This is a genomic window from Natrialba chahannaoensis JCM 10990, from assembly GCF_000337135.1.
Taxonomy (GTDB): domain Archaea; phylum Halobacteriota; class Halobacteria; order Halobacteriales; family Natrialbaceae; genus Natrialba; species Natrialba chahannaoensis.
This window is the reverse complement of the sequence record NZ_AOIN01000060.1, coordinates 1-57,671: the sequence shown is the minus strand read 5'-3', so window position 1 is coordinate 57,671 and position 57,671 is coordinate 1. Positions and strand designations below refer to the sequence as shown.

Below are 57,671 nucleotides of genomic sequence, written 5' to 3'. Positions count from 1 at the left end.
AGACGATTCCAGAGCAGGTACCCGACGAACGACTCGTCGGTGTCGCCTTCGAGTTCGACGGCCTTCCGAGTGGGTACTTGCTGTTCCTGTTCGACGAGGAGTCGGCAAACGAAATCATCGACGCGATGGTCCCGATGGAGGTCGACGAGGACGGCTTCGGACAGATGGGCCAGAGTGCGATCAAGGAACTGGGGAACATTATGGCCAGCGGGTTCCTCGACGGCTGGGCCAACGTGCTCGATACGACAATCGACCACTCGACGCCGGAGTTCATCCACGATATCGGCGCTGCAGCCGTCGATCCCGTCGTGATCCAGCTCGGCGAAGAGCAGGAGTTCGCGTTCGTCTTCGACACGGTTATCGTCGCCGACGGACAGGAGTTCGACTGTGAGATCTACGCGATTCCGGACGAGTCGGATCTCGAACGCGCGCTGAACGATCTCGATGTCGACCGCATCGAACAGGCACCGACGACCGCCGAATTCCAAAACGTTACTGACTCATGAAGACCTACGGAACAGAACCGGGCGCGCCGACGCCGGTCCAGGTCGGTATCTCCGAGCTGACCGTCAGCGACGGCGACGATACACTCAAATCCTACGGGCTTGGCTCCTGTGTTGCAATCGCTCTCTACGATCCCGAGACGGAAATTGGCGGCCTCGCCCACACGATGCTCCCTGACGGCGACGCAGCCGAGAACAGCGACCGAAAACCGGGCAAGTACGCGGATACCGCTATCCGCGCACTGCTCCGGCGCATGGTCGAGCGCGGCGCGAGCTACACGTCCGTCGAGGCCAAACTCGCGGGCGGCAGCGACATGTTCGACTTCGATAGCTTTGGTGACGGCGTTGGCCAACGAAACATCGCCGCAGCCAAGGCCGAACTCGAGAAGCTCGGTGTGCCACTGGTCGCAGCCGATCTGGGTGGTGATCGCGGCCGAACGGTCGAGTTCACCCCCGGAACGGGAACACTCATGGTGAAGAGTTCGAACGAAGATGGCACGCAGGAAGTGACGGAGCTGTGAGCGAGCAGTCAGCAACCGATCGTGAGATCGATACAGAATCAGGCTCAAGCTCACATACAGACTCAGAACCCTCCACGGAGACAGATCCAGACGCCTTCGACGACCTCCTCGCGTTCGTCGAAGCCGAACTCAACTTCGCGACAAGTCACTACAACGACAGCTATCTCGACCGGCGAATCTCCTCGCGAATGCGCCGGACACAGACTGACACCTACACCGAGTACGTCGACCTGCTTCGAAGCGATCCCGACGAGCAGGAGTCCCTCCTCGAGTCATTCAGCATCAACGTCACCGGCTTTTTCAGAAACCCCGAGGTCTGGGACAGTATCCGCCAGATCCTACGCCACTGTAGCGCTCGTGCCCAGGACACCGACGAGACGGTCCGAATCTGGAGTGCAGCCTGTGCAGACGGTCGCGAGCCGTACTCGCTGTCGTTGCTCGCCCATCTCGACCCCGAAATCAACGCGGACGCCGTCGAAATCCTCGGCACCGACATCAGCGAACCGGCGCTCGAGACCGCTCGGAAAGGCGTCTACAAGGAGCCCCGCACCGTCGACCTTGACGACCAACTCTCGTTTCTCGAGGAGTACGACGAGGACTACGAACAGTACGTCGAACACCAGGAACGAACCTACAAACTTGGCGACGACATTCGGCAGTCAGTGACGTTCGAACGCCACGACCTCATCAACGACGAGCCGAAATCGACCACCGACTTCGACCTCGTCGTCTGCCGTAACCTGTTTATCTACATCGATAACGAGTTCAAGCGTCCAATGCTCCAGACGATCGCCCGCTCGCTCACCGACGACGGCTTCCTCGTCATCGGCAAGGCAGAGACGATTCCACCATCACTCAAATCTGCCTTCGAGGTCCGCGACGCACGCCGTCGGATCTACCAGTGCGACAAACCTTAGCATACGGAGACGCTTCTGCCAGCGAGAGTAGATTCGAGTACCAAAACAGAACGGCCCAGTGAGCGACAGCTCACACTCAGAAAGCGATGAGCCAGCGTCCGTCCTCACCCCCTGAAAGTCAGCCGAGCGTTACATGACCCTTGGCCGAGTACTGCTGTCACATGACCGGCGCTGCGCTTCGCACGTTCATCGCTCGATCACGCTCCGTGGTCGAGTCTTCCCCACCGGCTGTGCGCCCGGCGACGCGCACCTGGCTTGTCGATCCCTTCCTCGAGACGCTCGGCTGGGACATCCACACCGACTCGTGTGCGGCCGAAACGACAGTTGACGGTACGGCACTCGAGTACGTCTTCGCTGTCGAAGGCGTCCCTGCCCTTCTCGTCGCCGTCGAGCCTGCAACCGAGACACTCGAGAAGGACCGGGCGCGCTCCCTGCTCGAAGCCATGGTCTGGAGCGGGATCGACCGGGCACTCTACACGAACGGCCGGCAGTTCCTCTTTCTCGCCGGGACGGCGACGGGGTCGGGCACTATCGACCGACTTGCCTGCCCACTCGACGAGCTTGTCGACCACGAGGAATCGATCGACCACTTCACGCGTGCCACAGTGGGTCAGCGCCTCGATCCAACCAGTCGCCAGGCCGTTGCGCGACAGTTTGCACTCGAGCGACCGCAGTTGGTCGACGAAATCGTCACGACGCTCACTGACGCGACGGGCGAGGCAGCGAGCGCGGCGGCACTCGAGACGGCGACGGAGCGGTTCGTTGATCAACTACTTGTCTCGTTCGGATCCGACGATGGGGTGCGACTACCGGGTGCTGCTGGCGATGTCCACGAGGACGTGTCACTCCAGTTTACGGAGTCAACAGCGGACGAGACTGCTGTCGCTGGTGATGGAACGACCGTAGGGAACGAGGGAGAAGGGGGTGAGCCAGAACCAGCGCCATCGTCAGAGGCTGCACCGAACACGCAGGACGAGTCAGCACCGGTTCCGAACGACAGTGCGGACCAACGTGATTCTGTCGGGGATGAAAATGAGGGCACACGTGAAACAGCCGAGACGTCGGAGCCCGAGGACGCAACGGACGCAGCCGACGGCGTCGACTCCACGGCAGATAGCGCCGACGACACAGCAACCGAATCTTACGTCGTCCGCTTTTTCAATGATCGCGGCTCGATCGGCGCGATCGGCCACTCACAGTCGCAAGAAGCACTCGTACAGGCCACAGAGTACCTCTTCGAACGCGGCCTCAGCGGGATTTCGGTCCCCTGGAATCCGGCAGACGTGGAACCAGACCGGGAAGCAGATACCGAGCAATCCAACAGTAGCGTTCCCAGAGACAGCACTAACTCGAGTCCCCCTTCAACAACGATCCTGAACGACACCCCTCACACCGCCGATGGAACGCCCATGGCCAAGCCACGCAAACTCTCGAACGGGCTCTCCCTCGAAACGGCCGGCACGCCTGAGATGCATGGTACTCGAGTCGAGGCACTCACGAAGCGAGCAGGGTTACGGGCGATGTTGACGGGTGCGTGGAAGGACGAATAAGAGGTGAGGAGTCGCGGTGGTTGTGGTGGTTGTGTGATCAGTAGTCGACGGAAACCTCAACAACTGTTACGAGGACTTCCTCGATGTCTTCACAGGTTCCGTCGTCCCAGTTGCCACGGTCGAGGATGTGATCCTCCCAGGCAGTCTCGGCAGTAGGTGAGTCGACAGTAATCCTGACGTCTTCAATATCCTCGTCGTACAATTCTGCCGTTCGGTTCTCAACTGACATCGTGAAGCCAAGACCGTCACTGCTCTGAATCGACCGCTCGTCGGTGTCGATCGTCACGAGCGAGATGATAGCCCGGTCGTCGCTGCATTTTAGGTGTGGTTGCCTGACGACGGCACTGCCATACTCGCTTTCCCGAACGACGGCCCCACCATCGTACGCGATGGTATCCGAACCGGTGGTGTAGGCGAATTCACCGAGACTGAAGGAATCCGTATTGTCTCCACCGATGTCGAAGTCGTGCTTGACTATATCACTGGTACCGTCCGATCGTTCAATCGTTATAGTGAGCTCCGTTCCATCACTACCGGTTGACACCGTCCCCTCCCGCAGCGATAGTTCGGCGTAGCGCTCTTCGATTGCGCTGTGTTGTAACACGTCGTTGTAGTTCTCCGCGAGGGCATCCATCGCCCGCTCAGCATTTTGTAGTTGTTCGTTTTCCTGGTAGTCTTCCATCGCCTGGAAGCCAGTCATCGACAGCAGTGCGACCGACGAGAGGATAATCCCGAAGACGAGGACGAACGCAATGACCTCGGAGACACCGCGGTTGTCGCGACTGAAGTATCCCGACGTGTGTTCAGATCGCTTCATCGGTTTCCTCCAGTGAGCCATATTTCAGTACCATCGGTCTCGATTTCGATTGTCCCACCGGATACTTCGCTCTCGTCTATCCCTCGCTCTGTTGTGAACGGAACGTACACCACGGCATCAGCGTTACTCGCCGTCAGTTGGATACAATCGGTCTCACCATCAAGCAATGGTCCTTCACAGTCCTCACGCAACGCGACGGTGTAGCCGGAGTTCGCCACGGTGCGTGGATGTGCTGCCGTAATCGTCACGTCCGAGTCGTCCTCGTCGGCGAGTTGGTCGGCGCTCTCGACCTCACCTGCAATCCGCTCACCGATCGTTTCCAGTGATCGTTCCGCAGAGCGATCGGTTTCCGTATCAAGTAGCCCGCCGGCGCTGGTGAGCAACATCGCGATCAAGATTGTCGTGATCCCAATCGTGAGGACGTGCGTGACGGCGATGGACATTCCACGGTCAGAACCCAGGTTCGTGTCAGGCGAGCGCTCGGTGCTGCGGGTTCGAGTCATGGGTCACCACCGTAGACCGGGATATCGTACGTCTGGCTGAATGAGACGTCGTTCGAGTCGTATGTCACCGTTGCTTCAATTGCCCAGGAACCGGTGGTCCCGCTAAATCTCGGTGCGAGGGTGTTCTCGTCTTTCGTCACGAGTTCATATTCACCCTCGATATCGCCGTGAAGCTCGGCTTCGACCTGTTCATAACTCGTTTCTGGGTCAAACAATTGTAACTCTGAATGTGAAGTCCCGTTTACCGTTCCAGCTACGAGATCAATTTGTGCGGGTTCATGATCAACCATCTGATCATCTATTGTGACTGACTCCTCCGGTGTGTCGATATCGAGAGAGCCACCGAATTCCTCTACTTCGAGGCGGAGATGGCCGACCTGTGGGTCCTCGCCATCCCGTGAAATATTGTTTCCATTGAATACGTCGGAGTCAATCTCACCAGTAGCCACTGCCGCACCGCTACTCGAGTCGTCTGTCACTGAAATATCGGTTATCACGGGTCCGCTGTTCGACGAGACGTTCGTAAACAAGGTACTGTACTGTTCAGTGCCATACTCCGTGTCGTCGATGTTTTGTCGGTGGATGATTCCTGCAACACCCTTCTCGAGTTCGTGCTGTGTCACCGCCGCATCGGCAGCGCTCTGACTCGTCGCACTCGAGGAGATCGTCTCGATGTAGAGGACGCCATTGAAAACGACAACGATCCCGAGGATAATGAACGCGAGTGCAATCGCGCCGATGAGGATAACCTGGCCGCGATCGCGTTGGCTGGTGTTTGCCTGGCTGGCCTCGGAGTCGGTTGTGGATCCTACCATACGACCAGTCGCACCTCCACAACGTTGTAGACCGGTTCCTCGACGTTCGTTGCGCGCGGAATCATTGGTTCGTTCCCCGGATCCTGCTCGAACTCCTCGAGTGTCTCCTCATTATCTGGTTTGACGTACTGATCATCGTATAGCGTCACCATGTAGCTCGCGGTGATCGCATCCGAGGGTGGGCTTCCCTGGTAAACCGCCGTCTTGTTATCGAACTGCGTGCCATCCGTATAGTGGTACTCGAGATTGTAGTTCCAGCCCTGGTCGGCAAACCGATCGTTCAACACCTGTCCCAAGATAGAGGCGTTCTCGAGGTCGTTCTGGCTGAATGTTTGATACCCTCCTTCGGGAGCTGTCGACCCAGAAGCGCCTGCAAATGATCCATCGCCCTCCCAGTGGCGAACGAGCGCCGACAGGTTGTCGTGCTGGTCGCTCACTACCAGTGCGTCCTGGGCTTCCTGCTGAACCTGTGACTGGACGGAGCGATCTGCCAGTCCACCCGACGTTGGTGTGATGACGACTGACTGGAGTGCAAAGAGCACCGCCATCAGGACGACCATCGCGCCGATGAATCCCTCAAGTGTGTAGGCCTGACCGCGATCAGTGTGCGGTTCTGTGTCTGTATTGTGTGTAGTCCCTCGGTTCATGCTCACCACGTCCTCACGACGAGTCTGCAGGCAGGGTCACAGCCAGAGACATCTGTTCCGTCTTCCTCGACAACAGTGACGATTCGCGACGCACTCGCCGCCGATTGGTTGTCGTACGTGTCACCAGCAGCGAGTTCGTCCGTATCCACGTATCGGCTTCCCGCGTCCTGTGGGTTGAGCACCTCGATACTGATGTTCACATTGTCGTATACGTGTCCGTCCGCGTTCGCTCGAAGACCGATCCGTTCGGCTAGTGTCGAATCGTCAGCAGACGCGTACCGCGAGTCGAACGCAGTCCGTTCGATTTCGTTTGCCTGCTGACTCTCTGAGAGATTCGCGACGACCTGATCCGCGATCCGATCCGCCTGTGCCGTCTCGGCCCCACCGGCTGGCGAGTCAAACGGCGTGATCAACGATGGGAGAAACGAGAAGACGAACGCGATCGCCAGGATAAAGATTCCAATACCGACGACGAAATCCTGAGTCGTCTGCCCGCGCTCCCAGTCCAGCGTCCCGACTGAAATCGTGCGTTCGTCGCGCATATTAGGCCACCAGCGTCCAGCCGAGAAGCGCAATCGTCGCAAGCACGATCGCGTACTTGAGTCCGCTCAGTACGTCCGCATCCCGGATATAGCCACAGATGAACCCGGAAATGATCCCCTGCAGCGTCACCGCATGGAAGAACAACGCCGACAGCATGTCGATATTGATGTTATCACTCAAATCTGCCTGGGCGAGTTCGCTGTCAGCACCGGCATCACCACCGCCTGCTTCTAGACCTGCCATCGTATCGATAAACTGGGTCTTGAGGATCGCAATCACGGCCAGCACCGTCAGGAACGTCATGATAATGATGACGACCTGCATCCGGGTCCGAGACTTGCGTTCACGCTCAATATCGTCGTGATTCTCACTCGCGCTTGCAGCCGTTCGGAGCACGTCTGTGATCTGATTCGATGCCTCCTGTGCTTCCGTAATCAGCCGCGTCGTCCGTGCGAGTCGTGGAATGTGGTACTTGTTGTTGAACTCGATGAGTGCCGCCTTCAAACTCGTCCCGTAGTTGACTTTCGTGTGCATCAACTCGAACTCACGGGCCAGCTTGCCGTTCGTCGTATCCGCCACGGATTGGAACGACTCGAGTAGAGTCAGTCCCGTGTCGTTCGCACTCGAGAGTTTTCGGAGGTCCTCCGAAAGCGTATTGACGACGGTGTTGCGGTGGCGAACGTTCCACTCGCGGAAGATTGAGAGCGGGATCGCGATGATGTAGAACGGGATGTAGACGTAGAGCACCGTCCCCCAGATGACGTTATTGAGCAGTGCACTCCAGGACAGCGGCGCTGCGCCGGTCATCATTGCGGTCGTCACGACGACGAGCGCAGTCGGCACCGTCACCCCGAGGGTGTACAGCGGATTGTCCCGGAAGAAGATGTGGGGACGTTTGAGGACCTTAAGGGTCTCGTGGGTTCCCTCGCGGTTCTTGATGCGGTCGAAGACGCTGTGCTCGCCAGTAAACTGTTCGACGAGTCCAAGATTGAGCAGACCTCGTTCGGACTCGCTCTGGACGTGTTTGTCACCGGTCGTGTTCGAGAGGAAGCCATCACCCGGCTCATCGTGTTTGACCGTCGAAACGAGGACGAGGAAGCCGATACCTGTGAGCGGAATCAGCCCGTAGACGGTCATATACAGCATCTCGTTGGTGACTTCCGCCTGTGGAATCATCTGCATGACGACCATAATGATGATCAACAAGAGCGGGAACAGCGAGAGGGTCATGTACATCTCGCCGAAGAGTTCGAGTGTCTCGAGGGTGATCTCCTGTTCCTGTTTGGCGGTACGCATGTGCTTTTCTTTCTTGTCCTCGAGGAAGCTCTCCATGTCTCCGCCGCTATTGACGATCGAGAGCATGTCCGTCAAGAACTGTGAAAGTTCGTCACTCGGCGTCTCGATCGCCTGATTCCGGATCGCAGTTCGGTAGTCGACGTCGAAGTACTCGGTTTCCTTGACGATACTCTGGAACTCCTTTGCAACCTCGCCGTAGGTGTCGTCGGCCTGGGCCATCGCCTCGATGATCTCGAGTTGGTTCAGACCACCGACCGACAGCGCGTACATGAACGAGACGGAGTCGGTGAGCAGCATGTTGATCTCGCGCTTTCGAGCGGAGGCACGAGAGTAGGGAATCGCGACCAGTGAGCCAAAGCCGAGGGCGAAGCCGATCGTCCCGAATATAAGTCCGGTAACGAAGATCAGAATCGGAACCCGCAGTGCATCGATGATCGCGAGCAGTGTCTCGTTGCCGACGGGGAAGCCGATGATGACGTCGACGGCGATGAGTCCGGTTGCGAACAGGAGATAGCCAAGCGTCAGTCCGATCAGCCAGAGTGCGAGGCCGCTGATGAAGCCGATACCGAGCGACCGGGAGAGGTACATCTCGACCGTATCGGTCATCCGAGCCTGGGCGAGTTTCGTCTCGACGTCCTTGACGAACTCGCTGTCCTCGTTGAAGAGCAAGTCATAGAGCGGGTAGAACGTCTCACCGAGGTGGTCAGAGCCGCCGGCAACGCCGCCGGTGCTGGATGTCCCGCTGCTATCGGTTTTGAGGCTCATTCGTCGGTCTCCGTTGTGTTGCTGCCGGCGCTGGTGTTGCTGTCGTCGGTACTCTCGGTGTTAGCGTTGCTATCGTCCCCACCGTCGTTGGACGGGTCTCCACCATCTTCCGGCACGTCGCTCACTTCGCCAGCGTCGTCGGTATCCGTAAAGATACTGGATTTCGGCCCACTCTCTGCATCGTCGAACAGCGACCCGTCTTCTGCGTCGTCTCGGACAGCTTGTGCGTCTGCGTCCGATTCGTCCGCACCAAAGACCGGTTCGGACTGGTCACCGAAGATCGAGTTCGATTCCTCGGTGGCAGCGTCCGACTCGACTGCGTCGTCCTCGGTGGATTGCTGGTCGTCAGCATCAGGAGCAGCACTAGTTCCAGTACCAGCACCTCCATCGTCGGCATCAATATCCGCCTCGTCGAACGACAGTTCCGCCTCTTCGGCCTGCTCGTTTTCGCCAGCTCCGGATTTGGATACAGGTTCGGATCCAGATTCAGATTCGGCTGTTGGCCCGGTACCGGGGCCAGCACCGACACCGGGTCCGTGCCCGTCGACGGGAGTCCCGGAGCCAAGTTCGATTGACGGAACCGCGCTGTCGGGGACGGTTGGCTGGTCGGCCGACGATTGGGACGTGTCAGCGGACTCGCTGTCGTCGTCGCGCTGATCGTTGCGACCTTCGGCGTTGGTCGTCTCATCGACAGCGGAGTCGGCCGCTGTTTCTGGTGTCGTTTCGGTTCCTGCCTCCGTTGCATTGTCGTCTGCATCCGCAGCTACATCTTCATCCCCAGTCGCCCCAGCTGTCGCCCCCGTTTTCGTCGACGATTCCGGAACGTCTCCTTCGTTATCGTCCGCAATCGGTTCCGGGTCCGGATCGAACACGTCCTCGAGTTCGTCGCCCGAGAACATCGCATCGCCATCAGCCGTCGACACACGCTCTGCGTCGTCCGTCTCTGGCGACTCTGCAGCGGCGGACTCGAGTTCGTCCAGCGTCTCGCCCATGTCGTCGAAGAGGCCGCCGAAGTCGCTGTCGTCGGGGTCGTCCGATGGGAAGACTGTGACATCGTCGTGCGTGTCTGTCTCGGCTGTCGACGCTGGCGACTGGTGACCTGCTGGCGTTGACTGCTGGGAAGAACCGGCCGCTGAACCGTCGAAGAGGCTTTCGTCGTCAGCCGATTCGTCAACGTTCCACGCTGGCGGCTCTCCGGACCCGAAGTCGTCGGCAGTGTCTGGAACGTCAGTTGTGCCGCCAGCCGTTGCGCCGTCGACCGATGCCCCGACACCCGACGGTTCGGAGTCCGTGTTGGCCGTCGAGTCAGAGCCTGAGCCGGGGGCGGGACCAGCAGCAGGACCGGAATCGGCGCTCGCTCCGGTTTCAGCAGGGGTCGCTTCGATACCGAACCCGCTGTCGTCGGAGCCATCGAACCAGTCCGGTTCGTCGTCATCCGCGTCGGCCGTCGCAGTTCCCGCCGTCGTCGCGAACTGCGCCGTCCCGTCGCCGAACGTCCACTCGTCCGCGAGGCCGTCGTCGATGTCTCCTGCGAAGTCGAACTCGTCGTCCCCGTTGTCGACCTCGATCGGGTCCTCACTCTCGACCTCGCCCAATGAACTCGCGAGGCCGCTTGGTACCTTTCCGCGGTACTCCTCAAACAGCGACTCCTCGGCCCGCTCAAGCAGATCCATCGAGAGGTTGTACGTCTCGCTCGTCGCGTCCGGGCGGGGAACGAGCTCCTCTTTCTCCTGGTCGACATCGATCAGGACACTCTCCATCTCGCGGAGGTCCTCCAGACTGTTCTCGAGTTGCCCGTTCGCGATGAGCGTCAAGATTGTGTCTGGGTCGTTGATGAACGCCTGCACCGTCGCCGCGACCTCGGCGTAGGTGTTGAGGCCGTTCTTGATGAGGTAGGCGAGGATGACCTCGCGTTTGAACAGTTCGTTCTCGAGTTTCTCGGTGCTCCACCCGCGGTCGAACTGGATCTCTTCTAAGGTGTTCGAGTCCCCCATCTTGAGGAACTCGTCCGTTTCTGCCTGCCACTGGTAGACGTCCTGAACGTTGATCTCGTCGTGTTCGGCCTCGTAGTGGTTGATCTCGGTGAGCGACTTGTTCCGGCGGACCTTCCTGCCCTGCACCCGCGTCTGGGTCTGGATCGAGACTAGGTCCAGCGCGGTGAACATCGTCTTCGAGACGTTGATCGGGTCCGTCGTGAATCGTTTGAGGACCTCGTCGACGGAGTCTGCGTGGAACGTCGTGTAGGTGGTGTGACCCGTCGACATGACCTGGAACAGCGTTCGACCTTCTTCACCACGGATCTCACCCATCACGATGTAGTCTGGGCGCTGTCGGAGCGCGGCTTCCAGCAGGTCGAATTCGTCGACATCACCCTGCTCGTCGTCGGCGAAAGAAGGCCGGGTGACGCTCGCGATCCAGTTCCGCTGGGGCAGTTCGACCTCGCGTGTGTCCTCGATGGAGACGATCTTCGCACTCGAGGGGATAAAGAGCGAGACCGCGTTCAGCGAGGTCGTCTTCCCGGATGCCGTACCCCCGGCGAAGATCAGGCTCTTGTGGTTCTCGATAGCGAGCCAGAGGAACGCCATCTCGTCCAGGCTAAAGGTGTTCCAGTTGATGAGGTCGATCGGGGTGAACGGCACGTCCTTGAACTGACGGATGGTGTAGTTAGTCCCGTGATCGGAGACTTCCTGGCCAAGCGTAAGCTGGGCACGCGATCCGTCCGGTAGTGTCGCGTCCACCTGCGGCAGCCGTTTACTGATCCCCTTCCCGGATCGCTGAGCGAGTTTGACGACGAAGTCGTCGAGTTCATCCTCGCCGTGGTAGATGTTCGAGATGATCTGCTCGTACTCGGAGTGATAGACGAAGACAGGCGAGTTGTAGCCGTCTACGGAGATGTCCTCGACGTTGATGTCGTGTTTGATCCCGTCGATCCGCTCGTAGCCGATGAAGTTGCGCTTGAGGAAGTAGAGTAGCTTCTCGACCTGATATTCGTTTAGCGTGTCGGGATCCTCCAGAAGGATGATCGGCTCTGGACGTACCTCGATGCCCTCGAGTTGGGCCGGGCCGTCGTCCTCATCGTCTTCTTCCTCGTCGTCGAGTAGCGTCTGAATCGTCTCGATAATCCCTGCCTTGTTGCTCCCCGATGTCTTCTCGAAGAGGTCATAGCGCTGTAGCAACTGGCGTGTTTCGTCCTCGATAACGATCCGGCGGCCGTCCTCGTTCGCCTTCTCCTTGACGCCGTCGTCGGAGTACTTGATCGCCTTCCTGAGTTTGCCCGAGAGAAAATCTTGTAACTCGAGTTCGATCTCGTTCAGGTGCGGTTCGACCATGTAGTACTTCTTCTCGTTCTCCTTTTCGGAGTGGAAGATGACGACGAAGGCGTAGGGTTTGTTCACCCAGTAGCGCTCGATCTCGCGGTAGTGGGTCTTCTTCTCCATCGGCACCGTCTTCTCGAGATCGTAGCGGTTGCTGACGGTCGTGTTCCCATCTGCGGTCGAGAAGAACTCGTCCTCGTCGATGTCGTCCTGAATGTTGACCGTCCGCTCCTCGACGACATCGTCGAGTTCCATCGCGATGTCGTCGGCGATCGAGAGGCGGTCCTCGAGTGTGTCTGGATCGAACCCAAGGGACTCCTCCTTGTCGTGGCGAACAATTTCGCCGTCACTATCGCGCGGTCGACTGCCGTCGTCCTCGTAGTAGTACTCCCACTTGTAGTGTTCCCAGGTCCAGACATCCTTGACGACCGGCGTCGTCTCTGGGTCGACGTACTCGAGGAACGGCTCCTTGAGTGCGTCGTAGTTCGACCCAGCCATCGGAATGACACGGTCATGAAGGTCGTCCGGTGTGTAGCCGAGATACGGTTCGGGGTCGAACGAGACATCCGCGAAGTCTGTGTCCGTCGGAACCACCGGCTCGGGCGCTTCGTCGGTGTCGAGTCCGAGCTGGTCCGTAGTCTCGTTGTCGCGTTCGAGGCCCGAGTACACCGTTTCGACCTCGTCCCTGTACCCATACTCCTCCATAAAATCCGCCCACGTATACTCGCCGACACGCACGCCGGATCCCGAACCGGCGTCCGACTCGTGGGAGCCTGCATCCCCCGACCCAGATGCCGACGCCTCACCCGTCGACGCGCCATCAGCATCCGGTTGGTCGGCTTCGTCAATAGCCATTATACCGTCCCTCTCAGTCACCCTTCAAAAAATTCATCCGCTCATTACCATATCTGATAACTCAGGAGGTCAACTCCTCGACACGTACTGCCGGCTGGTGGTCTGGTGGCACACACCGTGTCGACCGGTGCGGGATACTGTTCGAAAAAAGACAGATCAGGAAAGCCGACGGGTTCGGTCTGTTGTCCGCCAACGAGCGTACGTTAATATGGCTGCCACACGGTGCATTTACTCACCACGATGAGCACGACTCCGACGACCGCGTTCACACTCGAGGACACGGTTGCACTGGTCACCGGCGGCGGCCGCAGCATTGGTCGCGCAATCGCCTGCGAACTTGCGGCCACGGACACTGCTGTCTGTTCCCATCACCCTCCCCCCATCGCCCGCTCAACCGACAAACTCGAGTCGGTCGTCGCCAAGATCAAAGCCGACGGCGACTGGACGGCTCAGTGATTGTCTCGTAGGTGGGGTAGACGGATTAAAGCAGTACGGCGGCTAACGACAGGAACAGACAGCAATCGAGAGACGAATCCAAAATTGGATCGTACTCGAGTACAAGGTGCCTGGTGCTGTTGCTTTTTCGTCGTGCTGTAGCCTGTCCTGTGTCGTCCAAGAGAAAACGGAAGCGTGATTCGTGGTGCGGCTCGGTGGTGTGGCGGGATTCGAACAACGCGACGACGTGCTCGCTGCGCTGTGCGCGTCTTCTCTCGTTCAAATCCCGTCCCCGTCCGCTCCTCACGTCCATTCGTCGCGGACGGGCGTGGCGGGATTTGAACCCACGATCAGAAGGTTAGGAACCTTCTGCCCTCTCCGCTAGGCCACACGCCCCGGGAAAACTGTTAGTTCGTGCTCGTTTCCGTTTCGGTCCCGGTCTCGGTCTCGGTTTCGTCGTCTTCGGACGTCACCGGTTCGGTGTCGACGAACTCGTCGTCCTCGTCGAGGTCGCCCTCGAAGTCTCCGTCGCGCATCTCCTCGAGTTCTGTTTCGACCTTTTCACGCCCCTTCTGGAACTCGCCCATGGCCTCGCCGGTCGACCGTGCCAGCTTCGGGATCTTGTTCGCCCCGAACAGCAGAATGGCGATGAAAAGGATGATCAATAGTTCCGGACCCCCGGGTGCACCAGGGATGAACAGCGGTGCGATTTCGACTACCATCTCTATGCGTGGCTTACCCGCTGGCAATTATAACCTTTTTGGACCGCTCAGTTATAGATCGGCAAGGAGAATACCTGCGGCTTTAGCCGCAAGATGAATCCGACAACCCATCTCACAGGCTCCAATTCTATGAATCGGTTGGATATTCCACGAGCCCATGCTTTAATATAGAGGTCCACATACCAAGTTATGAACATAGTGCGATGCTGGAGACAACCCGCACATACGTCGCTCGTATCCCGAACCACAGTCAGGTTCGTGACGACCTCGACCAGTGCGGGTTCGCAGCATCCAAACTGTGGAACGTCGGACGTTACTATATCCAAGGTCGGTGGGACGAAGACGGTGAGATACCTGACGAAGCCGAACTCAAAACGGAGTTGAAAGACCACGAACGCTACAGTGACCTGCATTCTCAGTCAAGTTCGTTCGAGACGGCGGAGCCGTCTCGTGATGCCAATGAGCTTCGCTCATTGAGCACAGCGAGTTCTCGAAGAACTTGCTGAGGCGTTCACCGGCTGGTACAAGTCCGACGACGGCAACAACCCACCGGGCTACCGGAAACATGGCGACCGACACCCACGCTCTACCGTGACGTGGAAGAAACGGGCCATCAAGCACGACACGAAACACGGCCAACTCCGTCTCTCGAAAGGATTCAACCTGAAAGAGGGTCGGTCTGACTTCATCCTCGCGGAGTACAAAACCCGTCCCGACGTAGAAGCCGAGAACATCCAACAGGTGCGTGCTGTCTGGAACGGCGACGAGTGGGAACTCCACCTCGTCTGCAAAAAAGAGATCCCCGTCGAAGACGCACCCGGTGACAGGACAGCGGGGATCGACCTCGGTATCAGCAACTATCTTGCCATCGACTACGAAGACGGTCCTGCCGAGCTGTACCCGGGGAACGTGCTGAAAGAAGACAAGCACTACTTCACCCGCGAGGAATACCAGACCGAAGGCGAGAACGGCCCGTCCAAACGTGCGCTGAAGGCTAGGCAGAAACTCTCCCGGCGCAAAGACCACTTCCTCCACACGCTCTCAAGGCACATCGTTGACCGGTGTGTAGAAGAATGTGTGGGGGAGATCGCAGTTGGCGACCTCAGCGACATCCGCGAGGATGAGAACGGCGACTCGCGGAACTGGGGTTCGTCGGGGAACAAAAAAACTCCACGGGTGGGAGTTTGACCGATTCGCTCGCCTTCTTGAATACAAGGCGGAGGAACACGGCATTCTCGTTGATCGAATTGACGAGGAGAATACGTCGAAGACGTGTTCGTGTTGCGGGCAGATTCATGACTCGAATCGCGTGGAGCGCGGGCTGTACGTCTGTTCATCGTGCAAAACGACGATGAACGCAGACGTGAACGGTGCGGTGAACATTCACAGAAGGATAACTCAGAGTCCCCCGACGGGGGATATGAGTAACGGCTGGTTGGCACAGCCCGGAGTCTTCCTGTTCGACCGCGAGAGCGGACGGTTCACACCGAGAGAGCAGGGAGACTGCAAACCCTAATATCCCAACGCTGAGCAAATCGGAGATTTGCGATGTACGCGAATCTTCGATTCGCTTGACTCGGGATCCCTCCGCCTTCAGGCGGAGGTGGATGTCAACCAAGTACTGACGACAGTTCACGTAATGGATGCATTCGTCCACGAGTCAACTGTGCTCGGTCGCCGATAGCAGTTCGTTTCGTGTCGTGTCATCCATACGGGTTACGATTTGATCCCTGACCCACCTCTCAGTTGCGAAAGTCCCCACTTGGTCAGTGCTCTTTCGACTACTCGCCACGAGGCCGCCGCTGTCAGCGGTGACTGGATGTGGGGCGAATATACTTACCATACTTCGCGAGAGAGACTTGATCTATGGATTTCGATATCACGGACGAACAGCAACTCATCCGCTCGGAGATTCGCGACCTCTGTGGCGAGTTCGGCGACGACTACTGGCGTGAGCGCGGCCTGAACCACGAGTACCCCGAATCGGTCTTCGAGACGTTTGCGGAACACGGCTGGTGTGGGCTGACAATACCTGAAGCGTACGGCGACCAGGGATATGGAGTTCAGGAAGCCGCGCTGGTCCAGCAGGAAATCGCGCGTTCGGGCGCTGCAATGGCCGGCACGTCGATCACCGCCCACCACACGTTTAGCTCCGAACCGCTCGTCGCGCTCGGCGACGAGGCGCACAAGGAGCGCTACCTCCCGAAGGTTGCCACCGGCAACGTGCAGGTCTGTACCGGCGTCACCGAACCGAACGCAGGAACGGACATCTCACGGATCGAAACGACCGCCGAACGCGACGACGAGGCAGGCGTCTACCTCGTCTCCGGGCAGAAAATCTGGACCTCGAAGGCACAGGAGGCCGACGTGATCATGCTGCTCGCCCGAACGAAGCCGCGAGAGGAGGCCGACCGCTTCGGAGGACTCACGCTCTTTTTCACCGACTTTCACCGTGATCAGGCTGGCGTCGACGTCACCGAAATCCCGAAAGCCGGCCGCGGTGCCTCCGACTCGAACGAAGTCTGGTTCGACGAGTACGACATCCCCATCGAGGACCGCATCGGCGAGGAGGGTGAGGGCTTTCGCTACCTGCTGCGGTTTGCGAATACGGAGCGAATCGCCCTCGCCGCGAACGCCGTCGGCATCGGCCAGGCCGCACTCCAGAAGGCCGCGGCCTACGCGGATGATCGCGTCGTCTTCGGAAACGAAATCGGGAGCTATCAGGGCATCCAGCACCCGCTTGCGGACTCGTGGTCGAAACTGGAACAGGACGAGTTGATGGCCCGAAAGGCGGCCTGGCTCTCCGACAACGACCGCGACTGCGGTGCGGAGGCGAACGCGGTGAAACTCTGAGCGAGCGAGATCTACCCGACCCTGCGAGCGCGCGGTTCGGGTGACCATGGCGGGATGGGCTATGCGAGCGAGTACGACGTGGAGCGCTACTAGCGCGAGACGATGATCAACGTCATTGCGCCCATTTCCAACGAGATGGTGAAAAATCACATCGCAGCGCACGCACTCGGATTGCCAACGTCCTACTAACTCCCCCTGTGTCGGGTCCGACGATACTCACCAGACAGTGACTAATCCACGAACGAAACTGTCTTTCCCGCCTGGACGTAAGGTGCAGGTGATGCCAGCAACTGGCGATTCCGCACCCGACTTCACGGCACCGCTCGCAAACGGCGACGTCGACGAATTCAGCCTTTCGGACGCCCTCTCCGAGGACGCACCTGTCGTGCTCGCGTTCTTCCCGGCCGCGTTCACCGGCGTCTGTACGGACGAGATGTGCACGTTCCAGGACCGCCTCGCAGCGTTCGACGACGTCGACGCGACGGTTTACGGCGTCAGTCGCGACTCACCGTTCACGCTCAACGAGTTCCGTGACCAGAACGACCTTGACTTCGGCCTGATCAGCGACTTCAACAAGGAGATCATCGAGGCCTACGATGTCGAGATGGACTTCGAGGATCTCGGCGTCTACGGCGTCGCCAAGCGCTCTGTGTTCGTCGTCGACGCCGACGGCGAGGTTACGTACTCGTGGGTCAGCGACGACCCCGGCGTCGAGCCAGAGTACGCAGAAGTCGAGGACGCAGTCGACGCAACAGCGTAAACGACGGCTCATTTCGACACGTCGACTCCCGGCGCAGCGCTTTTTTAGTCCGCACCCGACGTGAACGGTATGACTGACACTGCGAGCCAGGACAGCGACGAGAGCCGTGAGAACGGCACCGGCAGTCGCGTCTACGACCCCGACGCTAACCACAACTTTCCCGACGCAAAACTGAACGCCGTACTCGAGTACATCGACGCGGACGAGGAGATCCAAACCTATCTCGAGGCCCAGAACGTCAACGCTGTCGACCGGATGCGTTACAACGACCACGGCAAGAAACATATCGAGATCGTCCGCAACCGGGCGCTCTGCCTGTACGATCTGTTGAAGGCGGGCAACGTCGACTTTAACGGCGCACGCCAGCAGGGGCTTGCCGAGGAGGATGAGTCGGTGATCATTGCGCTCGCAGCAACGTTGCACGACGTGGGCCACGTGGTCCACCGCGACGAGCACGTCTACTACTCGATTCCGCTCGCTGCGGACATTCTGGACCGCGTGTTGCCGGAGTTCTACGACCTCGCTGATCAGGTCCGCGTCAAAGGTGAAGTGCTTCACGCGATTCTCTGTCACCACACGGCTGAGACGCCGCTGACGACCGAGGCCGGCGTCATCCGCGTCTCGGACGCACTGGATATGGAAAGTGGACGCTCGCGCATTCCTTACGAGCACGGTGGCCGCGGGATCAACACGCTCTCGAGCCAGGCGATCAAACGCGTCTCGCTCTACGAGGGCGAGAGCAGTCCCGTGATGGTCGAAATCGCGATGACCAACGCAGCGGGTGTCTACCAGGTTGACAACCTGCTAAAGGCGAAGCTTCGTGATTCGGGGCTCGAGGATCATGTACGGATCGTCGCGGTCAACACGAACGAGAATCACGAGCAGTTGGTCGAACGAATCGAGCTGTAGGCGCTGTCACTGCTCAGGAGAGTCGATACCGCCCGTCGACGCGCTCGACGTAGCCCTGTTTTCGCATCGTTCGAACGATCGAGAGTACCGTTCCCTTGTTGATCCCAAGCGCTCCGCAGAGATCGTCCGCGGTCGAGTCCGGCCAGACGTGCAGATAGAGGTAGACGACCTTTGCCTGCGCCGAGTCGAACTCGTCGGGAACCGTGACATCTGTCTGTGACTGTCCGTCGAGTTGCATACCACAGTCTCCTGTCTTCGACGATATTAAAATTGAGCATCGTCAATTGTCGATATTCGGGGCGAGGAACGTGGATCGTTCCTGAATCGACACACCCGGTTGGTGGCAGCTCAAGTCAGCGTTCTTTTGGCGGTTCCCACACTCACACCGGTATGGATTTGCAGCTCATCGTCCTAGGACTGCTGACTGGCGCACTCACCGGCGCGTTCTTCGCGCTCGTCGACGTACCGATTCCGGCACCGCCAGAGCTCCCCGGTCTCATGGGGATTGTAGGGCTCTTTCTGGGTTACAAACTCGTGCAGGCGGCCGGACTCAGTCTCAACGTGTTGGATTCAATCGGGTTCTGACGATAGTCACGTCGACTGTCGAATACCACTTTCGTCAAAACGAGTTGCTATCGTCAGTCGACTCCCGTCGGTTGGCCATCGTTGTCTTTGACTTAGGGGGCCACGTCGAGTTCAGCCGCGAACTCGCGTGCCCGCGCCCGAATTTCGTCGGCATCGGCGACGAGCACCTCGCCGTCGCGCATGAGCACCTCGCCGTCGACCATCGTGAACTGCACGTCGTCGCCATGGGCTGCGAACGTGAGATGCGAGAGTACGTCGTGTAACGGCGTTGCGCGGGTGATATCGGTCTCGAGGCCGATGATATCCGCCTTCCATCCCTCGCGGAGTTTGCCAACGCGCTCAAAACCGGCCGCCTGCGCGCCGTTGACTGTCGCCATCTCGAACACCGTGTCAGCTGGGAGTGCCTGCGAATCGAGGTGATCGACCTTCTGGAGCAGGCTCGCCTGGCGCATCTCAGTAAACGGATCGAGCGTGTTGTTACACGGCGGCCCGTCGTTCCCCAGCGCGACGTTGATGCCGCGGTCCAGGTAGTCGAGCACCGGCGCGACCCCGCTCGCGAGTTTCATGTTCGAAGACGGGCAGTAAGTCACGTTGGTGCCAGTCTCGGCAAGCACCTCGCGCTCGTCCTCGTCCGTCCAGACGCAGTGGGCTAGTACCACGTCCTCACCCGTGAGGCCGACCTCGTCGAGCCAGTGGATGTTCCGTTGGCCAGTTTCCTCCTCGACAGCTGCAATCTCACCACGGTTCTCGCTTGCGTGCGTGTGGATCGTCACACCCTCGTACGCATCTGCGAGCTCCCGCGAGCCGCGCAGACACGCCTCCGTGCAGCTCACGGCAAAGCGCGGCGTGACCGCGTAGCGAATCCGGCCGTCTGCCGCGCCGTGGTACTCCTGGATGAGCCGCTCGCTCTCGGCCAGCGCCTCGTCCGTGTCCTCGAGTAGCCCCGGCGGCGACTCCTTGTCCATCAGCACCTTTCCGAGGCGACCGCGAATACCGAGTTCCCGAGCTGCTTCGAACGCCTCGTCGGCGTGTGCCACCGAGAGGTGGTCGATACAGGTCGTCGTCCCACTCTCGATCAGTTCGAGATAGCCTAACTCCGCCGCGACACGCATGCCCGCAGTAGAGAGGGAGGCCTCCATGGGAAGGACGTAGTCGGAGAGCCACTCGAGTAGCTCTGTGTCGTCGGCGATACCACGCCCGAGACTCTGGACGGAGTGGACGTGGCCGCCGACGGTGCCGGGGGCGAGCACGTCACAGGAGTGGTGCTCGTGGTCTGGATACTCCTCGAGACAGGTCGAGCGATCACCGACGGCGACGATCTCGTCGTCTGCGACGACGACGGCACCGTCGGGAATGACGGTGTCCGCGTCGGCGACGACGGTTCCCGACAGCAACATATCGCCACAGGGTAGCGGGGGTGGTGCCTTAGCTCTGGTGATCGGCGAAGCTGGTGTCTTGGCGCTGATGATCTACGAGAACTGAAAGCCTGTCTGGGAAACCCAAATCAGAACGCAGAACGCAGAACGCGAGACGCGAAGCGAAAATCGGGTGAGAGTCAGTAACTGCGGACCTTCGGCTCGTAGGTCTTCTCCTCGCCTTCGAGGATCACCGGGCGGTAGAAGATCGACGGCTCGCCGTCGTCCCACGAGACGAGCGTGTGCTTGAGCCAGTTCTCGTCGTCACGCACCTGGTTCTCTTGACGCCAGTGAGCGCCACGGAACTCGTTGCGCACGAGCGCGCCGAGGGCGATGGTCTCGGCCACGTCGATCAGGTTGCGCGTTTCGATCGTCTGCTGGAGGTCCGTGTTGAACGTCGTCGACGGGTCGTCGACGTAGACGTCCTGGTACTCCTCGCGGCACTCGCGGATGATCTCGAGTGCCTTCTCGATGCCTTCCTCGTTGCGGAAGACGTTGACGTAGTCGGTCATCGCGTTCTGGAGCTTCGCGCGGATTTCGGCGTGCTGGACGCCGCTGTCCTTGTCCATCAGTCGGTCGACGCGAGCGCGTTCGCGTTCGACGGCCTGCTCGAGTGCCCCCGTCTCTGCGGCGACGCCACCGTCGGCGACGGCGTCGGCCGAGTCGAGACCGGACGCCCCAGGTGCGACCGGAAGCTCGGTGTCATCGTCCTCGACATCGTCGCCGTAGCCGGTCCGGATCTCGGGCTCGCCGAGGTCGTCACCAGCGGCGTGAGCGCCCGCGCGTTTGCCGAAGACGATGAGTTCCGGCAATGCGTTTCCACCGAGGCGGTTACCGCCGTGGACGGAGACACAGGCACACTCGCCGGCCGCGTAGAGACCATCGATACAGGTCTGGCCGTTCTCGTCGACCTCGATGCCGCCCATCGCGTAGTGCTGGCCGGGCTTGACTGGCATCGGTTCGACGAGGCCGTCAACGCCCTCGAAGTCCTCTGCGAGATGGAGAATGTTCTCCAGACGGTCGAGAATGCGATCCTCGCCGAGGTGGCGCATGTCGAGGTGAACGTACTCGTCTTCGACACCGCGGCCTTCGGCGACCTCGTCGAGTTCGGCGCGGGCGACGACGTCGCGGGAGGCGAGTTCGCCGGAGTTGTTCGCGTAGCCGTACTCGAACATGAAGCGCTCGCCATCGTTGTTGTAGAGGATGCCACCTTCGCCACGGACACCCTCACTGATGAGGACGCCGGTCGATGGAAGCGAGGTCGGGTGGAACTGGATGAACTCCATGTCCTCGAGCGGTGCACCCGCACGGTAGGCCATCGCGTGACCGTCACCGGTACACGAGACGGCGTTGGTGGTGTGATCGAACGCCTGCCCGGGACCACCGGTCGCGAGGATAACGCCCTGGTTAGCCTTGAAGCCTTCAACCTTGCCGGTCTGGACGTCGTAGGCGACGATCCCCTCACACTGGCGGTCGTTCGGGTCTGCCTCGTCGGTCGTCGCAAGGTTCATCACGTACCACTCGTCGTAGACCTGAATGCCACGCTTGACGACCTGTTCGTACATCGTGTGCAGCAGGTGGTGGCCGGTCTCTGCGCCGGCGTAGGTGGTTCGCGGGTAGGAGAGCCCACCAAATGGGCGCTGGGAGACGCGACCGTCCTCCTCGCGGGAGAACGGCATTCCCCAGTGCTCGAGGCGCATCGTGTCTTCGGGGGCATCCTGGGCGAGAGTCTCGACTGCCGGCGCGTCGGCCAGGTAGTCAGACCCTTTCATCGTGTCGTAAGCGTGCAGTTCCCAGTCGTCGCCCTCCTGTAGGGCGGCGTTGATTCCGCCCTCCGCCGCGCCGGTGTGGCTGCGGACGGGGTGGAGTTTCGAGACGATCGCCGTGTCGGCTCCCGCCTCGTGCGCTGCGATCGCGGCGCGGAGGCCAGCGCCACCGGCACCAACCACGAGAACGTCGTGTTCGTACATATTACCAGAACTTCAGGTTCTTCTTGACCGCTTCCCGCTTGAGCTCCTGAATGTGCTCGGTAAGCGGGATGTCCTTCGGGCACACCTCGGTGCAGGAGAACTGGGTCTGGCAGCGCCAGACGCCGTGTTCTTGCTCCAAGATGCGGAGTCGGTGCTCTTTGATCTCCTCGCTCTCGCGGTCGTCCATCGCGAACTTGTAGGCCTTGTTGATCGCGGCCGGCCCGAGATACTCGTTGTCGCCGGCTGCGATGTTACACGAAGACATACAGGCACCACACCAGATACATCGCGAGGACATCTTGATCTTCTCGCGGTTTTCTGGCGTCTGGCGCTGTTCTTCCAGGTCGCTCGCGGCTGGCGTGTCTTCGTCCTGGAAGTACGGCTCAACGGCGTGCATCTGGTCGTAGAAGTGATCCATGTCGACGACCAGGTCCTTGACGACCTCCTGGTGTGGCAGCGGCTCGATGCGAACCGGCTGCTCGAGTTCCGAAAGCTGCGTCTTGCAGCCGAGCATCTGCGAGCCGTTGACGAAGAAGGCGTCGGAGCCACAGACAGCCTGGCGACAGGAGTGGCGGAACGTAAGCGAGGAGTCGAACTCGTCACGGGCGTACATGACCGCGTCGAGGACCGTCATCCCCTTCTCGAAGGGAACGTGGAAGTCGTCGAAGCGCGGTTCCTGTTTGTCCGCGACTTCCGGGTCGTAGCGGAAGACCTTGATGTGGACCGTCTCGCCGGCCGCTTCGGCCTCGTCCTCTGCGTGTTCGTCGACCATTCCCTCCTGTTTTTCCTTGAGTCGTCGCTGCTGTGGCGACTCGGCCCCTTTCATCTCGGGGTCCTGAGGCGATTCCTGGCTCTCTGGCTCCTGCTGTTGCGTACTCATATTAGATCATCCCCCGCATGACTAGAGCGACCCAGACACCCTGGACGATGAGGAGTCCGGCTGCGATCACTAGGACTGCGAGCACTACCTTCTTTGGGGTTCCGCTGAGGCCCTGGTTGACGAGCGCGTTGTAGACGCCGTTGACGCCGTGGAACGCGCCGGCAATGAGGAACAACACCATCGTCAGGAAGTAGCCAATGTTCTCCATGCGGGCTTGCGTCCCCGCGAACGTGATTTCGGACGCGTGATTGACGAAGTGCAAGAGGAAGAAGTGGAAAGCAAGCACAACGATCAAGAACGCTGCCGTCACACGCTGGAGGAACCAGGCGGTTCCCCCGGTCGTGAACGAAGAGTAGCGTTCTGCCATTAGAGTCCCACCCCTGCCATGAAGGTTGGCACGCTCGCGACGGTGATAATTCCCGTCAGAACGAGCGAGGCGTAGAAACTCTTATCCTGTGCAGTGAGTCCCACTCCGAGGTCAACCATCAACAGCCGAATGCCGTTCAGAATATGGAAGACGGCGACTGCCAGTAGTCCGACTTCGAGCACCCGAACGATGAAGAGACTCTCGAGTCCCTGCAGCGTCCCGGTGTATGCATTGACTTCTTCTCCGGCGAGCATCATCGTTTGACCGTCCGCCGCTGCGATGGCGCTACTCAGCACGGCAATGTGGGTGAACAGATAGCCGATCAACATCCACCCAGTGAACTTGTGGAAGATCCACGCCCACATGCCGGCCGAGAACTCCTTCCAGCGACTGAAGTCCTCGATGAGGCCGCGATTGTAAGACTGACTCATACGCTCATCTTGACCGTTAGACCGTGGGGGTATAGAAGTTACTTTTGTCGCTCCCATTGCCCTATTCGGCTACGCGCCGCATTGGTCACCGACGACTCGTCCGACAGCACTCGAGTGGGACCCGACTCACTTCGCCTGTGGTCGACTGCATTCACGGGCGTTCCCACTCTCAGTTACTCACCGCAACTCAGAGCGCGAGCGCTCCGTCCTGCGTTCGCGCTCTAGGGCCACGCGCGTTTCGTGTTTCAATCCGACCAGGTGACAGAGTGGATTGCCCGGATAGACGACGGGGTTCTCGAGTATCCCGACGATGAGCCCAGTGAAGGGGGCCTCGACATCGAGGATGTCGTCTTCTTCTTTGAACGGGTTCGTGATTGTACAGATGATCTCTCCGTCTTCAACGAGAGCACCGCGACCGCGTTTCATGTCGACGATGCCGCCCGCGTCGGCCCGGAGCCAGGTCTTTTCGTCGTCGCTATCGATGACGACGCGCCAGCCGGGCCAGTGGACTGACGAGTCACGATGGCAGCCGAATTCGGCGAGGACGCTCGCGACGCCGGTCAGCGCGCGGTCGATTAGTCGCCGCTGGAACCGGTGGGCTTCGCCCATCTCGACGGTGATCGTCGGAACGCCGGCCTCTGTCGCCTCTCGGCGGAGGGTCCCGGACGGTCCTTCGCCGCCGATGATGACGTTCGAACTGAAGGCGTTCGCGAGTCGGAGAACAGTTTCGTCGTCCATGTTCGCCCGGACGTGGAGCATGTTGGTTCGTCCGCGTGTGGACGTATGAAAATCAATTCCCAGGTCGCAGGGTTCGATAAAGTTCGTGAAGATGCGGTGTGCCATCCGGCGCGCGCTCGTCGAGCCCTGTCGGCCGGGGAACGATCGGTTCAGATCCCGATCGTAGATCGGCAAGTATCGCTCCTGTGCGAGAAAGCCGGGGACGTTCATCACCGGCAGGCAGACGAGGGTGCCGTAGAGTTCGGAGTGATTCCAATCGTGTGCGACCTCGCGAACGACCTCGATGCCGTTGAGTTCGTCGCCGTGGGCCGCCGCTGAGAGAAAGACTGTGGGACCTGGCTGCTCGCCGTTGATAATCGTCACCGGGATTCTGACCGGATCGCCAAGATACGTCTCGCTGATGCCGTAGCGGATGTTCGCCGATTCGCCGGGTGCAACGCTGCCGCCATCGTAGATGAACGGCTCTGCGTCCGCCGTACCCTCGGTAGCCGTCGCGTCTGCACTAGCGTCACTCGCCTCGCTCGCGGCCGATGAACCAGCCGACGCTGTCGCCGTCTCTTCCTGTGACGACTCGTCGGTCGGGGTCTCTCCGCTCATAGGACTTCCTCGATAGGCAGCACCGTGAATCTTCGTCTCGGTTTCTCGCCCTCGCCAGTCAGTTGTCGGCCATCAGCCACGATACCCGTTGAACTGGGGTTTGGCCAACAACCCACGACAACACATGAGACAGCGGCAAGCGTCGTCCCGTGGGCATACGTTTTATACGAGGTCATGTTACACTACCGCATGGAACTCCGTGAAGCGACCGAGGACGATGTCGTGACGATTCGATCTATCGCAGCCAACTCGCTGAATTCGACGTACACCGACTTCCTCACCGCTGACGTGATTGACGACGCGATTGAACAGTGGTACGGCGAGGAGTTTGCGGACGAACTCACGTCCGATCACTCGCTCGTCCTCGTTATCGAAGAGGACGACGAGGTCGTCGCTTTCTCTCAGAGCGATCTTGTTGGCCAGCAACACGGCACCGGCCGTATCCTCTGGCTGCACGTCGATCCGGACGCGCGCGGCAGCGGTATCGGCGTGCGACTGCTCGTCAGAACCCGCGAGCGCCTCCTCGATGAGGATGCAGACCAGATTCAGTGTCTCGTCCTCGCGGACAACGAGCGTGGCAACGAGTTCTACGCAGAGCAGGGATTCGAGCAGGCAGGCCAACGCAAGGTCGACATCGGCGAGGAGACGTACACCGAGAACGTCTACGTCGAACAGGAGATCGGCGACGAGGAGTGGGCGACCCTCGACGAACTCGAGACCGACGGCAAGACGATCTACGTCAACTACGGTGAGGCGACCCGAGGCTCGAAATCGCCGTTCTACGTCGCCTACGAGAGTCAGGAACGAGACACACAGTACGGCTGGTTCTGTGGAAACTGCGACTCACTCGAGAACGCGATGGATGCGATGGGGCGAATCGAGTGTAACGTCTGTGGGAATCGGCGGAAGGCAACGCGGTGGGATGCGTCGTATCTCTAGTGCGTTCTGACCCGGTGAGTCGGTGTAGCCAGGACACTCTTTGTACACGCTAGACGGTCGTTTCGCTGCAGGGAGACGTGCGGTACGCCGACCATACAGCTGTTGTCTGTGCATTACAATTTGGGACGCTCACTTTCGAGCGAGTAGCACGACGTAGGCGGCTCTCTCCGGTGTTCGGCTGACGAAGCTGCCAGTCAGAGATACCCGACAGCACGACTTGCAGCACACCCCGTCAGCCCCTGCGCTATCCCCCTCCCCCTAACACATGAGTACAACACAGGATCACATCCTCCGCGGGTTCAAGGCAACGCTCGTCTCTCGGGCCATCTACATGGTCTCGAGTGCGCTGTTGATGTTCATTCTCGCTCGGTTCCTCCTCGATCCCGACGGCTACGGGACGCTCTACTGGGTCATCGGCATTCTCGCCGTCGTTCAGCTACTCGCAGACGTCGGCCTCGGGAAGTCGACCGCGCGATACATCTCCGAATACAACGAGAAAGACCCCGGCCAAATCCCGTACCTGCTGCGGACGACCATCGCCTACAAGCTGATCGTCATCGGCGTCGTCGGCTCTACGCTCTTTCTCTTCCACGAGGAACTTGCAGTACTGCTTGGTGACTCCTCGGCAGCCCCCTTCCTCGCAGTCGGCGTCATCTACATCGTCGTCAACTCCTTCAACGGCTTCTCGCAGATCGCCTTTCAGGGATTCAACAAACTCGGCTACAGCGCCGCCATCCAGGCAATCTCCGGCGTCGCTCGCCTCATCTTCGTCGTCGCGCTCGTCCTCGCCGGCTTCGGCGCACTCGGCGCGCTCTTTGGCTACATCGTCGGTTACACCATCGCCGCCGCAGTCGGCATCACCATCCTCTATGAACGCTTTTACCGCCAGTACGAACCCGCCGAGGAGTACGAGTCCGGACTGGCGCGGCGGCTACTCGAGTACAGCGTGCCGCTGACGGCGACGCGGAGTGCGAACGTGGTCGACAAGCAGATCGACACGGTGCTGGTTGGTGTCTTCCTGACGCCGGCGGCGGTCGCATTCTACACGCTGGGCAAGCAGATCACGGATTTCGTGCTCGCGCCGGCGGAGGCGCTTGGTTTTACGATCTCGCCCAACTTCGGCGAACAGAAGGCGGCAGACCAACTCGAGCAGGCACGCGAGATTTATGAGACATCACTGGTGCAGACGATGTTGCTGTACATTCCGGCCGCGGTCGGGCTGGTGCTCATCGCAGAGCCGTTCATCACGATGATTTTCGGGGGCGATTACGCCGGTGCGGTCCCGGTTCTGCAGATCCTTGCTGGATTTGTCGTCCTGCAGGCGATTACGAACCTGACCAGTGACAGTCTGGATTACCTTGGTCGCGCGCGGTCCCGCGCGATCGCAAAGGGAGGAACATCGATCGCGAATTTCGGGCTGAACATCCTTCTCATCCCGATGATCGGCGTGATTGGGGCGGCGATTGCAACGGTCATTACGCACACGGTGTACGTTGCCGTGAATCTCTACATCGTCCACTCCGAACTCTCGCTTCGACTCGAGTCACTCGGTCGCTCGGTCGCGATGATCTGTGGGATCACGGGTGTGATGGCGGTTGCGGTCTTGCTCGTCACGCCGCTGGTCTCGAACCTGTTCATGCTCTTTGCAGCGGTCGGACTCGGCGGGTTTACGTGGGCAGTCCTCGCCGTCGTCAGCGGGCTCGTGGATCCGGATGAGGTGCGGGCAGTGATTACGTGAGTAGGTACCGAGTTTCGTGGTTAGGTACAGAGGAACGTCCGATTGACATCCTCCACGCGCCTAAAGGCGCGGGAATCCTCACGTTGGGGGTCTCGGCTCATGTCGAACCACCACGTGGGCGACTTTCTCCTATACGTGGATACTCCGGTTTGTGTGCTCCTCGTTGGGACGGTGAGAGTGTGGTGTCTCCGACCATGTATGGTCGTCCCACTTGAGGCACACGGGCCGTGCCATCGGCCGTGCTACCGATTCGTGCCGTCTCATGAACGTCTCGCTCGCTACGAGGTCCGCGTGACCTTCGAACCCGCACAGGCAGGTGAGCGTATCCTGGTGCCGGGTCGTGTCCTCGGTTGAACCGCAGTTCGGACACGTCTGCGATGTCCAGGCTTCCGATCGAACCTCGATCGAGATCCCGTACTCCTCGGCAGTATCGACGAGTCTCTCGATGAACCGGCGGAACGCCCAGAAGTTGTGCAACTTCTCGTTCGTCCGCACCGACCAGTGTGTCTCGAGGACGTCGGTTAGGCTGCCGACGTGCACTGTCGAAACACCGTCGTCGGTACAAGCGGTCGATCCGCTTGCTGGTCCGGTGCTGATTGTCCAGCTTCGATTGAAGCTCGACGATTCGCTGCGTTGTTTCGCGGAATCGCTCGAACAGATCGCGACCTTCGTAGAGGTACTGCTGGCCAGTCGTAGTTGTACACGCTACGATGTTGTTCACACCGATATCCAGAGCAGCCGATTCGTCGGCTAATGGTGAATCCAGTCGAGAATCGTCGACAGTGACTGGCTGAAAGGCTCTGGATTGGTTCGAGCGTTCGTCGTAGTACAACTCCAATTGACCTTGATTTCCTTCCCACTTTGGATCGCCAGCAACCTCGAGGCGTAGGCGCTCTCGGTAGCCGAGTCCGTACTTCTTCTTCAGGTCTTGGCCGACCGGGATCTCGAGACGAGACCGATCGCCCATCTTGAGCGTGTATTGGTCGTTGCGGATGTAGGTCCGTAACTCCCGACCGTCGTCTTCGTTGCCCCAGTAACCGGGAGGATTCGAGTCCTCGCCGTTTTCCTTGGCAGCGAAGAACGACTTCCAAGCGCTCTTGTTCTTCCGGATCACCTGTTGGGCAGTGGCTGATCCGAGAACACCGACGTACTTCTTGCGGTAATCCTCGGTATCCCAGACGGTCTCGCCGTCGAAGTATTGCTGACGTCGTTCGTAGGTGATCTCGTTCCAAAGACTGGCGGAAGCGTCCAACAGTTCGTGCAGTAGCTTCCGATCCTGTTCGGATTGGGGGCGAACGACGAACTGGTTGGTCCGCTTCATCAACTATTTCTTGGTCCGGAACACACATAAATGTGGGATTTTTGTGATGGTATATGGTTGAGATCCGCATCGAATTCGACGATGATGAACAGTATGAGCGGTTGAAGGAACTGAAGCAACACCACGGACTGACGTGGAAGGGGTTGGTCCTTGAAGGCGAGAAGCGCGTCCTCGAGGAGGCCCCAGACAGGCAGTAGCCGGTAGTTGATCGACATTGCCTACCGCTCGATCCCCGCCTGAAGGTGGGTGCATGCGCTTTATTTTGTGTCACCCACCGCTCTCGTCTGTGATCTGTTCTGTGGTTTGTCCTGTAGTCTGTCGATCCGTTGATGAACACTGCCGGACAGCGACCGTCACTCCTGATCGGAGATCGCTGCCAGCAGGACGGTAACTTGTCGAGACACAGTGAACCAATACTTTTCCCTCCGGTCGGTGTGGAGCCCCTATGGCCGCTGCCGATCCCGTCAACGTCGGGGTACTGAGCCTGCACACAAGCAAAGAGACAAAAGCGATACTCAACGCGGTTGAGGAACTCGGCCACGATACCGAGTGGTTACGACAGGAAAACACGACGATCAGTGTCGCCGATGGCCAGGTGGTACTCGAGCCAGATGTCGACGTGATCGCCAATCGAATGTTGCTCTCGAACACCGAACAGCCCGCCGAAGAGCTTGGACTCGCGAACACATTCGCACGAGTCGTCCCAATGCTCAACGAGCCGGCGACGGTGCTGACAGCGATGCACAAGCTCTCGACGGCGACGACGCTCGCGGTGGCCGATGTCCAAACACCGGACGTGGTTCTCGCACTCAGCAGCGACGAACTGAACGCCGTTCGCGACCAGTACGGTGAAGAGGCAGTCTACAAGACGGCCATCGGCACCCACGGCGGCGGGACGTGGAAAGTCGGTCCGGAGGACCCGATCAACGCCAAGGTTGGCAATCGTTACGCCTTCTTGCAGGAACTCATTGAGCGCGACGATGAGCGCCACCGCGACGTACGAATTTACGTCGTTGACGGGGAGATCGTCGGCGCGATGTACCGCTACGCGCCGGATAACGACTGGCGGACGAACGTCGCACTCGGTGGCAGCGTCGAGGATGCAACCGAAGATCTCCCATCAGATGCCCGAGAACTGGCGACACGGGCAGCCGACGCCATCGGACTTGACTACGCCGGCGTCGACCTCGTCGAGAGCGATGAGGGCTGGTTCGTTCTCGAGGTGAATCCGACAGCCGGCTTCAAGGGGCTCTACGAGGCCACCGAGATCAGCCCGGCACCGTACATTGCCAAACTCGCAATCGAGCGGGCGGGCGGAAGCGTCGATGAGGACCGCGTTCAGGAACTCGCCACGAGGCTCGATGACTCGACACCGACGGCACAGCCCATTACCCGAGTGATCACAGAGACAGAGCCGACCGTCATCGGCTACACCGAAGAGGTCGTCCTCTCCGGGACGAGCGGATCGACGTCTGTGCTTGCAAAATCAGACACTGGCGCGACCAGAACAAGCATTGACACCGGGCTCGCAGCGGAGATCGGAGCCGGCCCGATCAAGTCGATTACACGCGTCAAATCCGGCAGCAGAAAGACGGCACGCAGCCGTCCGGTCGTCGACGTCGTGGTTGGCGTTGGCGGCAATCAACACACCGTGACCGCGAGTATCGAGGATCGAGACCATATGGACTACCCAGTTCTGCTCGGTCGGGATATTCTCTCGAACTATCGGGTCGACGTTGGTCGGCGCGTAGACCAGGATACAGAGGACAGCCCCGAGGAAGAAGAGTAACGAGAGTAAGGAGAATAAAGAGCGTACGGCGCGCGGTACTGATCTACTAGCACAAGAGAGACAGCACGACAGATACCAGCGGCGTCGAAGCACGGCTCTCGTCGGAGGAATCACACCTTTCTCAGTACTGCACTGGCAGCCAACACCGACGGGCTGATCGCGACAAAATTCTCATGTCGGAAAAATTGTTTGGGGTAGCAAAAAGACATCCTCGCGTGAGTAGCAAATCTTAATAGGCAAAAGTAGCAACTGTCTGGTGATGACTAAGTCAAACCAAGACTGGTGGCCAAACCGGTTGAACCTCGACATCCTCGACCAGAACGTCCCCACGTCCAATCCGATGGACGAGGACTTCGACTACGCCGAGGCGTTCGAGAGCCTCGACTACGAGGAGGTAAAGGCGGACATCGAGGACATCATGACCGACTCCCAGGACTGGTGGCCCGCAGACTACGGCCACTACGGACCGCTCTTTATCCGGATGGCCTGGCACAGCGCCGGTACGTACCGCACCAGCGACGGTCGCGGTGGCGCTTCCGGGGGGCGACAGCGCTTTGCGCCACTCAACAGCTGGCCCGACAACGCGAACCTCGATAAGGCTCGCCGACTGCTCTGGCCCGTCAAGCAGAAGTACGGCCGTAAGCTCTCGTGGGCCGACCTGATCGTCCTGGCCGGCAACGTCGCACTCGAGTCCATGGGATTCGAGACGTACGGCTTCGCCGGCGGACGTGAGGACGACTACCAGCCCGACGACGCCGTCGACTGGGGTCCAGAAGACGAGTGGGAGGCGTCCGACCGATTCAACAAGGAGGGCGAACTCGAGGGAACCCTCGCCGCAACCGTCATGGGCCTGATCTACGTGAACCCAGAGGGTCCAGACGGTGAGCCGGACCCAGAGGCATCCGCAGAGCGGATTCGCGAGTCGTTCGGTCTGATGGCCATGAGCGACGAGGAGACCGCCGCGCTGATCGCTGGCGGTCACACGTTCGGGAAGGTCCACGGTGCCGACGATCCGGACGAGCACGTCGGACCGGAGCCAGAAGCAGCCCCGATCGATCAGCAGGGCCTCGGCTGGGAGAGCAGTCACGGCTCGGGCAAGGGCGGCGACACGATCACCAGCGGTATCGAGGGGCCGTGGAATACCACGCCGACCCAGTGGGACACGAGCTACATCGATAACCTGCTCAACTACAAGTGGTGGCCCGAGAAGGGTCCCGGCGGTGCCTGGCAGTGGACCACCCAGAACGGCGAACTCGACGAGGCCGCACCGGGTGCAGAAGATCCAGAGGAGAAAGAAGACGTGATGATGCTCACGACGGACGTCGCGCTCAAGCGTGATCCAGAGTTCCGTGAGATCATCGAGCGCTTCCAGGAGAACCCACGAGCGTTCCAGGAAGCGTTCGCGAAGGCCTGGTACAAGCTGCTCCACCGCGACATGGGCCCAACGGAGCGACTCGTCGGTCCGGAAGTGCCGGACGAAGAGTTGCTCTGGCAGGACCCGATTCCAGACGCCGACTACGACCTGATCGGCGACGAGGAGATCGCGGATCTCAAAGCCGAACTCCTCGACTCCGAGCTGTCGGTCTCACAGCTCGTCAAGACCGCCTGGGCAGCCGCCTCGACCTACCGCGACAGCGACAAGCGCGGCGGTGCCAACGGCGCTCGCATCCGGCTCGAGCCTCAGCGGAGCTGGGAGGTCAACGAGCCCGAGGCACTCGAGTCGGCACTCGAAACCTACGAGACGATCCAGGAGGAGTTCAACGGCTCCCGCACCGACGACGTACGCGTCTCGCTCGCGGACCTGATCGTGCTGGGCGGCAACGCGGCCGTCGAACAGGCTGCCGCAGACGCCGGCTACGACGTCGAAGTGCCGTTCGAACCCGGCCGAACCGACGCATCCCAGGAGCAGACGGACGTCGACTCTTTCGAGGCGCTCAAGCCCGCAGCCGACGGTTTCCGGAACTACTACGGCGACGAGGCTGACGAGTCCCAGGAAGAGCTGTTGGTCGACAAGGCAGACCTGCTGGACCTGACGGCACCCGAGATGACGGTGCTCGTCGGCGGCCTGCGCGCGCTGGACGTGACCTACCAGGATTCCGGACTCGGTGTCCTCACCGACCAGCCGGAGACGCTGACCAACGACTTCTTCGTGAACCTGCTCGACATGGACTACGAGTGGGAAGCATCTGACGACTCGCAGGACATCATGGGTTGGGAGACGGACGTCGACTCCGAGACCGACCAGGTCTTCGAACTGCGCAACCGCGAGACTGGCGACATCGAGTGGACCGCTACCCGTGCGGACCTGATCTTCGGCTCGAACTCCCGTCTGCGCTCCATTGCGGACGTCTACGCGTCTGCCGACGCCGAGGAGAAATTCGTGCAGGACTTCGTCGACACGTGGAGCCACGTGATGCAACTCGACCGCTTCGATCTCGAGTAATCACAGCCCGCGCGGCAGCCAGTCATCGCAGGCTGTCCAGCATCGCCGTCTCAGACGGACCCCAACGACCACGAACCGACGACGCTACGAGGTGCTGAGAACGTCCACCTCGCTATGTCACGATTCACTTCTGACGACGACTTCGTCGTCCGTGACCGCTTTTATTTGCGAGGGCTCGACCGGATATTCGTCGCTGCTGTGTGAGCCCCAGTCGAGACGTGCTCTGAGTCGATCGGTGAGCCCCGGCTCCGGGTCGACGTAGGCCGTCCCCTCCTCGACGGCCGAAATAATCCCGATCTGGTTGCCCGTCTCGTCGACGACATTCTTCCCCTGGTCGTCCCTCGTCACGGTCGCTGCTGCCTCCTCGTCAACGGTCGGCCGCTCGTCATCAGCACCTGTGGCCTCACCGCCAGCAACACCCGCGGGCTCGCTGTCTCTCTCGGGTGTCGTCATCGCATCGTCTGCCGCCATCTCGTCATCTGCCGCCATCCCACTCATTTCGTCCGTGTCGCCGATCTCACCCTGCTGCGCTTCGACACCCACACCCTCCATCTCGCTCGTCTCCGCAGTCGTCTCTCTCCCTGCACGCAGTGTCTCGTACTCCTCGCTGTCGATGATCTCCCCCTCTAACAGCTCGCTGCTAACCAACTCCGACTCGATGATCTCGCTGTCCTCGAGTGTAAACCGCATCAGCGTCCGCTCGTCGACCTGCTCTTCGACTGTTCGGCGTTCGATGAGATCACTCCGGACCGTATCACCCTCGCCGCGTTGGCTTTCGATCACCTCCTGTTCGATCACCTCCTCGGCTTTGACGTCAGTCCGAACGATGTCGCTCTCGAGTATCGACTGCTGGACGAACTCGAGTGCAACGTCTGTCTCGATCTCGTCGCGGGCGATCGCCTCGCTGTGGTCGATATCGACATCGACCACACGGCTCTCGACGGTGTAGCGTTCGATCTCTTCGATCGTCTCGAGTCGCGTTTCGTCGGTCGTAACCTCGATGTAATCGGCGTCGACGAATTCGATGTCGACCACGTCCCGGTCAACCAGTTCCGAGTCGACGACGTGGCGTTCGACGAGTTCGGTGTCGACGACCTGGCTCTCGAGTGTGTCGCGTTCGGTGATTTCGCGCTCGATAACCTGTGTTTCGACGAGTTCGGTGGTGACGCGTTCACCCTGGCGGAGTTGGTCTTCAAGCTCGCTGGCACCGATCTCGGCGCGGTCGAAGGCCTCGGTGCGCTCGATGAGTTCGAAGGTACCGAGGTCGCGGCTGCGTCCGCTTTCGTCACCGGCCGCTTCGGCTTGATCGGCGTCGGCGTCCATGTCTGCCATGTCAGCGTCTGCCTCCATATCGTCCATGTCGGTATTTGCCTCGCGTTCCATCTCCAGCTCATCTCCCATTCCCGCTTCAGACCGCTCGTACTCCTCGTAGACGAACACCAGATCCTCGTTTCTGAACGTCTCTGTAAACTCGTTCCAAGATTGCTCTTCGTGTTCTTCGCTGAGGTCGCCCTGTCGAACGAACGAGTGGCCGTGGCCCTCGCCGCCGTGTGTCGATACCGGAACAGCACCGTGTGACTCTGCCCACTCACGAATGTGTTCCGGGTCCGTCGTCATCCGCCGATGCGCGCCGCGGTCGCTCGCCCGACGGTCATCCATCGTCTCGGTCGGATCACTGTTGGGTTCCTCCTCGGACATGTTCCCATCTGCATCCGAGCTGTACTTTAGTCGACAGGGCCGTCTCTGCGAATCAGTCGTTGATTTCCGTCCCTAACGGAGTCGTCGGGGGACTCGAGTCCACTGCCAGAAACGTAATCATGGATTGGGGGAACGCTCTCCAGCCCACTCTCGAACGACGGGGTGACGACAGTCAGATCGCAACCAAGTCGACTCATTACGATTCACCACCGCCAAACGTAGCCGAGGGCTTTCCGAGGGGGGCAGACAGTAACGTATTACCGGCCGGCCAACGACTCAGTTTAGCAGGCTCTCTGCAGCGATCACTCAGTTCTCAAGTGCGTCCACGTCATCGAGGTCGATACTCGAGTCCGCCTCGTACTCGGCCCAGATGTAGCGGGTCGCGACGCTGCGGTAGGGACGCCAGCTGTCGGCAATATCGCGCATCTCGGCTCGCGTCAGTTCGTCGCCGTTGCCGTAGAGCTGTTCGATCCCGCGTCGAACGGCAAGGTCACCGAGTGGCAGAATATCGGGTCGCTTCAGGACGAACAAGCAGTACATTCTAGCCGTCCACTCACCGATACCCTTGATTTCGGTGAGACGGTCGACCACCTCGTCATTGTCGACGCCGGACAGCCCCGTTCGCGTGAAGTCCTCTTCCTGGAAGGCGCGAGCAGCGTTGCGGATGTACTCGATTTTGCTCCGGGAGAGGCCGGCGTCACGGAGCGCCTGATCGTCCGCCGCGAGGACGGTTTTGGGAGTGACCTCGTCCTCGAGGACGTCGAAGACGCGTTCGCGGACGGCTGCCGCGCTCGCAGTCGAGAGTTGTTGGTTGATGATCGAGATACAGAGGCGCTCGTACTCGGTCCAGTCGGGTTCGACGTAGGGGTTGTGTGCGTCGACCAGCCGGTCCATGATCGGGTCCGCTCGGAGTACGGGTTCGGCCTCGTCTATCATACGAAAGTACCGTAATACGGGTTTGAGAAGGCAAAGGCGTCTCGGTTCGGACTGGCTGGCTCTATGCAAGTGAGCAGACACAGCTAACCGAAAGTACTTGTGTTTCTATATTACTTCTCTAAATAATATTCTGGTGTCGGTCTAATAGTATGAACAACGAACACTCTCAGTCTGGCCCGCTGCAGCGACGAGATATCCTGACGATGAGTGCTGCTGGATGCATTGGCGTTGCCATCGGTTGGACTGGGGCACAGTTGGATGCCGGTCTTCTCGATGGCGATTTGGAGCCTGTTGCGGCACTCGATATGCGCTCAATACACGAAGAGACGACTAGACTCTTACAGATCAATCTCCCCGGCGAACGTGACGCGACTATGATCGACGACGTTCGCGTTCTCGCACGAAAACTGGCCCTTGCACCCGCTTCTGGAACGGTAGCCGGCATTCTCGACGGGAGCGACGTGGCGGCGACAGAGGTTCGTTCCGTGTTGCAAATGGGGCTCACAGACGGGACAACGGCAACCCGTCTATGGACGAACTGGGACGACGACGAGGTACTGGGGAATCTCGGTCTCGACGACTCAATCCAGGAGACAACACAGAGAGCAGAGACGATATACGAAACTGACTCCCTTGCAGCCACAATTCGTCCGACGATTGTCGGTGAGCCGGACGCTGTCCGCCGGTTTGCAGGGTTACGAAACGACAGTCAGCACGCCGGCGGTGACATCGTCTCCGTCCACGAGCGCTCGCTACCCGAAGGAGATGTTGCGTTCAGTTGTCTCGAAACGGACACTACCGCTGATGACTGGCAGCTCCACGACCATGTCAGGGAAGTCTGGGGGAAGCTCGTCTATGGCACTGACGTGTGTGTCGCGAGGGTCTATGCGGTAACACCGGCAGACGAAAGGGATGACCTGTCCGAGGCACTCTCTCGGGAATTGATTGGCCGAGACGACGAAGACGGGTTGCTTCCACAGTCGATTGCCAACAACACGGACATCACCACGCAAGGGGGGACACGAGTCCTCACCGAGTATCGCGGATCAGTCGAGGAATTCACTAACACAGCCGAGGTATTTTTGTCTGCAGTTCTCGATTTCTACATCGAATAGACACGGTTGCTGGCCGTTGAATTCCCGTGACCAGTGAGCACAGGGTGGCAGTGGTAGAGCTCACACGTGTAACAGTAGCCAGTCGCCAGCCCGTCGCTCTCGACAGGTCTCAGTAACTCTGACTATCGGTTCGGTACTCGTTTGCCCTGTCCTGATCGAAGTGACAGGTGAACCCTCACTGACAGCGGGCTCGATCAGGAGTAGACCACAGCAACCCAACACCACGGTATCGCTACGCGGACATTTTTCGCCTCCGGTGTCGTACTCACCACTCGTGCAACCGGTCGTTCACCTCGCAGTGGGGTACATCTGCTACGCGCTGTACACGCGCTGGCGTACCGGACGTATCCCAACCGAGACGGCAGCGCTCGTCGCCATTGCAGGCGCGGCGCTCCCCGACCTGCTCGATAAGCCGATCTGGCTCGCCGGCCTCGTCGACGTCGGACGAACGATCGGGCACTCACTACTGTTTGCGATTCCAGTCGTCGCCGCCGTCTGGCTCCTTTCTCGAGTACGGGGCCAGCAAGCGCTCGGGATTGCCTTCGCCATCGGCTACGGGTCGCATATCGCGACGGACATCCCGTGGCACGTGCTCTCGGGCGATCTTCACGAACTCGGGTTTCTGCTCTGGCCGCTCACGCCGATGCCCGAGTACACGGGGACGAAACCGCTCGGGACCGTGCCGGCACTCGAGATAACAGTCACGACGCTGTGGCTCGAGGCAGTGATCCTCGTCGCCGGAATCGCGCTCTGGCGGGCCGACGGCTATCCTGGAACGGAACCGATCGTTCGGGCCGTCCGCCGCGAGTGATACTGTCGGACAGAAGTCAGTGAGAAGTCGGTCGGACAGTCGCGGCCGTCACCTCGGGGACGGCCGCAGTAGCGCGACCGATCTTCGAATAGTTCTGTCCGGCAGTATGAGCAACACAAGAGAAAGACACTTTCTCCCCAGCCGTGTTCACCGAGACGAGGGTCCGAACGCGCATGGACAAAGACGACTATCTGGAATACTATCTGAGCCGCGAGTTCTTCCGGGACCGGCTGCTCGTACTCTGTCTCGTCGTCGCGGGAGTCGCCGTCGTCCAGTGGCTCGGCATCGAACTCGCAGTACTGGATTCGTCCGTCGAGCACCCGCGGGCCATCGTCGTTCAGGTACTTGCCGTACTCATCATCGGGATGTGGCTCGTTCTCGCCGTACTCGGCACGATTGGACTCGTTCGGTGGGTCAGAAGCCACTCGTTCCATAATAACAACTGAGACTGGTCACACACCAATCGCAGTTTCGGGGTCCTGATTCAGTTCACTGTTCGCAGGTTACAGTGTTCTCCGCTCGCGGTCCGCGGTTTGGAGCGAATAAAGTGAGCGAGAACCGCGCTGCCTTCGTGCGATTGGGTGTGCACTGGCTGTCAGTGGCTACTATAGTTCGGCATTTCTGTGTGCTTTGATGCAGCTCAGAGCGGATGGATTAAGCTCATGGATGAACCAGTAGAAGTAATGATCTATCTACAGGCCATCTCATTATCTGCATTGGTAACAGTATTGCTTATTCTTGCCGCGGATAGGTATGCGAAATTCGATTTTCTCCCTCCGGAATGGGCAACAACACCCGTCTTTGGTATCGGGATTACCGGAACAGGGCTGTCTTTTTATATCCTCCCTATGGAACAGATCATATTCGTGGCCTCTGCAGTCATCTGCTTTCATATCGGTCTGTTATGGCCGTATGAGTGGTGAACACGTGAGGAAAATCTACTGTAACACTGCCTCGAGGGAACCACGTGACCAGGCCAGCGACGACCGCACCGGTTGTTCCAGTCTTCTACCCCAGTTCTATCCCAACTCAGAACGGTCTCCGATGAGATCTTGCTTCACTCCGCCACGAAAGAGAACGGATGGTTTGCAACAGTGCGCAGGAGTGATGTACTCGAGTGACCCGGACCAACGTCATACCGAACTGACGTTACTCGGCTACTGTGTTCGTCTCGGTTGCGGAGCCAGCGGAATCAGCGGGGGGCAGCGGAGTCGGCGGGGGCAGCAGCATTAGCGGACCCAGCAACCGATTCTAACTCCGCATCAGCCGGCGTCTCCGGCTCCACGTTCGCTAAGCGCATCGCGTTCCCCGTCACGCCGAGGCTCATCCCCATGTCGCCGATGATGACCGCGTGAATCACTGTGACGATTCCGACCGGTGCACCGGCGGCGAGCACCGCCTTCACAGCCAGACTCGACCAGATGTTCTGCCGGATGACGCCGTTTGCCTTCCCCGAGAGCTCGTAGAGGTAGGGCAGGCGCGTGAGGTCGTCGCCCATCAGCGCCACGTCCGCTGTCTCGAGTGCAGTGTCCGTGCCGGCCGCGCCCATGGCGATGCCGACGGTCGCGGTCGCCATCGCGGGCGCGTCGTTGATGCCGTCGCCGACCATGGCGACGTGGCCGGTGCCGTCGTCAGCCCCATCGCCAGCCTCCCGTTCGAGTCGCTGGATCCACTCGAGTTTCTCCTCGGGGAGCAACTCCGCGTGGAACTCGTCGATGCCGACCTCGTTTGCGATTGCACGGGCCGTGCCCTCGTTGTCGCCGGTAAGCATCACGACGCGGACGCCCTGATCTTGCAGCCGTGAGACGGCCCAAGCGGCCTCTGGGCGGACCTGGTCTGCGACAGCGATCACGCCGATCGGGCCGTCTTCGGTGCCGACGATGACGATCGTCTTGCCCTCTGCCTCCAGCTTGGGGACGACATCTTCGAGCACGTCGAGACAGTTCTCGCGCTCACACTGGCGCTTCGGACGCGTTGCGCTCGCGACGTTCATGCCGCCGTCGGTCGTCGCGTGGACGTGTTTCAGATCCGCCAGACCGTCAAAGAGGTCCGGCTTCCCGACGTAGTGGGTTTCACCGTCGATATCCGCTCGAACACCCCTGCCGGTCAGCGCCTCGAACGCCGAGATATCAGGCTCGTCGATAGCGACACCTTGTTCCTCGGCGTAGCCGACAATCGACTGTCCGATCGGGTGTTCACTGCGTCGCTCGACTGCCCCAGCACGGCGGAGTACATCTTCGTCAGTCGCGCCCTCGAGTGGGATCACGTCCGTCACGGAGAGGTCGCCCTGGGTCAGCGTCCCGGTCTTGTCGACCGCGAGGACGTCGCTCTCGCCGGTCACCTCGAGATGGCGGCCGCCCTTGATCAGCACGCCGTTGCGGGCGGCGCTCGTGATTCCTGAGACGACGCTGACCGGCGTCGAGATGACGAACGCACAGGGGCAGGCGATGACCAGCAGCGTGAGCCCGCGCAGGAACCAGGTGTTCCAGGACGCGCCGGCGACGAGCGGTGGAGCAATTGCGACGGCGAGTGCGAGCACGACGACGATCGGCGTGTAGGCACTCGCAAAGCGGTCGACGAACTGCTCGCGTTTGGTCTGCTCGCGCTCTGCGTCCTCGACGATCCGGACGATGCGGGCGATAGTCGACTCGTCGGCCTCGCTCTCGACGTCGATCTCGAGGTAGCCGGACTCGGGAATCGTCCCGGCGAAAACTTCGTCGTCCGCTGTCTTGTCGACTGGGACGCTCTCGCCGGTGATGGGCGACTGGTCGATCGCGCTCTCGCCCTCGCGGACGACGCCGTCGGCCGGGATCTTCTCACCCGGTCGAACGACGACCACGTCGCCGACCTCGAGTTCATCCGCAGGCACCGTCTCTTCGGTGCCGTCCTCGCGACGGATAGTCGCCGTCTCCGGCGAGAGATCCATCAGTTCTCGCAGCGAGTCACGCGCACGATCCATCGAGAAGCGCTCCAACAGCTCTGCGACCGAGAAGAGCACCGCGAGCATTGCTCCCTCGAAGGGGTGGTGAGCCGCGACGCTGGCGAGGATACCGGCGGTCATCAGGAAGTCGATGTCCAGACTCCGGTTTCGCGCCGAGTAGTAGCCGTTTCTGATGATCGGCGTCCCCGCAACCACGACCGCCGCGATGAACAGCAGGTGCGAGAGTTCGTAGGTCCGGCCCGCGACGGTCCCGAGCGCCGGATCGAGTGCCGGGAGAACGAACTCGAGTACCATCCCGATCGTGACGAGGACGCCGCCAACTGCGGTGCCGACGGCGCGGCGGCTCTTCCAGACGGCCTGTTTGTCACCCATCCGTTTGCTACCGTCGTCGATGAGTGAGGCGTCGTAGCCGGCTGATTCGATGGCGGTGACGACGGTTGCGGTATCAGTGTCGCCGTCGGTCGAGACGGTGACACGGCCCGACGTAGGCTGGGTTTCGATTTCGCTCACGCCGTCGGTGTTCTGAAGTGCGTTCTCCACCTTGGATGCGCACGAAGCGCAGTCCATCTCCGGAACCGAGAACGACTGCTCACCTGCCGACGCGGTACCGGCGGTTCCGTCGGCACCGGCATCGCCGCTACCACCACGCTTGCCAACGATTTCGTACCCCGCCGCGCGAACGCGGTCTCGAATCTCCGACTGGCTTGTCACAGCCCCATCGTAGGACACCAGCAGACGGCCGCTCGTCACCTGTGCGTCGAGGTCGTCGATGCCATCGAGTCGCTCGACACTGTTCGTCACCTTGCTCGCACAGGAGGGACAGTCCATCTCGGGAACCTGTAGCTCGAGCGTACGCGTCGTACTCGATTTCGCGTCCGAGTCCGAACAGCAGTCGTCCGCACACTGATTCACATCTGTCGCAGTCGTCGAGCCCGCCGAATCCGCCGAATCGGGCGGCACACCGGGGGTGGAATCTCTCATTACCAGTGTCTACTGGCCGGGATAGCATACAGGTTGTTTGGCGTGCGCCAACTTGGGGGTCGGGATATGCCAACCGAGCGTTTGTTACGGTCGGCTGCAGTCGTCTGCAGCCGCCTGTAGCGAGGATAGCACTACTGATCCGGGTCAGCGTTGCGAAGGGGGTACCGGCTGTCACCTCTCAGGTGCACTCGAGTAGTATAGCCATCCTCGAACGCTCGGTCGGGCCGCTATCAGGAAGGGCTGTCGGGTGGTTGAAAACGGCGGATATCGCTGATTACAGGCCAGCGGCGAGCTGCTCGATCGACTCTGTCTCGTCGACGAACGTCGCCGCAAGCGTCGCCTCAGCCCGACGGAGCCGGTAGGAGAGCGTCGAGCGCGGCACGTCGAGTTCCTCGGCGAGCTCCGAGAGGTCGATCCGGCGCGGCGTCTCGTAGTAACCACGGTCGACCGCCGCCTGCAGGGCCTCTCGCTGTTCCGTTGGGAGAGCACCAGCGAGGGAGCCGTTGGCGACACCACCGGTTTCAGCGCCGGCAGCCGCGCCGTTCCCGCCGTGTTCCGGATCGAGTTCTGTCAGTCGGATCATCTCCATGCCGGTACACTCGCCGACCTCCTCGCCGAGTGCGTCGAAGAACGCGTGGATCGGTGCATCGCTTGCGAGGACGATCCGCCAGCGGTAGCGTCGCCCCTCGCGGTAGGTCTCGAACAGCATGCCGTCGCCGAGGTGTTCCCGTGCAACGTGGGGGACCGACGTGCAGACGTCGGTTCGGTCCCAGTAGGTATAGACGACGAGCGTGTCGCTCGAGCGGTCGAGAACCTGGACTTCACAGTCTGCTCCGCAGTCGTCCTTCACGAGACAGTCTGCAAAGTAGTCCGCCGTCTTGTAGGCGGCCTCGAGCTCGGCGAGGGCAGTTTCGGAGCCGGTCGCGAGGTCGACGCGCCAGAGGCTGTCAGCGCTGACGTGACATGACAGGGAGCGAACCGACGCGTCGGGGTGATCCGCGAGGACATCAGCGACCGGGTTGGTCCCCGGTTCGTACTCCAGGGCGAAGACGAACTCTCTCATCGGCTGTGTGTAGGTGCTCGCGCGACAAATGGTTTCCCGATTGGTCGTGTACAGTTCGCATGGGGCGGCCAACAGACACTCACACGGCAGCAGTGCTCGGTGATTTCTGGACGTTCTACCGCCACTACACGAAGACGGCTGCGCACGCGGCCGCCGCGGCGGGACTTGCGATCTTCGGGCTTCTCGTCTTTCTCGACCCGTGGTTCGCTGCGCTCGCGATCGCCAGCTACGTCATTCCACCGGTCGCGTTGTACCTGCTGGCACCGGACCGGATTCGCGAGCGTGCAGCCGCTAGTGATAGCGACCGCAGCGAAGAACAAGGAACCGATGCCAGAGGACGTAGCGAGGTCGGTGTCGGATCTGTGACAGAGACTGAGACTGAGACGGAGCCAGCCGACCCGGAAACTGCGCTGATGCACCCGCCAGGTGGGCGCGATTCGGACTCCGAGTCGGGTAACAACGGCAATACCGACGCAGATGGGGACAGCGACACTGATTCGGATAGCGACTCGAACGGCGGCAACGGTGAGACTGCTTCAGACAGCGATTCGGACTCCGACAACGGTGACACTGATTCGGATACTAACGCAGACCGCGCGAACGGTGATACCGATTCAGACACCGGCAACGGCGACACCGATTCGGACCACGACGGATAGCCGGAGACGCCAATACCTCCGTCTTCTGCCCATCCGGGCGAAACACTCTCAACCGGAGCCGAGAACGAACCCCTTTTGCCACGATTGACCCAACCCACCCCATGGACCGACTCCTCGAGTCGCTCGACGACGCGCCAATCATCGACAAGGACGGCTACGAGTACCTCGTCCACCCGATCAGCAACGGCGTCCCGATGCTCGACCCCGCACTGCTGCGCGAGGTCGTCGTCGAGGTCATGCAAACCGCCGACCTGAACGTCGACAAGATCGTCGCCCCCGAAGCGATGGGCATCCATCTCGCAACCGCCGTTTCGCTCCAGACGGACATCCCGCTCGTCGTCATCCGCAAGCGCGAGTACGGCCTCGACGGCGAAGTCTCGCTCCACCAGGAGACCGGCTACTCCGAATCGGAGATGTACATTAACGACGTCGAACCCGGCGACCGCGTCGTCATCATTGACGACATGCTCTCGACCGGTGGCACCCTGGCCTCGATCTGTACCGCCCTGGACGACATTGGTGCCGACATCTCTGACATCATCGTTGTCATGCGAAAAGTCGGTCCCTCCGCCCTCGATGACACCGAGTTCGACGCAACGAGTCTCATCGACATCACGGTCGAAGACGGCGAGGTTGTCGTTCACTGATCGCGCGTTTGGAACTGGACTCGGCTGGGCGAGACTGGACTGTACTATAGTAACAACTGCAACTATTTACACACTGATCGCACAGCCGTCGTGCGATCAGGTGCGCATTGACTTGCAGTGGCTACTATAGACTGCACTCTGCATTCCACTGGACTCGAGTACATAGCGCGCTCATTCCCAATACCACCAACTGATAAGCGCGTGTTGTGTTTCACAGTTCTCAAATTATATCCACGAGAGTGTATAGATTGGTGCGAAGAGAACACCATTATGAGCGTACATACGAAATCTTTTACGCCTCGATACGTAGATCCCAGTCATAGATGACGAACGATCCTGGGGATGGCATCGAACTCGAGTATGGGCTCGACGAGAAGCCGCCGATGGCGAAGTCAATCCTGCTCGGGTTGCAACACGTGGCGGTGATGATTGTGCCGGCGACGGCGGTGGCATACATCGTCGCCGGCAACGTCGGACTCGATGGGGCTGACACGGCCTACATCGTCCAGATGGTGTTGCTCTTTTCCGGCCTGGCGACGGTTATCCAGGCGTACACGATCGGTCCCGTCGGTGCAAAGCTGCCGATTGTCATGGGTTCGAGTTTCACGTTCGTCGGCGCAGCGACGACGATCGGTATCGAGTTCGGGATGGCCGCCGTCTTCGGGGCGATTCTCGTCACCGGGTTCGTCGTCGAGGGCTTCATCGGCTGGCAGTTCAAGCGCATCAAACCCTTCTTCCCGCCGCTCGTGACCGGGCTCGTCGTCGTGATTATCGGCCTGTATCTGATTCCGGTGGGCATGGACTACGCCGCTGGCGGGTCCGCAGCACAAGACGCCGGCGAGTTCGGCGCGATTCAGCACATCGGACTGGCAGCGCTGGTGCTGGCTATCGCTGTCGGGCTCAATATGCTCACGCGCGGGGTGACGCGGCTGTTGAGCGTCCTTGTTGCAATCGCTGCCGGCTACGCTGCCGCGCTCGCATTGGATGTGGTCTACGGCTTCGGACTCGTCGACTTCTCGTCAGTGGGGAGTGCGGATGCAATCGCGTTCCCGTCACCGACCCACTTTGGGTTCGAATTCGAACCGATCGCAATCCTCGTCTTCGCGTTCCTCTTTCTGGTCTCCGCAATGGAAACTGTCGGTGACATGTCCGGCGTCACTGCCGCAGAGGGGCGAAACCCCGATGACCGCGAGTTCCGCGGTGCACTCTTCAACGACGGGTCGCTGAGTTCGCTCGGCTCTATCTTCGGCACGTTTCCGGTGACCTCGTTCTCACAGAACGTCGGTATCGTCACCTTCACGGGTGTGATGAGCCGCCACGTCGTCGGTATCAGTGGCGTCATTCTCGCGATACTCGGTCTCAGCCCGGTAACCGGTGCCCTGGTGACGACGATTCCGAGCGCCGTCTTCGGTGGTGCGGTCCTCCTGATGGTCGGGATGGTCGCCGCCAGCGGCTTCCGATTAATCGTCCTGCATACCGAACTCAACCGCCGCAACATGGTCATCGTTGCCGTCTCGCTCGGTCTCGGACTCGGGATCGCGACGACCCCCGAAGCGATTAGCGGGCTGCCGAACGCGGCCCAGACGTTCTTCGGTGAACCGGTGATCCTGACCGCGCTCTCGGCGCTCATGCTCAACACCATCGTCCCTGGAGAGCAGAGTCCGCTGTTCGACGCCGCATCTCCTGAAGACACCAGTAGCGCAGACGCTGCTGTGCCAAATCCGGGAGACGACTAATTCGTCTCATCGGTTACGGCTCTGTTACGCTCAAGAAGTGTTTCTTCGACCTCTAGCGTCCTCTCTAGGTTGGACTCGAACACTTCGATACGCTCCGAACGCCGTCATCGAACTCGAGTGAAACTCGGTACGACCCTATCGTAATATCGGCGGTACACTCTCGGTCAGTGCGTACAGCCGTCTGGTTCCCGCAACGAGAACGGTACACATCGCCTCAACGGAGTCGAATCGGAGGTCGATGAGAGCATCGAACATAACCCACAGGTTGATCAACGCTTACCGGTGGAGAAGCAACAATGACAGCGAAGAATGCCGAGTAGTGGTTCATCTCAAGCAGCAAGACACCATTCGTTCTTTCACACCGTTCTGATTTCTAGACTTTCTTGTTCTAGCATTAGAAGCTATTTCCCGCTTCTCGTGGTACTCGTCCTGTGGGCAATGTTAACATATGTCATTGGCCACGATTACTCCTCGCAAGAGGAGAGGAGGAGACTCGCATGCCTGTCAAAGACATCGCTCGCCCACGTGAAGAACTGGTATCAGCAGAACCGACAGCGTCCATACGAGAGGTCTGTCAGCTTATGGACGACAAGAAGGTCGGCTGTGTCGTGATCGAATCGGAGAACAAACCAGCCGGGATTATCACCGACCGCGACGTCAGTATGGCGTTCGGAGAGGGGAAAAGCCTCGAAGATCTAACAGCCGACGACATCATGAACCGTGATCCGCACACGGTATCGTCCGATGATGGCGTGTTCGAACTCTGTGCGACAATGGCCGAACATGGCGTGCGCCGCATGCCGGTTATTAAGGACGACACACTGACAGGGATCATCACGTTTGACGATCTGGTTGTGCTCCTTGACGACGAAATGAGCAATCTCTCAGACGTCGTCCGAACCGAGTCGCCGGCGTACGAGACATCGTGAACCGGTACCTGCTCCGCTTTTTTGCAACTGAACAGTTTGGCTCCGTTCCAGAGTAGGGATCAAATTGCCGTTTGGCTTTTCCCCAAGTTCGAGACAGAACATCTCTCTCTCTCTTAGAAGAGTGGCGTTTCACTTGCCGGTACAGATCGATGACCGCGTGACTGGGACAGTCGAAGTCGTTGAAGAACTCGGTGACAGTAAGTACTGCCTCTCCACGACTGTCAGAAACACTACGCAGGAGAAACTGGCTCTTGAGGGAGAGGCTGTTGTGTTGATGGACAAATAGACAGGCAGATAATAACAAATCCATCTTTCTACAAGCAGGGAACTCCGGACGTTAGGCCGGGAAAGAATGCGACACAGTACTGACCAACCACTACTCGGTGGCAGGCCCGGAAACTGACCCCTATTGCGCGAAAACCACCTAGCGGCTGCATTAGGTCGATCAGGACTCCGATTTCAACCCACCCGCCATGGAACTCGGAACGCTGTTGTACGTACTTTGAAGAGATGAAACGGTGAACCCCCTCATTCAGAGATAGCTTTAGCCACGCCGATCAAGCAACCGCAGAACCGTGGCTGCAACCCTCCGCCGCCTGGTGAAACTCGCTAAACTAAACACGATGGGCAGCCACCGCCAAAGTCTGAAACAGTGCTGGTAAGGAGGGACCTGCAGCGCATACTGTCACTGCAGAGTTGCTTGGTGTATGAGTTGCACGGCGTGGAAATTGGTTGACTGCTCGCAGTCCTGACGCAACCGGAAGCGTGACGGAAGGTACAGAGTCGATTTCTCGCTTGAGTCATAACGACGGTTACTCAAGTACACTCATGCCAGGCGACTGCACTGCACAAACTGCGAATCGCCACTCTATTACTCCTGCTACTGCGTGGATCGTCTCCAAAAAAGCAACGTGGTAACATCCGCTGTCGTAGCGGTCCTCTCGGGTGTTTGCTTAGAATCCCTTGCCGAGCATCTCGCGCGCGATAACGTTCTTCTGAATCTCCGAGGTTCCCTCGTAGATCTGCGTAATCTTCGCGTCGCGGTAGAGTCGCTCGACCGGGAAGTCGTTGACGTAGCCAGCGCCACCGTGGATCTGGACAGCCTCGTCAGCAACGTCGACAGCGATACGGGAGGCGTACTCCTTCGCCATCGAGGCCAGCTTCGTGATGTCGTTGCCCTGGTCGACGTTCCAGGCCGCCTTGTACGTCAGGTTACGGGCCGCCTCGGTGTCCGTCGCCATCTCAGCAAGCTTGTGCTGGATCGCCTGGAATTCCGAAATCGACTGCCCGAACTGCTCGCGGTCCTGGGCGTACTCGAGTGCAGCGCGCGTAGCACCCTTGGCGATGCCGACGCCCTGTGCGGCGACGGCGGTACGGGTCTCGTCGAAGAACTGCATCTGCTGCATGAACGCGGCGTCTTTGGTGCCGATGAGGTTCTCTTCGGGGACGCGGACGTCGTCAAAGACGAGTTCGGCGGTGTCGGAGGCGCGGATGCCCAGTTTGCCGGTGATCTTCTCGGCAGAGAAACCGTCGCGATCGGACTCGACGACGATCTGGCTGAAGCCGTTGTACCGGCCCTGTGCGTCGGGGTTGGTCTTACAGAGGACGACGAAGAAGTCGCCGACGGTACCGTTGGTGATCCACATCTTGGTGCCGTTGATCACCCACTCGTCGCCGTCCTTCTCGGCACGCGTCGAGACGGAGGAGACGTCAGAGCCGGTGTCGGGCTCGGAGATTGCAGCGCCGGAGATCTTCTCGCCCATCGCGACGGGTTCGAGGTAGCGCTCCTTCTGGTCTTCGGTGCCGAAGTTCATGATCGCCTCACAGCCGAAGGATGTCGAGACGATCGACAGCGCGATACCGGGGTCGTAGGAGAACAGTTCCTCGGTGATGATCGCGGTGTCGAGGATGGAGTAGCCGGCACCACCGTAGTCGATCGGGATGTACGAGCCGGTCAGCCCCATTTCGGCGGCCTTGTCGATGACCTCGTGTGGGTACTTCTCCTCGGTGTCGTACTCCTCGGCGACGGGGACGATTTCGTTCTCGGCGAACCGCTGTACCTCTTCGCGGATCTGTTGCTGTTCTTCGGAGAGACCGAATTCCATGGACAATCGTTACTTTCCGAGCGATAAAGAGCTTTGTAACCGGCTGTAAACTCAAAGAGAGTTTCCTTCCGCAAAGAGGGAAACGTTCAAACGGGTTCCCATTGCACACTGACCCATGGAACTGGAAGACATCAACACCGTCGCAGTTCTCGGTGCAGGGAACATGGGACACGGCATCGCGGAGGTCGCCGCGATGGCTGGCTACGACGTCGCACTGCGCGACATTAAAGAAGAATTCGTCCAGAACGGCTACGAACAGATTGAGTGGTCACTCAACAAGCTCGCCGAAAAGGACCAGCTCAGCCAGGACGAAGCCGACGCCGCACTCGAGCGCGTCACGCCGATCGTCGATGTCGAGGAAGCCGTCGGCAACGCCGACGTCGTCATCGAGGCCGTCCCGGAGAAGATGGAGATCAAGAAGGACGTCTACGGTGAGGTTGAGGAGCACGCGCCCGACCACACCATCTTCGCGACGAACACCTCGAGTCTCTCGATCACGGACCTCGCTGACGTGACCGAGCGCCCCGAGCAGTTCTGTGGCATGCACTTCTTCAACCCGCCAGTCCGCATGCAGCTCGTCGAGGTTATCTCCGGTGCGGAGAGCTCCGACGACACGCTCGACGTCATTGAGGAACTCGCCGACGACTTCGGCAAGACGCCGGTCCGCGTCCACAAGGACTCGCCAGGCTTCATCGTCAACCGCATCCTTGTCCCCCTGATGAACGAAGCCTCTTGGCTCGTCAGCGAGGACGAGGCGACCATCTCGGAGGTCGACTCGACCACGAAGTACGACATGGGGCTCCCGATGGGCAGCTTCGAACTCGGCGACCAGGTCGGCAACGACGTGAGCTTCCACGTCCTCGAGTACATGCACGACGTGCTCGGTGAGGCCTACGAGCCAGCGCCACTTCTCGAGGAGAAGGTCGAGAACGAAGAGCTCGGCAAGAAGACGGGCAAGGGCTTCTACGACTACGAGGACGGTCCCGGTGCCGATATTCCGACCGACGAGCAGTCGGAGTTCGTCAAGGATCGCCTGCTGGCGACGATGGCCAACGAGGCCGCGAAGCTGATTGGCAACGACGTCGCGCCGCCGGCCTCGATCGACGAGGCAGTACAGCTTGGTGCCGGCTTCCCGGATGGGCCGGTCAAGCTGGTCGACGAGTACGGCCTCGACACCCTGCTCGAGACGCTCGAAGAGGCCTACGACGAGACCGGCCACGAGCGCTACGAGCCGGCAGACTTCCTCGCGGAGCGCGCCGACGAGGGCGGCTTCTACGAGAGCGACGAGGACGAGGACGGCGTCGACTTCGACGCCATCCGCGTCGAGTACCCCGGCGAGATGGTCGGCCACATCGTCCTCGACCGGCCACACCGCATGAACACGATCAGCGACGACCTGCTCGCCGAGCTCTCTGAGGCCATCGACCTGCTCGAAGCCGACGAGGAGGTCCGTGCGATCCTCATCACCGGCGAGGGCGAGAAGGCCTTCTCCGCCGGTGCCGACGTCCAGAGCATGGCTGCCGGCGGCGCGGACTCTCTCGGCGCGATTGAGCTCTCGAAGAACGGCCAATCTACCTTTGGCGAACTCGAGTCCTGTGACCTGCCGGTCGTCGCCGGTATCGACGGCTTCTGTCTCGGCGGCGGAATGGAGCTCGCCACCTGCGCCGACCTCCGCGTTGCAAGCGAGCGTTCGGAGTTCGGTCAGCCAGAACTCAACCTCGGCCTGATCCCCGGCTGGGGCGGCACGCAGCGACTCTCCCAGATCGTCGGCGAAGGCCGTGCGAAGGAGATCATATTCACCGCAGAGCGCTACGAAGCCGACGTGATGGCAGACTATGGCTTCGTCAACGATGTCGTCGAGAACGACGACCTCGAGGACGCCGCGTTCGATCTCGCCGCCCAACTGGCTGGCGGTCCGCCGATCGCCCAGAAGTTCACCAAGCGCGCGATGCTCGCGGGTCGCGACGACACCGAGGCGGGACTCGAGTACGAGGCCTCCGCGTTCGGTCACCTGATGGCGACGGACGACCTGATGGAGGGTATTACGGCGTTTATGGGCGACGGCGAGCCTGAGTTCGAAGGGAAGTAAGAGCGAACTGGAACTGGAGCCGGAACTGAAACTGAACACGGCTGCCGACAACCGGCCGTGGCCAGCAATCGACTCGATATTTTTTGCCGGCTACGACACGACCGAGCTGTCACTGTCTGCGACAGTGTTACTGCTCGGCGTTCCCAGTCACGAACTCAAATCGTGCCCCACCAGCCTCGCTCTCACGCGCCGTCACCTGCCAGTCGTGGCCCGTCGCCACCTCGCGAACGATCCAGAGCCCGATCCCAAGACTGTCTGTCGCCGACGAAATCGACGGGTCGAACAGGTCGTCGTTTGCTGCCAGATCGTCTGGCAATCCGGAGCCGTTGTCCGCGACGAAAAAGCCACACGGGTCGCCTGTCTGCTCGTCTCCACCCGCTATCGAGAGCCGTCGCTGGTCGCTGGACTCGAACTCGAGTACCCCCACACGCATGGCCAACTCGTCGGTCTCCCCATTGGGACAGCCGTGTTCGATGGCGTTTCGGAACAGGTTCTCGAAGACGCGCAGGAGCCGCGATCGGTCGGCCATGAACGTCGTTGTCTCGGTCAGCGTGAGTGTGGCCTCGCCCGTCGAGACGTGTTCCCAGGCCTCCCTGGCGACGGTTTCGAGGTCGACGCGCTCGGTATCGCTTGCCCACGTGCCGTCGCGGGCGATGGCGAGGACATCGTGTATGATCGCCTCCATGCGGTCAAGACTCCGCTGAGCCGTTGGGAGGTGTTCGAGCGAGCCGGTTTCGTCGATAAGGTCGAGATAGCCCTGGGCGATGCCGAGGGGGTTGCGAAGGTCGTGGCTGACGATGCGTGCGAAGGCGTCGAGGCGCTCGTTCTGTTTACGTAGGCGGCGCTCGTTCTGTTTTCGTTCGGTGATGTCACGGAGGACACCGACGGTACCGCCAATGGTGATAGTGGTGTCAGTGCCGGTATCGGTGGCAGTATCAATGTCGCCGCCACTGTCGGTACCGCTCCCACTGGCACTCCCGCTGTCGTTGTTGGTACCGTCACCACTGGGACGGTCGAGGACAGCAATCTGTGCCTCACAGGTGACGTACGAGCCGGTCTTCGTCTCTAGGGGCACTTCGATCGTCGCCGATCGGCGGTCGGCCTCAACGAGCGACTGAACGGTCTCTGTGGCGTGTTCGATCGTCTGGTCGTCGAAGAGCAAGGAAATGTGTTCGCCGAGGAGCCATTCACGGCTGTAGCCGGTCATCTCGACGAACGCGTCGTTCACCGTCATCACGTGACCCGAGCCGTCGAGAACGAATATTCCGTCACCTGCGGTCTTCACGAGGCGTTCGTACCGGTGCAGCGTTCGCTCTTGTTGTTCGAGTTGGCCACGAATCGCGATCGTCTCGAGAACGTGGGAAGCCACGCCGGCGACGGCGCGAATCGTCCGACGGGTGCTGGCTGTGAACGTCGTCGGTGCGTAGACGACGAGGACGCCATACCGGTCTGACTCCGTTGCGAGCGGAGCAACTGCAATTGAACGAGCGCCATGGTCACGTGCCCGGTCGTGAAACGGCGCAGGGGTGAACGCCCCGCCCGAGATGGCTAGGTCAGGCTGTGAGGTGAGATTCTGCGTCTGGAGGCGCTGGGAGTACAGCGCCCGCTCGAGAAGCGGATTTGCACCGTTTCCGACACGGAACGTGCGATGGATGGGCCACTCGGTCGCGTCCGGATCTGTCGCCCAGGGAACGACCGAGCGTTCGCCGCGGTCGTACTCGCCGACCCAGGCGAAGACGAACGCGTCGCGCTCCGTGAAGACGGTTCGAAGCACTCGCTCGACCGTTTGGGGCGAGGTCGCGTCGGCCAGTTCGCGCCGAACGGTCGCGACAAGTTCGGGGTGGGACACGTCGACTGCCTCGCCGTCGTCGGATCGACCACTGGATTCAACGCCGGTCCGCTCGAGTTCGGGGAAGCCAGACCGTCCGTTCGGTGCTCCGGCATCGATGCTCGACAGGACAGTCGCGGCGAGACCGCCGGACCCCGCAGTCGCGTTCGCCTCTCGCATGGGGCGTGTGGACGACCGGTCCTGTGGCCCGTCCGCAGTTCCCGACGGCGTACCCGGGACCGAGAGTTCGGCGAGTACTGGCTGCGACGGCGCGAGAGCAGTTCCCTCGCCTGCGGTCTCACTTCCGTCCCAGTACGCGAATACTGAGGGTGGCGACGACACATCCTTCTCGAGTTGCGCTACGAACGCCGACACCGAGTCGACGGTTTTGACATCGACAATGATCACGTCGACGCGTTCGTGGTGCTCGTGGTCGGTTCGTTCGTGTCGTCGTCCAGCAGCCGTCTTCGAGTCACTCCAGTCGCCCTCCTCCGGGAAGTCCTGATTACGACTGAACTCGAGTTGGTCGACGGCGAGGTCGGGATCCGGAACGATGCTAACACTCACGGGTGCGTCGGTGAACGCGAGTGTGAGTGCTGCTCGCGTTGATGAGTCGCGGCTGATGCAGAGAACACGTGCGCGGCTCATAGTGGGGCACTCGCACCTGGTGATGGTGTCGTGGGCGTTGGGGTGAGAGTAGCGGCTGTGGTGGGCGTAGGGGAGGTGGTGTCGTCGACGGACACAACGGACCTATCGATCCCAGCGGTTCCAACGAACATAGCGGATAGCTGTCTCGGCGTGTACATTGTCGTGTGGCGTCGGGAAGCGACTGCTCCGTCTGGAAACAGTGTTCAGTGGCCGGTGAACCGGCGTCAGTGTGCAATCGATCACTGTAACGGTACTGGCGCGACTCTAGCCGGCGAACCCGGAGAGTAGCCACTCACCGTTTCCGCTCCCACCACCGTCACCGTCACCATCGCCGTCGCCGTCGTCGTTCCGCAGACTTGGCGCGCTCACGAGGACGAACGCGCTTTCGGTGTCGCCGTTGCGGATCTGCCGCGTGGATTCGGGTGGGATCCACAGCGCGTCTCCGGCTTCCATTGCAACCGGATCGTCGTCGACCACGACCGTCGCCTCGCCCTCGATGAGGACGTAGACCTCCTCGTGGTCGTTGTCCGTGTGATCGTGGGGTTTGCTCTTCCAGTCCGGATCACAGCGGGCGACCGTCACCCCAACCTGCTCCGTCTCGAGTGGGTCGCTCAGGACGTGCATCGCACTCGAGACCTGATCGACCTCCTCGTAGTTCACCTTCCGGTAGGACATGGCTGACTCTTAGCGCGGATCACAGTAAAGGTACGCGTTCAGTACGGCTTCGAGTGCGGTTCAGCCTGGGGACCGCCAGTTTCAGTGATCCTGACTGAGCGGGTCGAAACTGTCGACTGGCGTCACCGAGTAGTCGACCGTCAGGGCATCCTTGGTCGCGCGAATCTTCCCGACGAAGGTGGAAATATCCTCGAGTTCGCCCTCGAGAACGAACAGTTCCATGCAGTAGTGGTCGCCGACGTGACTGTGGAAATTCGAGGCGACGAGGCCCTCGTGCTCGTGGCGCAGGTGCATCATGCGCTCCTCGACAGCGGTTGTTTCGTAATCAAAGAGGACCGTAACGATCGCCATGAGCTCGCGGTCTTCTAGACGCGTGTCTTCGAACTCGCCGAGGAGGTTTCGCGAGGCCTCTCGGACGACTTCGCTGCGGCCGGTGTAGCCGTGTTCCTCTGCAAACTGGTCGAGTCGATCGAGAAGTTCGTCCGGCATTGAGACGCTGACGACTGCCATATAATAACTCAGTGGCAGAAATCTATTAAGGTTTATCATCACGCATGGCGTCGTCGACTTCGACTACGACGCCGCACGCGTCCACGGCACGACGACGTTCTACGACACCTTCGAGAACAGCCCGAACGGCGTCTTCGGCGAGCAGACCTCATACCGTCCCCACACGTCGATCCGCAGCCAGGGAGCGGTCGGTAGCAACGGACCGATAGCGGAGAGACGGCGTCTCCACCGATCATATGACGGCACTGCTGTTCATCACGCTACTGTACCGGAGCCAACAGCTATATATTCAGTCGGCTATACGTGCCAGCAACGCGGTGCACGACGTGATTCCGACAACAATCCGTTCGGATCGACACCTGCTTGCCGTATCGTTTGCCTGCTTTGGCGTCGCGGGCGCTGCCGGGGCAACCGCCGACGCACTTGGTCCAACACTCGGAGCGACGGCGCTCGCCATCGGTGGCGTCTACACGGTCGCGCGCTACGCGAATCGGGTTTCACGCCGATCGCTCGCCACCAACGCACTGGCATTCTGGAGTGGCTTTCTCGCAATCTCTGGGACTCACCTCGTCGGACTCGGAACCATCGGCGCAGTCGCGCCCGGCCCGGACAGCGTGGTTGCCCTCGGGCTCACGGTGCTCACCTGGGCAACGTTGCTAACCGCCTGTGCGGCAACGACGTTCCTCGGCTTCCGAGAATACGGCGCGACAGTCAGTGCCGACACGCCAGAAGAACAGGTACTCGAGGGCGACACCTCAGATTATCCCACGCGGTAACTCACTGCGATTCCTTCTCCAAGCGGAATGACGACTGTCTCGAATGCTGGGTCTGCCGTCACGCGCTGGAGATAGTCCGCAATGCCGCGTGTGTGTTCGTTGCTCTCGGCTTCGATGACGCGGCGCGCCGCATCGTCGCCAGCCTGTGCGGCCTCGACCATGTCGAGTAGTTTTTCGAATTCGATGACGCTCGCCGAGATGGCGTTGTCCGCGATGATAACGCCACCGACCGGCACCTTCGAGCGGATCGCCTCGAAGGCGTCCTCATACTGGTGTTTCTGGATGTCGATCAACACTACGTCGAACGGACCGTCGTACTTGCCGGCCGTCTCGACCGCGTCACCAAGTTCGTACCGCGCGAGATCGTCGTAGCCGCCTGCGGCCATGTACTCACGGGCCTGGTCAAGTTCGTCCTCGTCGACCTCAGTGAGGACGATCTCGCCGCTGCCATCGTTCGGGAGGGCCTCTGCGAACCAGTAGGCAGAGTAGCCGTAGCCAGAGCCGAACTCGAAAATACGCTCGGCATCGCTCATGCGAGCGACGAACCGGAGGAACGCGCCGACCTCCGGACCGACGTGTGGAAAGCCGTGTTCCTCGGCGAAGTGGTCCATCTCCGCCAGCGTCTCGTCCGGTTCGGGACCAACTGCGCGAACGAAGCGACTGATCTCGGCTGCGATAACGTCGACCATAGCTGATACTTCCGGGGAGACCATATCAAAGGTGAGGTCGGGGCAGACGGTCGGCGCTGCAGTCGAGAGCAGATGACGAACGCAGAAGGGGAGAAACAGTTGGTGATTTGGATTTTTGGGCAGTGTTTTGTGAAGATCGCGTTCAGGAGAGGGCAAGCAGTTACCGAAGCGGTATCGATCTATCCGAATTATAGCAAAAATCGCCTGCTGAATACAGAGGTTCGGCCTTGTTTAGACGCTCAAACGTTAACAGTAGAGGGTCGATCGAACTCGTGTCGTCGTGCTAGCAGCTCAGGGGGAATGACAAATTTACTAGGGAGTGAAGCAGGACGTGTTCGTTGTGTACACGAAGACCTCCCGCTTCACAGAGAACCACGTCGAAAAGTGGTTTCAAACTGTCTCAATGCGGATCGACCGCTTTCACTCGTTCTGGAAGGGCAGTCCAGACAGCGCAAGACGCTGGCTCAGACGCTTCAGATCTCTGTGACTCACAGAGGAAAGATAGAATTATTGATGTGAACGTAGCTAGGAATCTAAACCAGTCATTCAGATGCGTCATAAATCCACAATACCACGACGTCTATTTCTTGCAGGTATAGCCGTTAGCTTAGCTGGATGTTCAATGCCCAGTCGAAATAATACTGTGCAAGCTTCAATCCAGGATGCTAAAGCATATCTAGTTGAGCCCGATCAACTAGTCGCTTTAGTTGATATCACAAAACCAGAAGGGGAAGAAGTCCAAGTGACTTTACGGTGGTCGCTCGCCACAGAGGACTATACACAGGCCTCTGTAACAACATTTATTATCGAACGCTCTTGTGTAGCACTTTGTTGATTTCACAGTGTGGCTTTGATAGCGTGTTTGAGCGCTTCTCTCCCTGGTTTCCGCAGTAGCTT

48 protein-coding genes, 1 tRNA gene and 6 pseudogenes (1 of these 55 running past the window's edge) are annotated in these 57,671 nt (G+C 60.1%); 28 read left to right on the top strand and 27 right to left on the bottom strand.

Features of this window, described 5'->3' with window-relative positions:
- From C482_RS11100 to C482_RS11085, 4 genes are all read left to right on the top strand, one after another.
- Positions 1-506 carry the 3' portion of a chemotaxis protein CheC gene (locus C482_RS11100; RefSeq protein WP_006167720.1) on the top strand. Its footprint begins 763 nt before the window's first position, so 506 of the gene's 1,269 nt are visible here — the last part of the coding sequence; its start codon lies off the left edge, out of view; the stop codon is at positions 504-506.
- On the top strand, positions 503-1,024 hold the full coding sequence (locus C482_RS11095; RefSeq protein WP_006167719.1) for a chemotaxis protein CheD: 522 nt from the start codon (positions 503-505) through the stop codon (positions 1,022-1,024). The genes C482_RS11100 and C482_RS11095 overlap by 4 nt, the downstream gene beginning before the upstream one ends.
- Complete coding sequence (locus tag C482_RS11090) at positions 1,021-1,941, top strand: CheR family methyltransferase (protein WP_006167718.1); 921 nt, start codon at positions 1,021-1,023, stop codon at positions 1,939-1,941. Before C482_RS11095 ends, C482_RS11090 begins: the two co-directional genes overlap by 4 nt.
- 161 nt (positions 1,942-2,102) lie before the next feature.
- Positions 2,103-3,491, top strand: coding sequence for a hypothetical protein (locus tag C482_RS11085; RefSeq protein WP_006167717.1), 1,389 nt, complete (start codon positions 2,103-2,105; stop codon positions 3,489-3,491).
- A 37-nt stretch (positions 3,492-3,528) separates the two neighbouring features.
- On the opposite strand, the gene C482_RS11080 is transcribed toward C482_RS11085, so the two are convergent.
- From C482_RS11080 to C482_RS11050, 7 genes are read right to left on the bottom strand one after another with little or no spacing between them, the layout of a single operon-like run.
- Positions 3,529-4,308 (bottom strand): DUF7289 family protein, encoded by a 780-nt coding sequence (locus C482_RS11080; RefSeq protein ID WP_006167716.1) that lies wholly within the window; start codon positions 4,306-4,308, stop codon positions 3,529-3,531.
- Positions 4,305-4,751 carry a DUF7266 family protein gene (locus C482_RS11075; RefSeq protein ID WP_006167715.1) on the bottom strand — a complete coding sequence of 149 codons (447 nt, stop codon included), beginning with the start codon at positions 4,749-4,751 and terminating at the stop codon, positions 4,305-4,307. The genes C482_RS11080 and C482_RS11075 overlap by 4 nt, the downstream gene beginning before the upstream one ends.
- 56 nt (positions 4,752-4,807) lie before the next feature.
- Positions 4,808-5,626, bottom strand: coding sequence for a hypothetical protein (locus C482_RS11070; protein ID WP_006167714.1), 819 nt, complete (start codon positions 5,624-5,626; stop codon positions 4,808-4,810).
- Positions 5,620-6,273, bottom strand: a complete 654-nt coding sequence (locus C482_RS11065; RefSeq protein WP_006167713.1) for a DUF7288 family protein — start codon at positions 6,271-6,273, stop codon at positions 5,620-5,622. Before C482_RS11065 ends, C482_RS11070 begins: the two co-directional genes overlap by 7 nt.
- 2 nt (positions 6,274-6,275) lie before the next feature.
- Complete coding sequence (locus C482_RS11060; RefSeq protein WP_006167712.1) at positions 6,276-6,815, bottom strand: DUF7287 family protein; 540 nt, start codon at positions 6,813-6,815, stop codon at positions 6,276-6,278.
- A 1-nt stretch (position 6,816) separates the two neighbouring features.
- The gene (locus tag C482_RS11055; protein WP_006167711.1) at positions 6,817-8,877 is read right to left on the bottom strand and encodes a type II secretion system F family protein; all 2,061 of its coding nucleotides are present in this window, start codon (positions 8,875-8,877) and stop codon (positions 6,817-6,819) included.
- Entirely contained in the window at positions 8,874-13,046 is a 4,173-nt protein-coding gene (locus tag C482_RS11050) for an ATPase, T2SS/T4P/T4SS family (RefSeq protein ID WP_006167710.1), read from the bottom strand. The genes C482_RS11055 and C482_RS11050 overlap by 4 nt, the downstream gene beginning before the upstream one ends.
- A 240-nt stretch (positions 13,047-13,286) precedes the next feature.
- Here C482_RS11050 and C482_RS11045 point away from each other — a divergent pair.
- A pseudogene (locus tag C482_RS11045) lies at positions 13,287-13,484 on the top strand (SDR family NAD(P)-dependent oxidoreductase); the annotation flags it as partial.
- A gap of 320 nt (positions 13,485-13,804) precedes the next feature.
- Here C482_RS11045 and C482_RS11040 read toward each other — a convergent pair.
- Positions 13,805-13,877: transfer RNA gene (locus C482_RS11040), tRNA-Arg, on the bottom strand.
- Positions 13,878-13,888: 11 nt separating this feature from the next.
- Entirely contained in the window at positions 13,889-14,203 is a 315-nt protein-coding gene (tatA, locus tag C482_RS11035) for a twin-arginine translocase TatA/TatE family subunit (RefSeq protein ID WP_006167708.1), read from the bottom strand.
- 203 nt (positions 14,204-14,406) lie between these two features.
- Here tatA and C482_RS11030 point away from each other — a divergent pair.
- The 4 genes and pseudogenes from C482_RS11030 to C482_RS11015 all read left to right on the top strand — a co-directional run bounded on the left by C482_RS11030 (position 14,407) and on the right by C482_RS11015 (position 18,725).
- Positions 14,407-15,719: pseudogene (locus C482_RS11030) on the top strand (RNA-guided endonuclease InsQ/TnpB family protein).
- Positions 15,720-16,069: 350 nt separating this feature from the next.
- Entirely contained in the window at positions 16,070-17,056 is a 987-nt protein-coding gene (locus tag C482_RS11025; RefSeq protein WP_006167706.1) for an acyl-CoA dehydrogenase family protein, read from the top strand.
- Positions 17,057-17,336: 280 nt separating this feature from the next.
- Entirely contained in the window at positions 17,337-17,816 is a 480-nt protein-coding gene (locus tag C482_RS11020) for a redoxin domain-containing protein (RefSeq protein ID WP_006167705.1), read from the top strand.
- A gap of 69 nt (positions 17,817-17,885) precedes the next feature.
- Entirely contained in the window at positions 17,886-18,725 is an 840-nt protein-coding gene (locus tag C482_RS11015) for an HD domain-containing protein (RefSeq protein ID WP_006167704.1), read from the top strand.
- 13 nt (positions 18,726-18,738) lie between these two features.
- Here the strand turns inward: C482_RS11015 and C482_RS11010 are convergent, their stop codons facing one another.
- A complete protein-coding gene (locus tag C482_RS11010) occupies positions 18,739-18,963 on the bottom strand; it encodes a hypothetical protein (protein ID WP_006167703.1) in 225 nt (74 codons plus the stop codon).
- Positions 18,964-19,115: 152 nt separating this feature from the next.
- Here C482_RS11010 and C482_RS11005 point away from each other — a divergent pair, with 152 nt between their 5' ends.
- A complete protein-coding gene (locus C482_RS11005; protein ID WP_006167702.1) occupies positions 19,116-19,310 on the top strand; it encodes a XapX domain-containing protein in 195 nt (64 codons plus the stop codon).
- A gap of 92 nt (positions 19,311-19,402) precedes the next feature.
- Here C482_RS11005 and C482_RS11000 read toward each other — a convergent pair whose 3' ends face one another.
- From C482_RS11000 to C482_RS10975, 6 genes are all read right to left on the bottom strand, one after another.
- The gene (locus C482_RS11000; protein WP_006167701.1) at positions 19,403-20,707 is read right to left on the bottom strand and encodes a 5'-deoxyadenosine deaminase; all 1,305 of its coding nucleotides are present in this window, start codon (positions 20,705-20,707) and stop codon (positions 19,403-19,405) included.
- 158 nt (positions 20,708-20,865) lie between these two features.
- Positions 20,866-22,695: an FAD-binding protein gene (locus C482_RS10995; RefSeq protein WP_006167700.1), complete on the bottom strand. Its 1,830-nt coding sequence runs from the start codon at positions 22,693-22,695 to the stop codon at positions 20,866-20,868.
- 1 nt (position 22,696) lies between these two features.
- Entirely contained in the window at positions 22,697-23,575 is an 879-nt protein-coding gene (locus tag C482_RS10990; RefSeq protein WP_006167699.1) for a succinate dehydrogenase/fumarate reductase iron-sulfur subunit, read from the bottom strand.
- Position 23,576: 1 nt separating this feature from the next.
- A complete protein-coding gene (locus tag C482_RS10985; RefSeq protein WP_006167698.1) occupies positions 23,577-23,942 on the bottom strand; it encodes a succinate dehydrogenase subunit D in 366 nt (121 codons plus the stop codon).
- A complete protein-coding gene (sdhC, locus tag C482_RS10980) occupies positions 23,942-24,373 on the bottom strand; it encodes a succinate dehydrogenase, cytochrome b556 subunit (protein ID WP_006167697.1) in 432 nt (143 codons plus the stop codon). Before sdhC ends, C482_RS10985 begins: the two co-directional genes overlap by 1 nt.
- A 177-nt stretch (positions 24,374-24,550) precedes the next feature.
- Entirely contained in the window at positions 24,551-25,708 is a 1,158-nt protein-coding gene (locus C482_RS10975; protein ID WP_006167696.1) for a succinylglutamate desuccinylase/aspartoacylase family protein, read from the bottom strand.
- A gap of 189 nt (positions 25,709-25,897) precedes the next feature.
- On the opposite strand from C482_RS10975, the gene C482_RS10970 reads away from it, so the two are divergent.
- Entirely contained in the window at positions 25,898-26,647 is a 750-nt protein-coding gene (locus C482_RS10970) for a GNAT family N-acetyltransferase (protein WP_006167695.1), read from the top strand.
- A 265-nt stretch (positions 26,648-26,912) separates the two neighbouring features.
- Positions 26,913-28,385: a flippase gene (locus C482_RS10965; protein WP_006167694.1), complete on the top strand. Its 1,473-nt coding sequence runs from the start codon at positions 26,913-26,915 to the stop codon at positions 28,383-28,385.
- 129 nt (positions 28,386-28,514) lie between these two features.
- Here the strand turns inward: C482_RS10965 and C482_RS10960 are convergent.
- A pseudogene (locus C482_RS10960) lies at positions 28,515-29,706 on the bottom strand (RNA-guided endonuclease InsQ/TnpB family protein).
- Positions 29,707-29,759: 53 nt separating this feature from the next.
- On the opposite strand from C482_RS10960, the gene C482_RS21800 reads away from it, so the two are divergent.
- The 3 genes from C482_RS21800 to katG all read left to right on the top strand — a co-directional run bounded on the left by C482_RS21800 (position 29,760) and on the right by katG (position 33,938).
- Complete coding sequence (locus C482_RS21800; RefSeq protein WP_006167692.1) at positions 29,760-29,903, top strand: hypothetical protein; 144 nt, start codon at positions 29,760-29,762, stop codon at positions 29,901-29,903.
- 248 nt (positions 29,904-30,151) lie between these two features.
- Positions 30,152-31,495 (top strand): RimK family alpha-L-glutamate ligase, encoded by a 1,344-nt coding sequence (locus tag C482_RS10955; RefSeq protein ID WP_006167691.1) that lies wholly within the window; start codon positions 30,152-30,154, stop codon positions 31,493-31,495.
- A 259-nt stretch (positions 31,496-31,754) separates the two neighbouring features.
- Positions 31,755-33,938 (top strand): catalase/peroxidase HPI, encoded by a 2,184-nt coding sequence (gene katG, locus C482_RS10950; protein WP_006167690.1) that lies wholly within the window; start codon positions 31,755-31,757, stop codon positions 33,936-33,938.
- A gap of 117 nt (positions 33,939-34,055) precedes the next feature.
- Here katG and C482_RS10945 read toward each other — a convergent pair whose 3' ends face one another.
- The 3 genes from C482_RS10945 to C482_RS10940 all read right to left on the bottom strand — a co-directional run bounded on the left by C482_RS10945 (position 34,056) and on the right by C482_RS10940 (position 36,572).
- On the bottom strand, positions 34,056-35,636 hold the full coding sequence (locus C482_RS10945) for a hypothetical protein (RefSeq protein WP_006167689.1): 1,581 nt from the start codon (positions 35,634-35,636) through the stop codon (positions 34,056-34,058).
- A gap of 26 nt (positions 35,637-35,662) precedes the next feature.
- Entirely contained in the window at positions 35,663-35,833 is a 171-nt protein-coding gene (locus C482_RS21510; RefSeq protein WP_161605598.1) for a hypothetical protein, read from the bottom strand.
- Positions 35,834-35,942: 109 nt separating this feature from the next.
- The gene (locus C482_RS10940) at positions 35,943-36,572 is read right to left on the bottom strand and encodes a DNA-3-methyladenine glycosylase family protein (protein ID WP_006167688.1); all 630 of its coding nucleotides are present in this window, start codon (positions 36,570-36,572) and stop codon (positions 35,943-35,945) included.
- Positions 36,573-36,775: 203 nt separating this feature from the next.
- Between C482_RS10940 and C482_RS10935 the strand changes: the two genes are divergently transcribed.
- The 4 genes from C482_RS10935 to C482_RS10920 all read left to right on the top strand — a co-directional run bounded on the left by C482_RS10935 (position 36,776) and on the right by C482_RS10920 (position 39,421).
- Positions 36,776-37,687, top strand: a complete 912-nt coding sequence (locus C482_RS10935) for a hypothetical protein (RefSeq protein WP_241431918.1) — start codon at positions 36,776-36,778, stop codon at positions 37,685-37,687.
- A gap of 274 nt (positions 37,688-37,961) precedes the next feature.
- Positions 37,962-38,498: a metal-dependent hydrolase gene (locus C482_RS10930; RefSeq protein ID WP_049896642.1), complete on the top strand. Its 537-nt coding sequence runs from the start codon at positions 37,962-37,964 to the stop codon at positions 38,496-38,498.
- A gap of 173 nt (positions 38,499-38,671) precedes the next feature.
- The gene (locus C482_RS10925) at positions 38,672-38,944 is read left to right on the top strand and encodes a hypothetical protein (RefSeq protein WP_006167685.1); all 273 of its coding nucleotides are present in this window, start codon (positions 38,672-38,674) and stop codon (positions 38,942-38,944) included.
- A 216-nt stretch (positions 38,945-39,160) separates the two neighbouring features.
- Positions 39,161-39,421 (top strand): hypothetical protein, encoded by a 261-nt coding sequence (locus tag C482_RS10920; RefSeq protein ID WP_241431917.1) that lies wholly within the window; start codon positions 39,161-39,163, stop codon positions 39,419-39,421.
- A 269-nt stretch (positions 39,422-39,690) separates the two neighbouring features.
- Here the strand turns inward: C482_RS10920 and C482_RS10915 are convergent, their stop codons facing one another.
- Positions 39,691-42,420 (bottom strand): heavy metal translocating P-type ATPase, encoded by a 2,730-nt coding sequence (locus C482_RS10915; protein WP_049896639.1) that lies wholly within the window; start codon positions 42,418-42,420, stop codon positions 39,691-39,693.
- Between the two features lie 274 nt (positions 42,421-42,694).
- Positions 42,695-43,483 carry a helix-turn-helix domain-containing protein gene (locus C482_RS10910; RefSeq protein ID WP_006167682.1) on the bottom strand — a complete coding sequence of 263 codons (789 nt, stop codon included), beginning with the start codon at positions 43,481-43,483 and terminating at the stop codon, positions 42,695-42,697.
- 59 nt (positions 43,484-43,542) lie between these two features.
- On the opposite strand from C482_RS10910, the gene C482_RS10905 reads away from it, so the two are divergent.
- The 5 genes and pseudogenes from C482_RS10905 to C482_RS22370 all read left to right on the top strand — a co-directional run.
- A complete protein-coding gene (locus tag C482_RS10905; protein WP_049896638.1) occupies positions 43,543-44,142 on the top strand; it encodes a hypothetical protein in 600 nt (199 codons plus the stop codon).
- 101 nt (positions 44,143-44,243) lie between these two features.
- Positions 44,244-44,789 carry a hypoxanthine/guanine phosphoribosyltransferase gene (hpt, locus tag C482_RS10900; RefSeq protein ID WP_006167680.1) on the top strand — a complete coding sequence of 182 codons (546 nt, stop codon included), beginning with the start codon at positions 44,244-44,246 and terminating at the stop codon, positions 44,787-44,789.
- Between the two features lie 323 nt (positions 44,790-45,112).
- Complete coding sequence (locus C482_RS10895; RefSeq protein WP_006167679.1) at positions 45,113-46,525, top strand: uracil-xanthine permease family protein; 1,413 nt, start codon at positions 45,113-45,115, stop codon at positions 46,523-46,525.
- A gap of 497 nt (positions 46,526-47,022) precedes the next feature.
- Positions 47,023-47,454, top strand: coding sequence for a CBS domain-containing protein (locus C482_RS10890; RefSeq protein ID WP_049896637.1), 432 nt, complete (start codon positions 47,023-47,025; stop codon positions 47,452-47,454).
- Between the two features lie 421 nt (positions 47,455-47,875).
- Positions 47,876-48,057 (top strand): annotated as a pseudogene (locus C482_RS22370) (IS6 family transposase); the annotation flags it as partial.
- A gap of 350 nt (positions 48,058-48,407) precedes the next feature.
- Here C482_RS22370 and C482_RS10885 read toward each other — a convergent pair.
- Positions 48,408-49,559, bottom strand: a complete 1,152-nt coding sequence (locus C482_RS10885; RefSeq protein ID WP_006167676.1) for an acyl-CoA dehydrogenase family protein — start codon at positions 49,557-49,559, stop codon at positions 48,408-48,410.
- Between the two features lie 115 nt (positions 49,560-49,674).
- Here C482_RS10885 and C482_RS10880 point away from each other — a divergent pair, with 115 nt between their 5' ends.
- On the top strand, positions 49,675-51,648 hold the full coding sequence (locus C482_RS10880) for a 3-hydroxyacyl-CoA dehydrogenase/enoyl-CoA hydratase family protein (protein WP_006167675.1): 1,974 nt from the start codon (positions 49,675-49,677) through the stop codon (positions 51,646-51,648).
- A 127-nt stretch (positions 51,649-51,775) separates the two neighbouring features.
- Here the strand turns inward: C482_RS10880 and C482_RS10875 are convergent, their stop codons facing one another.
- The 3 genes from C482_RS10875 to C482_RS10865 all read right to left on the bottom strand — a co-directional run bounded on the left by C482_RS10875 (position 51,776) and on the right by C482_RS10865 (position 55,309).
- The gene (locus tag C482_RS10875; RefSeq protein ID WP_006167674.1) at positions 51,776-54,124 is read right to left on the bottom strand and encodes a PAS domain S-box protein; all 2,349 of its coding nucleotides are present in this window, start codon (positions 54,122-54,124) and stop codon (positions 51,776-51,778) included.
- A gap of 264 nt (positions 54,125-54,388) precedes the next feature.
- The gene (locus C482_RS10870) at positions 54,389-54,799 is read right to left on the bottom strand and encodes a cupin domain-containing protein (protein ID WP_006167673.1); all 411 of its coding nucleotides are present in this window, start codon (positions 54,797-54,799) and stop codon (positions 54,389-54,391) included.
- An 81-nt stretch (positions 54,800-54,880) separates the two neighbouring features.
- Positions 54,881-55,309, bottom strand: coding sequence for a CopG family ribbon-helix-helix protein (locus tag C482_RS10865; protein WP_006167672.1), 429 nt, complete (start codon positions 55,307-55,309; stop codon positions 54,881-54,883).
- Positions 55,310-55,367: 58 nt separating this feature from the next.
- Between C482_RS10865 and C482_RS22365 the strand changes: the two are divergent.
- Together C482_RS22365 and C482_RS10860 are read left to right on the top strand one after the other, a co-directional pair.
- Positions 55,368-55,469: pseudogene (locus C482_RS22365) on the top strand (creatininase family protein); the annotation flags it as partial.
- Positions 55,470-55,626: 157 nt separating this feature from the next.
- Positions 55,627-56,085, top strand: coding sequence for a hypothetical protein (locus C482_RS10860; RefSeq protein WP_049896641.1), 459 nt, complete (start codon positions 55,627-55,629; stop codon positions 56,083-56,085).
- Here C482_RS10860 and C482_RS10855 read toward each other — a convergent pair.
- Entirely contained in the window at positions 56,070-56,774 is a 705-nt protein-coding gene (locus C482_RS10855) for an O-methyltransferase (protein WP_006167670.1), read from the bottom strand. The genes C482_RS10860 and C482_RS10855 overlap by 16 nt on opposite strands.
- 370 nt (positions 56,775-57,144) lie before the next feature.
- Here C482_RS10855 and C482_RS21150 point away from each other — a divergent pair.
- Positions 57,145-57,252, top strand: a pseudogene (locus C482_RS21150) (IS6 family transposase); the annotation flags it as partial.
- Positions 57,253-57,671 lie beyond the last annotated feature (419 nt).

What these genes read in the sequence shown, in the direction of transcription:
- C482_RS11050 (WP_006167710.1), bottom strand. Translation starts at nt 13,046, where the DNA reads ATGGCTATTGACGAAGCCGACCAACCGGATGCTGATGGCGCGTCGACG.
- C482_RS10870 (WP_006167673.1), bottom strand. Translation starts at nt 54,799, where the DNA reads ATGTCCTACCGGAAGGTGAACTACGAGGAGGTCGATCAGGTCTCGAGT.
- C482_RS11085 (WP_006167717.1), top strand. Translation starts at nt 2,103, where the DNA reads ATGACCGGCGCTGCGCTTCGCACGTTCATCGCTCGATCACGCTCCGTG.
- C482_RS10955 (WP_006167691.1), top strand. Translation starts at nt 30,152, where the DNA reads ATGGCCGCTGCCGATCCCGTCAACGTCGGGGTACTGAGCCTGCACACA.
- C482_RS11005 (WP_006167702.1), top strand. Translation starts at nt 19,116, where the DNA reads ATGGATTTGCAGCTCATCGTCCTAGGACTGCTGACTGGCGCACTCACC.
- hpt (WP_006167680.1), top strand. Translation starts at nt 44,244, where the DNA reads ATGGACCGACTCCTCGAGTCGCTCGACGACGCGCCAATCATCGACAAG.
- C482_RS10975 (WP_006167696.1), bottom strand. Translation starts at nt 25,708, where the DNA reads ATGAGCGGAGAGACCCCGACCGACGAGTCGTCACAGGAAGAGACGGCG.
- C482_RS10865 (WP_006167672.1), bottom strand. Translation starts at nt 55,309, where the DNA reads ATGGCAGTCGTCAGCGTCTCAATGCCGGACGAACTTCTCGATCGACTC.
- C482_RS11060 (WP_006167712.1), bottom strand. Translation starts at nt 6,815, where the DNA reads ATGCGCGACGAACGCACGATTTCAGTCGGGACGCTGGACTGGGAGCGC.
- C482_RS10940 (WP_006167688.1), bottom strand. Translation starts at nt 36,572, where the DNA reads ATGATAGACGAGGCCGAACCCGTACTCCGAGCGGACCCGATCATGGAC.
- C482_RS11015 (WP_006167704.1), top strand. Translation starts at nt 17,886, where the DNA reads ATGACTGACACTGCGAGCCAGGACAGCGACGAGAGCCGTGAGAACGGC.
- C482_RS10880 (WP_006167675.1), top strand. Translation starts at nt 49,675, where the DNA reads ATGGAACTGGAAGACATCAACACCGTCGCAGTTCTCGGTGCAGGGAAC.
- C482_RS10920 (WP_241431917.1), top strand. Translation starts at nt 39,161, where the DNA reads ATGGATGAACCAGTAGAAGTAATGATCTATCTACAGGCCATCTCATTA.
- C482_RS21800 (WP_006167692.1), top strand. Translation starts at nt 29,760, where the DNA reads ATGGTTGAGATCCGCATCGAATTCGACGATGATGAACAGTATGAGCGG.
- C482_RS10970 (WP_006167695.1), top strand. Translation starts at nt 25,898, where the DNA reads ATGGAACTCCGTGAAGCGACCGAGGACGATGTCGTGACGATTCGATCT.
- tatA (WP_006167708.1), bottom strand. Translation starts at nt 14,203, where the DNA reads ATGGTAGTCGAAATCGCACCGCTGTTCATCCCTGGTGCACCCGGGGGT.
- C482_RS10905 (WP_049896638.1), top strand. Translation starts at nt 43,543, where the DNA reads ATGGGGCGGCCAACAGACACTCACACGGCAGCAGTGCTCGGTGATTTC.
- C482_RS11025 (WP_006167706.1), top strand. Translation starts at nt 16,070, where the DNA reads ATGGATTTCGATATCACGGACGAACAGCAACTCATCCGCTCGGAGATT.
- C482_RS11055 (WP_006167711.1), bottom strand. Translation starts at nt 8,877, where the DNA reads ATGAGCCTCAAAACCGATAGCAGCGGGACATCCAGCACCGGCGGCGTT.
- C482_RS11065 (WP_006167713.1), bottom strand. Translation starts at nt 6,273, where the DNA reads ATGAACCGAGGGACTACACACAATACAGACACAGAACCGCACACTGAT.
- C482_RS11000 (WP_006167701.1), bottom strand. Translation starts at nt 20,707, where the DNA reads ATGTTGCTGTCGGGAACCGTCGTCGCCGACGCGGACACCGTCATTCCC.
- C482_RS11095 (WP_006167719.1), top strand. Translation starts at nt 503, where the DNA reads ATGAAGACCTACGGAACAGAACCGGGCGCGCCGACGCCGGTCCAGGTC.
- C482_RS10855 (WP_006167670.1), bottom strand. Translation starts at nt 56,774, where the DNA reads ATGGTCGACGTTATCGCAGCCGAGATCAGTCGCTTCGTTCGCGCAGTT.
- C482_RS10985 (WP_006167698.1), bottom strand. Translation starts at nt 23,942, where the DNA reads ATGGCAGAACGCTACTCTTCGTTCACGACCGGGGGAACCGCCTGGTTC.
- C482_RS10935 (WP_241431918.1), top strand. Translation starts at nt 36,776, where the DNA reads ATGAGTGCTGCTGGATGCATTGGCGTTGCCATCGGTTGGACTGGGGCA.
- C482_RS11010 (WP_006167703.1), bottom strand. Translation starts at nt 18,963, where the DNA reads ATGCAACTCGACGGACAGTCACAGACAGATGTCACGGTTCCCGACGAG.
- C482_RS10965 (WP_006167694.1), top strand. Translation starts at nt 26,913, where the DNA reads ATGAGTACAACACAGGATCACATCCTCCGCGGGTTCAAGGCAACGCTC.
- C482_RS10925 (WP_006167685.1), top strand. Translation starts at nt 38,672, where the DNA reads ATGGACAAAGACGACTATCTGGAATACTATCTGAGCCGCGAGTTCTTC.
- C482_RS11070 (WP_006167714.1), bottom strand. Translation starts at nt 5,626, where the DNA reads ATGGTAGGATCCACAACCGACTCCGAGGCCAGCCAGGCAAACACCAGC.
- C482_RS10915 (WP_049896639.1), bottom strand. Translation starts at nt 42,420, where the DNA reads ATGAGAGATTCCACCCCCGGTGTGCCGCCCGATTCGGCGGATTCGGCG.
- C482_RS10995 (WP_006167700.1), bottom strand. Translation starts at nt 22,695, where the DNA reads ATGTACGAACACGACGTTCTCGTGGTTGGTGCCGGTGGCGCTGGCCTC.
- C482_RS10885 (WP_006167676.1), bottom strand. Translation starts at nt 49,559, where the DNA reads ATGGAATTCGGTCTCTCCGAAGAACAGCAACAGATCCGCGAAGAGGTA.
- C482_RS10910 (WP_006167682.1), bottom strand. Translation starts at nt 43,483, where the DNA reads ATGAGAGAGTTCGTCTTCGCCCTGGAGTACGAACCGGGGACCAACCCG.
- C482_RS11075 (WP_006167715.1), bottom strand. Translation starts at nt 4,751, where the DNA reads ATGTCCATCGCCGTCACGCACGTCCTCACGATTGGGATCACGACAATC.
- C482_RS10945 (WP_006167689.1), bottom strand. Translation starts at nt 35,636, where the DNA reads ATGTCCGAGGAGGAACCCAACAGTGATCCGACCGAGACGATGGATGAC.
- C482_RS21510 (WP_161605598.1), bottom strand. Translation starts at nt 35,833, where the DNA reads ATGAGTCGACTTGGTTGCGATCTGACTGTCGTCACCCCGTCGTTCGAG.
- C482_RS11080 (WP_006167716.1), bottom strand. Translation starts at nt 4,308, where the DNA reads ATGAAGCGATCTGAACACACGTCGGGATACTTCAGTCGCGACAACCGC.
- C482_RS10875 (WP_006167674.1), bottom strand. Translation starts at nt 54,124, where the DNA reads ATGAGCCGCGCACGTGTTCTCTGCATCAGCCGCGACTCATCAACGCGA.
- C482_RS10890 (WP_049896637.1), top strand. Translation starts at nt 47,023, where the DNA reads ATGCCTGTCAAAGACATCGCTCGCCCACGTGAAGAACTGGTATCAGCA.
- C482_RS10990 (WP_006167699.1), bottom strand. Translation starts at nt 23,575, where the DNA reads ATGAGTACGCAACAGCAGGAGCCAGAGAGCCAGGAATCGCCTCAGGAC.
- C482_RS10895 (WP_006167679.1), top strand. Translation starts at nt 45,113, where the DNA reads ATGACGAACGATCCTGGGGATGGCATCGAACTCGAGTATGGGCTCGAC.
- katG (WP_006167690.1), top strand. Translation starts at nt 31,755, where the DNA reads ATGACTAAGTCAAACCAAGACTGGTGGCCAAACCGGTTGAACCTCGAC.
- C482_RS11020 (WP_006167705.1), top strand. Translation starts at nt 17,337, where the DNA reads ATGCCAGCAACTGGCGATTCCGCACCCGACTTCACGGCACCGCTCGCA.
- sdhC (WP_006167697.1), bottom strand. Translation starts at nt 24,373, where the DNA reads ATGAGTCAGTCTTACAATCGCGGCCTCATCGAGGACTTCAGTCGCTGG.